64 protein-coding genes (2 of these 64 running past the window's edge) are annotated in these 57502 nt (G+C 46.9%); 15 read left to right on the top strand and 49 right to left on the bottom strand.

All coding sequences use genetic code 11. The features are described 5' to 3' along the window. The 11 genes from BVG16_RS24865 to BVG16_RS24815 all read right to left on the bottom strand — a co-directional run. Window positions 1-1575: the 5' portion of a glycosyl hydrolase family 18 protein gene (locus tag BVG16_RS24865; RefSeq protein WP_078501900.1), read on the bottom strand. It extends 135 nt beyond the left edge of the window; 1575 of the gene's 1710 nt are visible here — the first part of the coding sequence; it begins with the start codon at window positions 1573-1575; the stop codon falls past the left edge of the window. A 28-nt stretch (window positions 1576-1603) separates the two neighbouring features. Next, the gene (gene perR, locus BVG16_RS24860) at window positions 1604-2032 is read right to left on the bottom strand and encodes a peroxide-responsive transcriptional repressor PerR (protein WP_078501899.1); all 429 of its coding nucleotides are present in this window, start codon (window positions 2030-2032) and stop codon (window positions 1604-1606) included. Window positions 2033-2114: 82 nt separating this feature from the next. Then, complete coding sequence (locus tag BVG16_RS24855) at window positions 2115-3356, bottom strand: DUF4097 family beta strand repeat-containing protein (RefSeq protein WP_078501898.1); 1242 nt, start codon at window positions 3354-3356, stop codon at window positions 2115-2117. A 26-nt stretch (window positions 3357-3382) separates the two neighbouring features. Beyond that, window positions 3383-4009 carry a TM2 domain-containing protein gene (locus tag BVG16_RS24850; RefSeq protein ID WP_078501897.1) on the bottom strand — a complete coding sequence of 209 codons (627 nt, stop codon included), beginning with the start codon at window positions 4007-4009 and terminating at the stop codon, window positions 3383-3385. Between the two features lie 12 nt (window positions 4010-4021). Continuing rightward, entirely contained in the window at window positions 4022-4321 is a 300-nt protein-coding gene (locus BVG16_RS24845) for a hypothetical protein (RefSeq protein ID WP_078501896.1), read from the bottom strand. Window positions 4322-4364: 43 nt separating this feature from the next. After that, window positions 4365-4991: an RNA polymerase sigma factor gene (locus tag BVG16_RS24840; protein ID WP_078501895.1), complete on the bottom strand. Its 627-nt coding sequence runs from the start codon at window positions 4989-4991 to the stop codon at window positions 4365-4367. Between the two features lie 127 nt (window positions 4992-5118). Further along, window positions 5119-5814, bottom strand: coding sequence for an MgtC/SapB family protein (locus BVG16_RS24835; RefSeq protein ID WP_078501894.1), 696 nt, complete (start codon window positions 5812-5814; stop codon window positions 5119-5121). 570 nt (window positions 5815-6384) lie between these two features. Further along, window positions 6385-7824 carry an Asp-tRNA(Asn)/Glu-tRNA(Gln) amidotransferase subunit GatB gene (gene gatB, locus BVG16_RS24830; RefSeq protein ID WP_078501893.1) on the bottom strand — a complete coding sequence of 480 codons (1440 nt, stop codon included), beginning with the start codon at window positions 7822-7824 and terminating at the stop codon, window positions 6385-6387. A gap of 14 nt (window positions 7825-7838) precedes the next feature. After that, window positions 7839-9296 (bottom strand): Asp-tRNA(Asn)/Glu-tRNA(Gln) amidotransferase subunit GatA, encoded by a 1458-nt coding sequence (gene gatA, locus BVG16_RS24825; protein ID WP_078501892.1) that lies wholly within the window; start codon window positions 9294-9296, stop codon window positions 7839-7841. A 21-nt stretch (window positions 9297-9317) separates the two neighbouring features. Then, window positions 9318-9605 carry an Asp-tRNA(Asn)/Glu-tRNA(Gln) amidotransferase subunit GatC gene (gene gatC / locus BVG16_RS24820; RefSeq protein ID WP_078501891.1) on the bottom strand — a complete coding sequence of 96 codons (288 nt, stop codon included), beginning with the start codon at window positions 9603-9605 and terminating at the stop codon, window positions 9318-9320. 448 nt (window positions 9606-10053) lie between these two features. Further along, window positions 10054-10809, bottom strand: coding sequence for an IclR family transcriptional regulator (locus BVG16_RS24815; RefSeq protein WP_078501890.1), 756 nt, complete (start codon window positions 10807-10809; stop codon window positions 10054-10056). Window positions 10810-11041: 232 nt separating this feature from the next. Between BVG16_RS24815 and BVG16_RS24810 the strand changes: the two genes are divergently transcribed. The 5 genes from BVG16_RS24810 to BVG16_RS24790 are packed head-to-tail and all read left to right on the top strand — an operon-like array spanning window position 11042 to window position 16154. Continuing rightward, complete coding sequence (locus tag BVG16_RS24810; RefSeq protein ID WP_078501889.1) at window positions 11042-12178, top strand: ABC transporter substrate-binding protein; 1137 nt, start codon at window positions 11042-11044, stop codon at window positions 12176-12178. 30 nt (window positions 12179-12208) lie between these two features. Further along, entirely contained in the window at window positions 12209-13318 is a 1110-nt protein-coding gene (locus BVG16_RS24805) for an ABC transporter ATP-binding protein (RefSeq protein ID WP_078501888.1), read from the top strand. A gap of 4 nt (window positions 13319-13322) precedes the next feature. Beyond that, window positions 13323-14186, top strand: coding sequence for an ABC transporter permease (locus BVG16_RS24800; RefSeq protein ID WP_078501887.1), 864 nt, complete (start codon window positions 13323-13325; stop codon window positions 14184-14186). Then, on the top strand, window positions 14183-14998 hold the full coding sequence (locus tag BVG16_RS24795) for an ABC transporter permease (RefSeq protein WP_078501886.1): 816 nt from the start codon (window positions 14183-14185) through the stop codon (window positions 14996-14998). Before BVG16_RS24800 ends, BVG16_RS24795 begins: the two co-directional genes overlap by 4 nt. 16 nt (window positions 14999-15014) lie before the next feature. Next, window positions 15015-16154 (top strand): M20 family metallopeptidase, encoded by a 1140-nt coding sequence (locus tag BVG16_RS24790; RefSeq protein WP_078501885.1) that lies wholly within the window; start codon window positions 15015-15017, stop codon window positions 16152-16154. A 149-nt stretch (window positions 16155-16303) separates the two neighbouring features. On the opposite strand, the gene BVG16_RS24785 is transcribed toward BVG16_RS24790, so the two are convergent. The 15 genes from BVG16_RS24785 to BVG16_RS24715 all read right to left on the bottom strand — a co-directional run bounded on the left by BVG16_RS24785 (window position 16304) and on the right by BVG16_RS24715 (window position 29242). After that, window positions 16304-16681: an ATPase gene (locus BVG16_RS24785; protein WP_078501884.1), complete on the bottom strand. Its 378-nt coding sequence runs from the start codon at window positions 16679-16681 to the stop codon at window positions 16304-16306. A gap of 140 nt (window positions 16682-16821) precedes the next feature. After that, a complete protein-coding gene (locus BVG16_RS24780) occupies window positions 16822-17802 on the bottom strand; it encodes an aldo/keto reductase (protein WP_078501883.1) in 981 nt (326 codons plus the stop codon). A gap of 116 nt (window positions 17803-17918) precedes the next feature. After that, on the bottom strand, window positions 17919-18707 hold the full coding sequence (locus tag BVG16_RS24775) for an ABC transporter permease subunit (RefSeq protein ID WP_078501882.1): 789 nt from the start codon (window positions 18705-18707) through the stop codon (window positions 17919-17921). After that, a complete protein-coding gene (locus BVG16_RS24770; RefSeq protein ID WP_078501881.1) occupies window positions 18704-19627 on the bottom strand; it encodes an ABC transporter ATP-binding protein in 924 nt (307 codons plus the stop codon). Before BVG16_RS24770 ends, BVG16_RS24775 begins: the two co-directional genes overlap by 4 nt. Continuing rightward, the gene (locus BVG16_RS24765) at window positions 19627-19821 is read right to left on the bottom strand and encodes a PLD nuclease N-terminal domain-containing protein (protein ID WP_078501880.1); all 195 of its coding nucleotides are present in this window, start codon (window positions 19819-19821) and stop codon (window positions 19627-19629) included. The genes BVG16_RS24770 and BVG16_RS24765 overlap by 1 nt, the downstream gene beginning before the upstream one ends. Window positions 19822-19862: 41 nt before the next feature. Further along, window positions 19863-20090: a transcriptional regulator gene (locus BVG16_RS24760; RefSeq protein ID WP_078501879.1), complete on the bottom strand. Its 228-nt coding sequence runs from the start codon at window positions 20088-20090 to the stop codon at window positions 19863-19865. Continuing rightward, window positions 20080-20475, bottom strand: a complete 396-nt coding sequence (locus tag BVG16_RS24755) for a YxlC family protein (protein ID WP_078501878.1) — start codon at window positions 20473-20475, stop codon at window positions 20080-20082. The genes BVG16_RS24760 and BVG16_RS24755 overlap by 11 nt, the downstream gene beginning before the upstream one ends. Next, window positions 20462-20992: an RNA polymerase sigma factor SigY gene (gene sigY, locus BVG16_RS24750; protein ID WP_078501877.1), complete on the bottom strand. Its 531-nt coding sequence runs from the start codon at window positions 20990-20992 to the stop codon at window positions 20462-20464. The genes BVG16_RS24755 and sigY overlap by 14 nt, the downstream gene beginning before the upstream one ends. A 172-nt stretch (window positions 20993-21164) precedes the next feature. Next, entirely contained in the window at window positions 21165-22361 is a 1197-nt protein-coding gene (locus tag BVG16_RS24745) for a M24 family metallopeptidase (RefSeq protein WP_078501876.1), read from the bottom strand. A 104-nt stretch (window positions 22362-22465) separates the two neighbouring features. Then, window positions 22466-22657, bottom strand: a complete 192-nt coding sequence (locus tag BVG16_RS24740) for a hypothetical protein (RefSeq protein WP_078501875.1) — start codon at window positions 22655-22657, stop codon at window positions 22466-22468. 41 nt (window positions 22658-22698) lie between these two features. After that, window positions 22699-25986: a DUF5704 domain-containing protein gene (locus BVG16_RS24735; protein WP_078501874.1), complete on the bottom strand. Its 3288-nt coding sequence runs from the start codon at window positions 25984-25986 to the stop codon at window positions 22699-22701. Window positions 25987-25990: 4 nt separating this feature from the next. Beyond that, window positions 25991-26938 carry a stalk domain-containing protein gene (locus BVG16_RS24730; RefSeq protein WP_078501873.1) on the bottom strand — a complete coding sequence of 316 codons (948 nt, stop codon included), beginning with the start codon at window positions 26936-26938 and terminating at the stop codon, window positions 25991-25993. A gap of 445 nt (window positions 26939-27383) precedes the next feature. Continuing rightward, window positions 27384-28010 carry an MBL fold metallo-hydrolase gene (locus BVG16_RS24725; protein WP_078501872.1) on the bottom strand — a complete coding sequence of 209 codons (627 nt, stop codon included), beginning with the start codon at window positions 28008-28010 and terminating at the stop codon, window positions 27384-27386. A 3-nt stretch (window positions 28011-28013) separates the two neighbouring features. Further along, window positions 28014-28580, bottom strand: a complete 567-nt coding sequence (locus BVG16_RS24720) for a thioredoxin family protein (RefSeq protein ID WP_078501871.1) — start codon at window positions 28578-28580, stop codon at window positions 28014-28016. Between the two features lie 47 nt (window positions 28581-28627). After that, the gene (locus BVG16_RS24715) at window positions 28628-29242 is read right to left on the bottom strand and encodes a DedA family protein (protein WP_078501870.1); all 615 of its coding nucleotides are present in this window, start codon (window positions 29240-29242) and stop codon (window positions 28628-28630) included. Window positions 29243-29388: 146 nt separating this feature from the next. Between BVG16_RS24715 and BVG16_RS24710 the strand changes: the two genes are divergently transcribed. Then, window positions 29389-29874, top strand: a complete 486-nt coding sequence (locus tag BVG16_RS24710; protein ID WP_078501869.1) for a cupredoxin domain-containing protein — start codon at window positions 29389-29391, stop codon at window positions 29872-29874. Window positions 29875-29952: 78 nt separating this feature from the next. Beyond that, window positions 29953-30279 carry a dehydrogenase gene (locus tag BVG16_RS24705; RefSeq protein WP_078501868.1) on the top strand — a complete coding sequence of 109 codons (327 nt, stop codon included), beginning with the start codon at window positions 29953-29955 and terminating at the stop codon, window positions 30277-30279. A gap of 65 nt (window positions 30280-30344) precedes the next feature. On the opposite strand, the gene BVG16_RS24700 is transcribed toward BVG16_RS24705, so the two are convergent. The 8 genes from BVG16_RS24700 to yyaC all read right to left on the bottom strand — a co-directional run bounded on the left by BVG16_RS24700 (window position 30345) and on the right by yyaC (window position 35856). Further along, on the bottom strand, window positions 30345-31019 hold the full coding sequence (locus tag BVG16_RS24700) for a PilZ domain-containing protein (RefSeq protein WP_158081781.1): 675 nt from the start codon (window positions 31017-31019) through the stop codon (window positions 30345-30347). A 49-nt stretch (window positions 31020-31068) separates the two neighbouring features. Beyond that, window positions 31069-32244 (bottom strand): class I SAM-dependent methyltransferase, encoded by a 1176-nt coding sequence (locus tag BVG16_RS24695; RefSeq protein WP_078501866.1) that lies wholly within the window; start codon window positions 32242-32244, stop codon window positions 31069-31071. A 44-nt stretch (window positions 32245-32288) separates the two neighbouring features. Further along, window positions 32289-32942: a DUF6483 family protein gene (locus BVG16_RS24690; RefSeq protein WP_269845614.1), complete on the bottom strand. Its 654-nt coding sequence runs from the start codon at window positions 32940-32942 to the stop codon at window positions 32289-32291. A 24-nt stretch (window positions 32943-32966) separates the two neighbouring features. Next, a complete protein-coding gene (locus BVG16_RS24685) occupies window positions 32967-33647 on the bottom strand; it encodes an SdpI family protein (protein ID WP_078501864.1) in 681 nt (226 codons plus the stop codon). 13 nt (window positions 33648-33660) lie between these two features. Next, entirely contained in the window at window positions 33661-33924 is a 264-nt protein-coding gene (locus BVG16_RS24680; protein WP_078501863.1) for an autorepressor SdpR family transcription factor, read from the bottom strand. A 157-nt stretch (window positions 33925-34081) separates the two neighbouring features. After that, window positions 34082-34888: an alpha/beta fold hydrolase gene (locus tag BVG16_RS24675; RefSeq protein ID WP_078501862.1), complete on the bottom strand. Its 807-nt coding sequence runs from the start codon at window positions 34886-34888 to the stop codon at window positions 34082-34084. 40 nt (window positions 34889-34928) lie between these two features. Then, on the bottom strand, window positions 34929-35186 hold the full coding sequence (locus tag BVG16_RS24670) for a hypothetical protein (protein WP_078501918.1): 258 nt from the start codon (window positions 35184-35186) through the stop codon (window positions 34929-34931). A 139-nt stretch (window positions 35187-35325) separates the two neighbouring features. Beyond that, entirely contained in the window at window positions 35326-35856 is a 531-nt protein-coding gene (yyaC, locus tag BVG16_RS24665) for a spore protease YyaC (RefSeq protein WP_078501861.1), read from the bottom strand. Between the two features lie 143 nt (window positions 35857-35999). Here yyaC and BVG16_RS24660 point away from each other — a divergent pair, with 143 nt between their 5' ends. Further along, window positions 36000-36224 (top strand): DUF1128 domain-containing protein, encoded by a 225-nt coding sequence (locus BVG16_RS24660; protein WP_078501860.1) that lies wholly within the window; start codon window positions 36000-36002, stop codon window positions 36222-36224. A 60-nt stretch (window positions 36225-36284) separates the two neighbouring features. On the opposite strand, the gene BVG16_RS24655 is transcribed toward BVG16_RS24660, so the two are convergent. The 6 genes from BVG16_RS24655 to BVG16_RS24630 form a co-directional block, all read right to left on the bottom strand. Next, window positions 36285-36989, bottom strand: a complete 705-nt coding sequence (locus BVG16_RS24655) for a copper homeostasis protein CutC (RefSeq protein WP_144027482.1) — start codon at window positions 36987-36989, stop codon at window positions 36285-36287. Continuing rightward, entirely contained in the window at window positions 36986-37981 is a 996-nt protein-coding gene (locus BVG16_RS24650; protein ID WP_078501858.1) for an asparaginase, read from the bottom strand. Before BVG16_RS24650 ends, BVG16_RS24655 begins: the two co-directional genes overlap by 4 nt. A gap of 71 nt (window positions 37982-38052) precedes the next feature. Then, window positions 38053-38919, bottom strand: a complete 867-nt coding sequence (locus tag BVG16_RS24645) for a hypothetical protein (RefSeq protein ID WP_078501857.1) — start codon at window positions 38917-38919, stop codon at window positions 38053-38055. Between the two features lie 161 nt (window positions 38920-39080). After that, window positions 39081-39515, bottom strand: coding sequence for a MarR family winged helix-turn-helix transcriptional regulator (locus tag BVG16_RS24640; protein WP_078501856.1), 435 nt, complete (start codon window positions 39513-39515; stop codon window positions 39081-39083). Between the two features lie 188 nt (window positions 39516-39703). Continuing rightward, window positions 39704-40666 carry a Gfo/Idh/MocA family protein gene (locus BVG16_RS24635; protein WP_078501855.1) on the bottom strand — a complete coding sequence of 321 codons (963 nt, stop codon included), beginning with the start codon at window positions 40664-40666 and terminating at the stop codon, window positions 39704-39706. Next, the gene (locus BVG16_RS24630; RefSeq protein WP_078501854.1) at window positions 40663-42030 is read right to left on the bottom strand and encodes an aminotransferase-like domain-containing protein; all 1368 of its coding nucleotides are present in this window, start codon (window positions 42028-42030) and stop codon (window positions 40663-40665) included. The genes BVG16_RS24635 and BVG16_RS24630 overlap by 4 nt, the downstream gene beginning before the upstream one ends. A gap of 182 nt (window positions 42031-42212) precedes the next feature. Between BVG16_RS24630 and BVG16_RS24625 the strand changes: the two genes are divergently transcribed. Beyond that, entirely contained in the window at window positions 42213-43193 is a 981-nt protein-coding gene (locus BVG16_RS24625; protein ID WP_078501853.1) for a DMT family transporter, read from the top strand. A gap of 12 nt (window positions 43194-43205) precedes the next feature. Here BVG16_RS24625 and BVG16_RS24620 read toward each other — a convergent pair whose 3' ends face one another. From BVG16_RS24620 to BVG16_RS24600, 5 genes are all read right to left on the bottom strand, one after another. Further along, the gene (locus tag BVG16_RS24620) at window positions 43206-44138 is read right to left on the bottom strand and encodes a TRM11 family SAM-dependent methyltransferase (RefSeq protein WP_078501852.1); all 933 of its coding nucleotides are present in this window, start codon (window positions 44136-44138) and stop codon (window positions 43206-43208) included. A 131-nt stretch (window positions 44139-44269) separates the two neighbouring features. Continuing rightward, window positions 44270-44488: a hypothetical protein gene (locus BVG16_RS24615; RefSeq protein WP_078501851.1), complete on the bottom strand. Its 219-nt coding sequence runs from the start codon at window positions 44486-44488 to the stop codon at window positions 44270-44272. Window positions 44489-44570: 82 nt separating this feature from the next. Beyond that, on the bottom strand, window positions 44571-45683 hold the full coding sequence (locus tag BVG16_RS24610; RefSeq protein ID WP_078501850.1) for a Gfo/Idh/MocA family protein: 1113 nt from the start codon (window positions 45681-45683) through the stop codon (window positions 44571-44573). A 51-nt stretch (window positions 45684-45734) separates the two neighbouring features. Continuing rightward, window positions 45735-46898: a Gfo/Idh/MocA family protein gene (locus BVG16_RS24605; RefSeq protein WP_078501849.1), complete on the bottom strand. Its 1164-nt coding sequence runs from the start codon at window positions 46896-46898 to the stop codon at window positions 45735-45737. A gap of 37 nt (window positions 46899-46935) precedes the next feature. Beyond that, window positions 46936-47943 carry a LacI family DNA-binding transcriptional regulator gene (locus BVG16_RS24600; protein WP_198957531.1) on the bottom strand — a complete coding sequence of 336 codons (1008 nt, stop codon included), beginning with the start codon at window positions 47941-47943 and terminating at the stop codon, window positions 46936-46938. 179 nt (window positions 47944-48122) lie between these two features. On the opposite strand from BVG16_RS24600, the gene BVG16_RS24595 reads away from it, so the two are divergent. The 3 genes from BVG16_RS24595 to BVG16_RS24585 all read left to right on the top strand — a co-directional run bounded on the left by BVG16_RS24595 (window position 48123) and on the right by BVG16_RS24585 (window position 51092). Beyond that, window positions 48123-49304, top strand: coding sequence for a MalY/PatB family protein (locus tag BVG16_RS24595; protein WP_078501848.1), 1182 nt, complete (start codon window positions 48123-48125; stop codon window positions 49302-49304). A gap of 166 nt (window positions 49305-49470) precedes the next feature. Beyond that, window positions 49471-50151, top strand: coding sequence for a DNA alkylation repair protein (locus tag BVG16_RS24590; RefSeq protein WP_078501847.1), 681 nt, complete (start codon window positions 49471-49473; stop codon window positions 50149-50151). Further along, complete coding sequence (locus tag BVG16_RS24585; protein WP_078501846.1) at window positions 50148-51092, top strand: serine hydrolase domain-containing protein; 945 nt, start codon at window positions 50148-50150, stop codon at window positions 51090-51092. The genes BVG16_RS24590 and BVG16_RS24585 overlap by 4 nt, the downstream gene beginning before the upstream one ends. Before the next feature lie 31 nt (window positions 51093-51123). On the opposite strand, the gene rnhA is transcribed toward BVG16_RS24585, so the two are convergent. Then, window positions 51124-51771 (bottom strand): ribonuclease H, encoded by a 648-nt coding sequence (gene rnhA / locus BVG16_RS24580; protein WP_078501916.1) that lies wholly within the window; start codon window positions 51769-51771, stop codon window positions 51124-51126. Between the two features lie 95 nt (window positions 51772-51866). Further along, the gene (locus BVG16_RS24575; protein ID WP_158081780.1) at window positions 51867-52586 is read right to left on the bottom strand and encodes a response regulator transcription factor; all 720 of its coding nucleotides are present in this window, start codon (window positions 52584-52586) and stop codon (window positions 51867-51869) included. A gap of 217 nt (window positions 52587-52803) precedes the next feature. Here BVG16_RS24575 and BVG16_RS24570 point away from each other — a divergent pair, with 217 nt between their 5' ends. Then, window positions 52804-53562 carry a threonine/serine exporter family protein gene (locus tag BVG16_RS24570; RefSeq protein WP_078501915.1) on the top strand — a complete coding sequence of 253 codons (759 nt, stop codon included), beginning with the start codon at window positions 52804-52806 and terminating at the stop codon, window positions 53560-53562. A 33-nt stretch (window positions 53563-53595) separates the two neighbouring features. Further along, window positions 53596-54027 carry a threonine/serine exporter family protein gene (locus BVG16_RS24565; RefSeq protein WP_078501844.1) on the top strand — a complete coding sequence of 144 codons (432 nt, stop codon included), beginning with the start codon at window positions 53596-53598 and terminating at the stop codon, window positions 54025-54027. Between the two features lie 58 nt (window positions 54028-54085). Here BVG16_RS24565 and BVG16_RS24560 read toward each other — a convergent pair whose 3' ends face one another. Next, window positions 54086-55432: a nucleobase:cation symporter-2 family protein gene (locus BVG16_RS24560; RefSeq protein WP_078501843.1), complete on the bottom strand. Its 1347-nt coding sequence runs from the start codon at window positions 55430-55432 to the stop codon at window positions 54086-54088. Window positions 55433-55697: 265 nt separating this feature from the next. Here BVG16_RS24560 and BVG16_RS24555 point away from each other — a divergent pair, with 265 nt between their 5' ends. Next, a complete protein-coding gene (locus BVG16_RS24555) occupies window positions 55698-56678 on the top strand; it encodes an aromatic ring-hydroxylating oxygenase subunit alpha (RefSeq protein ID WP_078501842.1) in 981 nt (326 codons plus the stop codon). 71 nt (window positions 56679-56749) lie between these two features. Here BVG16_RS24555 and BVG16_RS24550 read toward each other — a convergent pair whose 3' ends face one another. Further along, on the bottom strand, window positions 56750-57502 hold the 3' portion of the coding sequence (locus BVG16_RS24550; RefSeq protein WP_078501841.1) for an NCS2 family permease. It continues 555 nt past the right edge of the window; only the last 753 of its 1308 coding nucleotides appear in the window; its start codon lies beyond the right edge, outside the window; the stop codon is at window positions 56750-56752.

Here is a 57502-nt window from a genome sequence, read left to right as displayed (position 1 = left end):
CTTCACGCCATCTTCCTTGTATTCCACGTAATGTTGTCCAGTAGATGCATCAAAGGTAGGTTCTAACTTCAGCTTGTCCAACAATTCTCGAATCGTCTTCATGCCAGCTGTCTTGGAAGATACCTTCGTACTTCCGCCCTCCGAAGTCTCAGACCATATTCGCGTATATAACGGAATACCTAATATTAGCTTACTAGGAGGTACATTATCCTCGTCGATAATTCGACGAATTGAATTCTCGACCCAAGGCAATGACGCAACAGAACCAGCAGTCGGACTTGAAGCCCAGTGCTCATCATAAGACATGACCATCATATAATCGACAACCTCACCCAACGCTCGTCGGTCGAGAAAGGCTGACCACATTTCACTATTCGATTTAGGTGTCACATCAACGGAGACAATGAGACCCTGCTCCCTTAACATCGGTGAAAGTTCTCGCATAAACTGCGTGAAATTCTCTTTATCCTTCGTATAAATATTTTCGAAGTCAATATTAATACCATCAACGCGATAAATCCGCGCATAAGATAATACCTGTTGAATCATTTGAAACCGGCTCTCAAAAGTCGATAACGCCGCAGTCGTCAACTTAGGTTCAAAACTATTGCTGAACAGTGCCCAAACCTGCATGTTCTGACTATGAGCCCATTGGACATAAGTTGAATCGGCTTTACTCTGAACATTGCCTTTCCCGTCTAACAAACTGAACCACGTCGGACTCACTACATTCACGCCTGGCAATGGCCCTATCTTGCTGGTGTCAGGGTTCTTATTGTAGACGGCTTCCCAGATCAGATTAATCGGCCCTTCAATAGGAGCTGTTTGTTTCTCCTCTTCAGATGGACCAGACTCTACCGTGATCTTCTCTTCCAGATGCACGTCGGCTTGTCTCATAAAACCTACGTATCCATTGTCGAGTTGAACTTTATACCATCCATCGACAGTGGCCCAGATCTGTAACGGAGCCCCCTGCTCGACGTCTGCAAGGATAGGTTGGTGAATCGAAGGACCCACCCGTAATGGAACGGTCCGCGTTTTCTTTTTAAACGAAACCACCTTCGCATGCTGAATCGTATCGCCTGCCTTGTACATTGTGACGATTCCGGTCTCACTATTTTCATGCAATTGAAGTCCATACAGCTCTTGCAGCGGTGCCAAAGGCAAGTATAGAGTTCCCTTCACTTGCTCGGCTGCAAAATGAAGCTCGAACGGTTTGCTGTTCACTTTCCCCGTTAATTGATCGGTCTTGAAGTGTATCAGCTTATCCTTGGTCGCCATGATAATCGTCTTGGATGATTCCTCATAACGGATCGTCGAGTCCACTTGGGCCTGAATGACGGACAGCGGAAGCTTAATCCCCTCTTTCGTCCCCATAGCGGAAACTTTCTGCAGTTCTCCAGCAACAAAGATGGGCTTCGTTAACCCGTCAAAATCCGGTGTCACATGTTTCGTACTTGGCAATACTTCCAACTTAATATATACCCCTGCAAGAATAATAACCAACAAAGTCACTGTAATAAAAAACAAGCCTCGTTTGCGCGGGCCTGTCTGTTTACGATGGTGTCGACTCATCTCTCTCTCCAATTCTAAAGTAGTCCACTCACGCCTTCCCAGCACATGATGGGCATACCCCGTAAATCTCCATGCGATGCCCACTGACAGCAAATCCTGTCTGCGCTTCAGCAGCTTTCTCCACTTCATAGAGTGCCGGGTAATGGAAATCAACGATCTTACCGCATTTTTGACAGATTGCATGATAGTGTGAAGTCAGGTCGGCATCAAACCGGCTGGAGTTGTCCCCATAAGTCAGCTCACGCACAAGGCCTGCTTCGACAAACATTTTCAAGTTATTATATATCGTTGCAACGCTCATACTTGGAAATTGAGGTGCAAGCGCTCTGTAAATATCATCCGCGGTTGGATGCGTCATGGAATCCAATAAGAACGTCAAAATCGCGTGGCGTTGTGGCGTAATTCGAACCCCTGTAATTTTTAATTGTTCAAGTGCCTCTTGAACTTGTGTATTCATGGTTTTACACCACCTGATCATTGAAGTACAAAATAGTTTAAAACGTATATAGTTTTCATTGTACTCCGCGAACTGGTTGATTTCAATTGTTTTTCAAGGTAATGCTGCTTGTGGCATCGAGTTTTATCTTATATTTCCCATTCCCGACGATGCCCGATATCGTATTATGCTCAGCTTGTAATGGTAAATCACCCACGTCCACAGAGCCAATCGTTGTATTTCCTACGACTTCATAATCTCCTGCTTCTGGAAGCGATATCTCTAAATCTCCAATCGTCGACTCGACTGTCCAGTCTCCCCCAACCTTAGAAGAAGCAATGAAGACATCACCATTTAACGTGGAGGCCTTCAAATTCTGGTCTGCGCTGTCCACATCAATATCGCCGTTTTTGGTATCGGCTGTAATATCCCCCGAAACTTCTTCAATACGAATATCCCCATTCAAGGTCGACACTTCCGCACCGGCCGTGATATGACTAACATTCAGATCCCCGCTCTTCGAATTCATTACAGCATGGCCTTCAATTGCTGTTAAGCTTACATCGCCTAGCATCGTCTCTGCGTTGACCGATCCTTTCACTTTCTCCACATCCACATCGCCTTTGGCTGTCAACAACTTCACTTCACTAGGAGCCTGAATTCCCTGGACGTAAATATCGCCAAGCTCCACTTTAACATCTACATCTACAGATATAGCCTCCGGAAGTGTAATCACGAGATCCATTTTAGGATACTTCTTCCATCCGTTCCCAAAAGATTTGCCCTGTGCCTGTATCGTTAATTGTTTGCCTTGTTCGATATGAATATTCGACTCTTCTGCAATAGGTTCCGCCTCTTTTCGGGGGGCGTCGATGCGCAGCGTTGTTTCAATTTCAAGTTGCTTCACATCGCCTTTCTGAATGACGACATCACCGAAATCGTTACGTACGACGAGATTTTTCGTGCCCGAATCCACTTCAATCCGTTTAATCGGCTTTTCGAACTTCTCCCATTGCGCCACATTGACATCGGAAGCGATATTGATTTTAAAATTGACCTTTTTCCATAAATCTGCAACAAGCGATGGTTGTGTCACACAAAATACGATCGCGGATAACAAGACGGATACGAATACCCCGCCAATATCCAGCTTCATTCGCTTATCCGATTTTCGATATGCCATATTCAAAACAATGTATTCGACGCCCCATACGATAAAGAGAATCGGCCACCATTGAATCAAATACTGCATATGCACGACGTCTCCCGTCGCTTGATCCCAAATTAACAATGCACCCACCGTTAAAAGTAGAAGCGCTGCCGTATATCTCCCAGCTTTGATCATCGTCTTGATCCCTCTCCCCTATATCTTTACTTATTGCGAGTTTTTAGAAGTAGGAACAACCCTGCAACGATGAGCAGTACAGCACCAAAATAAGGCCCCCCGCTCGAAAATATAAATTGCAGCCAAGCCGGATTCACGCTAAACATGAGAACACAGACACCGCATACGACCAGGATCAGACCTAAGGAGCTGCCTTTAAAAGCAAATCCGCCGTTAGAGATGAGCGGTGTCATCCCTTCGGGAACAATGCCATAGATACGTTCTGCATTGACGCGATCTGTACATTGTAGCGCATCAAACAAATTATAAAAGTAAATGGCCGGTACCAGTAGGCTGAGTAACACAACCAACGGTACGCTGCCGCCGCCTGGCAACGAGACACTATATACAATAGCCACGATATTCAGAGCAAAACATAACATAACCGTGAAACCCCGCTGCATGAGCCCAAGATAAAAATGCCCGAGCCCTGGAAAGAAAAATGCAAGCAGTCCTGCAACGAATTTGCCTTTTCGCGGCATTTTACCCCCATAAGGATGATAAAAATCTTGATTCGAGTATCCGTTTGGTTGTGTGGGTTGTTTTAAATGATGCATCCGCTCATCCAAAAATGGATCGTAAGCAGATTGCTTCTGTTGTGTCGATTCGTTCATATCCTATTCCTCCTAACCTTGAATGATTTGTGTAAGCCACTCTATACCCGTTGTAACCACATGATGAACCCTCATCTTCATTTCGATCTCAAGTCGTAAAGTATCTACAGAGACTAAGGACTGTAGAATACCCGTCGCTACGAAAAGATAGGTTGCCGCGCCAGCAACCGCAAAATGAACAAATTGCTTCTGCCGCGTAAAAAAATTCAGTACGACGTGTTCTGAAGGTGTCGATGGTGATTGAGCTGGCCGCTTAGCCATGGTAAGGCGCTGCATCACCTGATCCGTAAATTCCGGAGAAGTCTCATACATAGGCATCTGTTCCATAATTTTGTCTATGGCTATGGAAGATGGTTCATCGCGATGCTGAGATATTTTCCATTCCCTTAGGTTTACGGGTTGTTGTCTCCGAGACTTTCGTATCACTGGCTTGCACCTCCATCCATATGCGTTCAAATTGTTGTTTGGCCCGATAAAGCCGTGTCTCAACGGTTCGCAAAGGAACCTCTAATACCATCGAGATCTCCTGATATGACAGCTGTTGCATGTGATACAATTCCAGAACGATGCGGTACTTCTCCTTCAACTTGCCTAATACGAGCTGTACTTCTTGTTGTTCTTCCAGCATTAGCAGTCTTTCCTCAGGCTCTTCTTCGACCCGATCGCTAAACCAAGACTTGATGGAATCTACGATGGTCTCGAGCGGTCTTCGCTTCTGTGCTCTCCGGTAGTCCGTCAGCGTGTTCATCGCCAAACGATACATCCACGTCGTAAACTTCGCCTCACCTCGAAAGTGAGGTAAATAACGAAATAGCTTCACGAAAACTTCCTGCGCAAGATCTTCAGCAGTTTCACGATGGCCCAGTTCACGGTACATCAGGTTGTAAATATAGTTTTTGTGACGATCTACGAGTATTCGATAGGCTTCCTGATTTCCTTGACGGATTTCAGCGATGATTTGGTCATCCGTCTGTTGTTCCACCGTGTCACCTCCCTTGCGACGTTAATCTATTAATGAGACGATCATTTTTCAAATAGCCCTTCAAAAATCAAAAAATAAAACCTCCCGTTCGAGGAAGGTTCGTAACATGGAGAGAGAACCCCTCTCCTTATTCTACAGAAACAGCAAATACACCATCAATGGATTTTAGTTCCACGATTAAATTAATGGGATCGATCTGCTTCGGCGCAACGACATGCAGCTGCAATTCCATTTGCACATCAATATTTTCTTCCGTGGGAAGCCTTGTCTCGGTTAATGTCATCCGTTTGGTCATAATGGATTTGGTTGTTAATTTGGCGGCAACCTCATCGATCAGGTTGTGCTTTCCTACCGCACGAATGGTAAGAATCCGAGCTTTTTTCCCATTCAAAAACTTTTGCTCAATTTTGTTTAACACCCATAAATTCAATAATACAAGTAACGTTGCAGCAACGGCCGCATAATAAAATCCCGCTCCAATCGCAAGGCCAATCGCCGCGACAACCCATAGAGATGCTGCCGTGGTCAGCCCCGTGATGGATTTGCCCGTGAATAAAATCGTTCCCGCACCCAAGAATCCAATACCTGTAATAACGGAGGCGGCTAACCGCGCCGGATCGCGATTCAACGTCACGAACTGCGCGAAGCCATAAATGGAGAGCAGCATAATTAATGTCGACCCCACGCACACTAAAATGTGAGTTCTTAAACCTGCAGCATGGTTATTATGTTCCCGCTCAAACCCTACGAGACCGCCTAATAGCATGGCCAGCAATAATCGGATCGTCACATGGAGATTATCAATTACCCAGGGATCCTTCATCTTCCGAATCGCTCCTCTCCTCATAAATTATGTATTATTATACTTGAATCATGACAGGCGTGGAACACAAAATAACCCTACAAAGTGTGGACTTGACTTCGAAGCTGATTCAGGTACTTTGCGGGCTGTCGAGAAACCCCCGTTTTTTTGGAGGGCACGTAAAAAAGTGCCTTCACCCTAAACAGGCAAGCTTTCCAACACGAATTCTCGTACCTAAAATGGATTTATCCAACATAGTTTCACTACCAGCACTAAAACGCGCACCTATACTGGACGTTTCCAATATAGAGGGGGGAAATCAGCATTTTAGAGGCATTTTCAGCACATTCTATTGGATTTATCCAGTATAGCGTGCGAAATCGTACTGAAGACGGCGAAGTTAGTGGATTTATCCAATATAGCAACACCACAAGCACTTTTCCCCACCTGTACTGGATTTTAACAACATGATTTTTCTTCTACGAAACGAGATCACCAAAAAAAATAAAGTGCCGAAAAGTCCTGTGGACTTTATCGACACTCTGAGCCCGCAAAGCGGGCATTTCATAGATGTACATGTAAACCAAGGATCTAACCTTTCAGGCGATCTGCGAGTAACTGGTTAACCAGCGCAGGATTAGCCTTACCGCGTGATTCCTTCATGACTTGTCCTACAAGGAAACCAATCGCTTTATCTTTACCTGCGCGGAAATCTTCGACCGATTGCGGATTCGCATCAACAACTTTATCCACGATCGCTTTGATGGCGCCTTCGTCGCTAATTTGCACAAGCCCCTTCTCTTCCACGATCACTTGCGGCGCTTTACCGCTCTCGATCATTTCCTTGAAGACCGTCTTCGCGATTTTGTTGCTGATGGTTCCTTTCTCGATCAAGCCAATCATTTCACCTAACCCTTGACCTGTCACTTTAACATCTGATAATTCTAAGTTGCTTGCATTTAAGTGCGCTAGCAAGTCACCCATGATCCAGTTGGATACCGCTTTGGCATCCTTCGTATATTTCAAACTTTCCTCGAAGAAATCAGCCAAAGAGATGGAAGACGTAATCACGTCTGCATCATAGCTTGGAAGATCATATTCTGCTGCATAACGCGCTTTACGAGCCTCAGGGAGCTCAGGAATCGAAGCTTTAACGCGTGCTTTCCACTCATCACTAATAAACACGGATACTAAATCTGGGTCTGGGAAGTAACGGTAGTCATGTGCTTCTTCTTTGCCACGCATCGAGAACGTCTTGCCTTGGGAATCATCCCAACGTCTCGTTTCTTGAACCACCACACCGCCGTCATCCAGAATATCGGCTTGACGGATCTCTTCGTATTCAATCCCGCGTTGTACGCCACGGAAGGAGTTCATGTTCTTCAATTCGGCACGAATACCGAATTCCTTCTGTTCGTATGGACGAAGACTGATATTCGCATCGCAACGAAGCGAACCCTGCTCCATTTTCACATCGGACACATCACAGTATTGCATGATCGCTTTCAGCTTTTCAAGATATGCTTTGGCTTCTTCCGCAGAACGCAAATCCGGTTCGGATACGATCTCTAACAAAGGCGTTCCCACACGGTTAAAATCAACCAAGGATGCATAGCCGCCATCAACGTGCGTGAGTTTCCCCGCATCTTCTTCTAAGTGCAAACGAGTAACGCCAATACGCTTCGTCTCTCCGTTCACTTCGATGTCGATCCAACCATTCTCACCAATCGGTTTATCATATTGGGAGATTTGGTAGGCTTTTGGTGAATCCGGGTAGAAATAGTTCTTACGATCGAACTTGCTCTCTGTCGCAATGGTACAGTTCAGTGCCATCGCAGCTTTCATCGCATACTCAACCGCGCGATGATTTAATACGGGCAATACGCCCGGATGCCCTAGACAAATCGGGCATGTATTGCTGTTCGGCGAAGCGCCGAAGGATGTCTTACAGCCGCAGAATATTTTAGAATTCGTATGAAGTTCAACGTGAACCTCTAAGCCGATGACGGTTTCGTATTTCGATATAGACATGGGAAACCTCCTCTTTACAACTGCGGGCGCAGCTTATGATGTTCCGTACTCTGTTCATATGCATGCGCAACACGAAGCACGGTGGATTCATCAAAAGCCTTCCCAATAATTTGCAATCCGACTGGCATGCCATCGGCAAAGCCGCATGGAACACTAATCGCTGGCACACCTGCCAAGCTTACCGGTATTGTCACGATATCATTTAAATACATGGTTAAAGGATCATCCACTTGCGAGCCGATCGGGAAAGCTGTTGTCGGTGCTGTAGGTCCAATGATCACGTCATAGTTCGCAAACACCTGATCGAAATCTTGTTTGATCAAGGTACGTACTTTTTGTGCTTTTAAATAATACGCATCATAATATCCCGAGCTAAGCGCATACGTTCCCAGCATGATACGACGCTTCACCTCTTCGCCAAACCCTTGGCTTCTGGATTTCACGTACATATCGATCAAGTTATCTGGATTGTCCGCACGAACCCCGTAACGAACCCCGTCAAAACGCGCTAAGTTCGAAGAAGCTTCGGAGGAGGCAAGCAGATAGTAAGTTGCAACGGCATACTCCGTATGCGGCAACGATACTTCTTCCCACGTTGCGCCAAGTCCCTCAAGTACTTTTAACGCTGCAAGGACGGATTCCTTAACCTTCGGATCGATGCCTTGCCCGAGATATTCTTTTGGCACGCCGATACGCAACCCTTTGATATCCCCATTCAACGCACTTACGTAATCTGGAATGTCAACTTTCGCAGAAGTAGAATCCATGTTATCGTAACCAGCTATGGCTTGAAGCACATAAGCGGAATCTTCGACGTTCTTCGTGATCGGTCCGATCTGGTCTAAAGAAGAAGCAAAAGCAACTAGACCAAAACGAGAAACAAGACCATAAGTTGGTTTCAAGCCAACCACTCCGCAATAGGAAGCCGGTTGACGGATGGAACCACCTGTATCTGAACCTAACGTGAAGTACGCTTCGCCTGAGGCTACAGCTGCAGCTGAACCGCCGCTAGATCCGCCAGGCACATAATCTAAGTTCCATGGATTTCTTGTTGGGTAAAAGCTCGAGTTCTCATTGGATCCGCCCATCGCGAATTCATCCATGTTCAATTTTCCAAGTGTAACCGATTGTGCCTTTTTCAGTTTCTGTACAACGGTTGCGTCATAGATCGGGTCATAGTTCGATAGGAATTGACTTGCACATGTGGTGCGAAGTCCTTCCGTTACGATATTATCTTTAATCCCTGCTGGTAGCCCAAACAAAAGACCGCGAGGTGCATCCGTTGCAAGCTGCTCGTCCAACAATCTCGCATGCGCGCGCGCGTGCTCTTCATTTAATGTAAGGTAAGCTTTTACTTTATTCTCTGTCTGACCGATACGTTGGTACGCTTGGTCCACAAGATCGGAGACGGAGAGTTCTCTAGCATTAAGTTGGTTATGAATTTCTTGCAATCGCAAATCAAATAGTGACAAGGGGATTCTCCTTTCAGTCCGTTATTCTAGTACCGCCGGTACACGAATTTGGTCATCTTCTTCATCAGGTGCATTACGAAGTACTTTCTCAATAGGCAAGGATGGTCTATTCTCATCTTCACGCATGACGTTATGGATTTGAAGTACGTGCGTTGTCGGCTGCACGTTGTCTGTGTCCAGCTCATTCAGCTTCTCAGCATATTTTAAAATGGCATTCAATTGCCCTGTAAACTGCTCTTTCTCTTCATCGGTTAATGAGAGACGCGCGAGCTTGGCAACATGCTCAACATCTTTGACCGAAATGCTCATGGTTACGTAATCCCCCTTAGGCTGAAATTTATCATTTTCTTAGTATAGCGTAGATGTTTTTTATACTCAATGATGAGGCCAAAATATGTATATCGCATTGTTTTCCTTTCCATTATAGAAAAAACGCATGGCCACCTCACTTTTGCAAGATTACCATTGCCCGTTCGGTTAGGAAATCTGAGGAGTTAGGCTATTCAAAAAACTCCCTAGCCACAAGGTGATTAGGGAGTATCGTGAAGATCATTAGTAATATAACAGCAGCTATAAGATTTCGGCTAGTTTTCATGATAGACACTTAAAAACGACGTTTTCATCCCCTGTACTGCCTGTATACTCTGGAGTACTGATATAGACAGTATTAATCTTCTTATCATGTTTCACAGTTGCCCTAGCCACCCCGTATGTGAATTCAATCTGCATCTGCTTAAGCCAGGCCTGTGCTCGCTGCTTACTGTCGGTAGCCTACCAGCCGTGATATTTCAGCAGCGGCGGTCAACACGGTCTGAATCCATTCCTCACGATGCGGATCTACCCGGTCGCTTGGCCCAATCAAACTGACAGAAGCATTCACCTGTCCATCTGCGTCATAGATCGGGGCAGCAATCCCGGTTACCCCGACATTGCGCATATTCGAGCTGATCTCATACCCCTGCTTCTCAATGCGGTTGATCCGTTCGCGCAGCTCGTCCACACTCTTCATGGAATGCTCCGTGAAGGCCGCTATCGGCTCAGCGTACACGCGCGTCTTCACCTCTTCAGGGCCGTGGGCCAGAATAACACGCGATGCGCTGGTAGCATAGAGGGGAAAGCGGCGATAGGCATCAATAATAAAACGAATCGATAATGGAGAATCAATCTTATCTATATAGATCGCGTCATGTCCTTCGCGGATGCACAAGCAGACGGATTCCTTCGTCTCCATCGCAATACGCTCCAGATAAGGACGAGCAATGCTGACCCAATCATTATTCTTCTTCACTCGGTTGCCGAGCTCAAGACAAGCATAACCAAGCGAATACTGACGCGTATGCACATTCTGCTTAATGAATCCTTCGCTTTCCAACGTGGCTAGCATCTTATGAACGGCACCTTTGGACCATTGCAGCTCCTTGCTTATGTCAGTTACTCCCCACTCTGTCTGGTCTCGCAGAAATAATTTCAACAACCTGCAGCTCTTTTGCACAGATGTCAACAAATGATCCATGTACAGCCTCCTACTAGCATTCTAGTTCTATATGTAAGCCATTAATGAAGATCGACTCCATTTCCAAACAAGAATATTGTCACTTTATACAAATTAAAAGAGAAAATGTGATGAATTTCATTGCTAACACGATTGAATATAACATGGCGCTGTGTTAAAATCAAAAACAAAATTCACTATTGTTGAACATCGTTCTCTAATAGTGAACAATTTTATAAGGGGAGATTATTTGATGAAGACACGTCGCTTTGCATCTATCATTCTCGCTTTAACGCTGATGACCTCACTGTTTACCGCATGCGGAGGAACGAAAACCTCTACGAACACCTCTGACTCTCCTACATCGAAACCTGCTGCAACCAACGAAACCAAGACTGACAATAACACAGCGATCAAAGGCAATCTCGTTTTTGCCGGCAACGGCGCAACGGTCGAAGCTCTGTTCAAGGATGAAATCTTCAAGAAATTCAATGAAAAGTATCCCGATGTCAAGCTGACATATGTCGCAGGCGTCGCGACGGACATCGTAGCTAAGGTCAAAGCTCAGCAAGGCTCTGCTCAGATTGATATCGCTTTTATCGAGGGAAGCGAGCAAGAAACAGGACGTGTAGAAGGCTTGTGGGAAGCGCTGAACCCTGCTGAGATTCCTAACATGTCCAAAATAAGTGATCAATTCAAGGTGGCAGACAACAGCGGCGTGACGATCAACTATACACCGATGGGCATTTCCTACAACTCTAAGCTCGTAAAGGAGAAGAATCTCCCGATTCCAGCGTCCTGGAATGACCTGGCTCTCCCTGAAATGAAAGGCAACATTACGCTTACTGAAATGTCGAGCAACTTCGGTCGCTCTGCTACGATCATGTTGTCGTACGCTAACGGCGGCTCCGAAGCGGATATGGCAACTGGTTTCGAAAAATTGAAAACGATTGCAACCTATATGCCTACCTTCGCGAAGACGGCGGCTCAGATTCAACAGAACCTGCAAAACAACACGGCTGCCTACACAGCATGGACGATGGCCCGCAGCATCGTGCAGAAGGATGCCGGTGTCGAGTTGGAATTCGTCATTCCGAAGGAAGGCGCCAACGTTGTTCCAACCGTAGCATCTATCGTGAAGGGCTCGAAAAATCCAGAAGCAGCGAAAGCATTTATCGATTTCCTGCTCACAGAAGACGTACAATCCTTATTCGCAACGAAGCTGTACTACAATCCGGTTATTGATGTTGCATTGCCTGACGATATCGGCAAGCTGCTTAACTTTGACAAGAGCAAGATCGTAAACTTCAACTACTCCACGATCAGCGACAATAAGAAGGCATGGCTGGAAACATTCAATAAAGAAATCGCGCCGCTCGTTGGCAAATAAGCTTATCGGATCATAAGGGGAGGAACACATATGACGAAGAGTTATGACGTTGAATTGCATCAAATCCGAAAGCGCTTCGGCAGCACGACAGTGGTGGATAATTTCAATTTGCAAGTGGAGCGCGGTGAATGCGTTACCTTTCTAGGTCCGTCCGGCTGCGGCAAGACGACCACCTTGAATATGTTAGCGGGATTTTTGGAGCCTGATGAAGGTACGCTGATCATCAAGGGCAAACCGATGAACGGCGTGCCTGCCAATAAACGTGATCTCGGCATGGTGTTCCAGACTTATTCCTTATTCCCTCATATGACGGTAGCTGAAAATGTGGCTTATGGATTGAAGCTGCGCAAGGTGTCAAAGTCGGAGATCGAGACGAGAGTGCGGAAGGTGCTGGATGTGGTCAAGCTTCCGCACTTGACCGACCGCTATCCGAAGCAGCTGTCCGGAGGGCAGCGGCAGCGCATCGCGATTGCGCGCGCGCTCGTCACAGAGCCCTCGCTCTTGCTGCTTGATGAGCCGCTTAGCAATCTGGACGCCAAGCTGCGCGAGGAGCTGCGTGAGGAGATCAAGCGGCTGCAGCAGGAAATCGGTGTTACCACGATATTTGTAACCCATGATCAAGAAGAGGCGATGTACATGTCCGACCGCATCGTCGTTCTCGATCATGGCAAGGTAGAACAGATCGGCACACCGGAAGATATCTACCAGCAGCCGGCTACAGCGTTCGTGCATGAATTTGTAGGCAAGTCGAATGGATTCCAAGCTGTCATTACTGGCGGGGATGAACATCACTGGCGGCTTAAGACGACGGAAGGAATGACCTTCTCCGCCAAGCGCAATGATCGTCTCTATAACTCGGGAGACGAGGTCAGTGTATATGTTCGGCCTGAATACATTAGCTTGGAGAAAGTCGGAAGCATGCAGGAAACTGCTGAAGAAGCAGGTGTCAATTCGATCTCAGGAACTGTAAAATTGCTCTCCTTCCTCGGCTCATTCATCGAGGTCATTGTAGAGGCTGGCAGTCACATCATTACCGTACGCACTAATTATTCGCCTATCATCAGCTTCGCTGAAGGTGAGCCGGTCAAGTTAAGCTGGAATGCGTATCAAGCCAACATATTTCCGCGGAAGGAGGCATAATCCCATGCCCCAATTGAAGCGATCTAAGGGCTTGATCGCAATGCTTCTGCTCGTTCCGGGACTCATCATCATTCTAGGTGTATTCGTGCTTCCGATGATCTACATGCTGATGATCAGCTTGCGCGAAGATATGGGTAGAGGTGCCTGGACTTTGGTATCGTATGCCCATCTGTTCCAAGATTCCTATTACCTGGAGATTCTGTGGCGCACCGTGAAGCTCAGTCTGTATACCGTTGTGGTATGCCTGCTGTTGGGCTATCCCGTCGCCATGTACATGGCGCAGGCTGCGCCAAAGATGCGCGGCCTCATCACGTTTCTTATCCTCTCCCCCCATCTCATCAGCGTTGTGATCCGAAACTTTGGATGGGTTGTTATTCTGGGAGATGACGGCTTCATAAACAACACCTTGATGTCTTTAGGAATCATTTCAGGACCGCTGCGATTGCTTTATAACGAGCTCGGAGTTGTTATCGGCTTGACCGATTCGCTGATTGTATACATGGTGCTCGCGATCTCAACCAGCTTATACGCTATCGATTCCTCTCTCTACAAAGCTGCCGGAATACTGGGCGCATCGAGAACCAAACAATTTTTCAGCATTACACTGCCGCTCAGCTTGCCTGGAATATTTGCCGGAACAACGCTTGTGTTCAGTCTGGCCATGAGCTCATTCGTAACTCCCGCTCTCATGGGGGGAACATCGGTCAAGGTGCTGCCCGTGCTGGCGTATGAGCAGATGATGGCTTCGTTGGATTGGTCTCTCGGCGCTGCCATTGCATTTTTATTACTTGGCTCGACGATTCTCTTAGTCACGATCTTTACGAGGTTGGTTGAAACGAAGCGGTATAAGGAGGTGTTTTCATCATGATACATGTGAAGAAGCGTCGGCCTACCGTGCTCGGAATCATTACATTTTTCGTCGTACTGATGGTCGTATCGCCCCTCCTTATCATTATACCGACATCCTTCACATCGACAGGCGCGCTGCGATTTCCACCTGAAGGGTTCTCGCTGCAATGGTATGTGAAGATATTCGATCGCCCGGAATTCATTGATTCATTCTGGTTTAGCTTGCAGTTGGCTTTGGTTACAGCCGTGATCGCAACGATTATCGGTACGCTTGCGGCGCTTGCGCTTCATAAGTATAAACCGCGCGGAGCTGGAATGATCAACTCGCTGTTGATGTCCCCGCTGACCGTGCCATCCCTTATCATCGGGATCGCAGCATTGCTGTTCTTTACTCGAATTGGATTAGCGGGAACCTTCATCGGCTTGCTGCTATCTCATATTCTAATCTCCGTTCCCTATGTGGTGCGGTTGGTATATACGGGATTAAGCACCTTTGATTATACACTTGAGCGCGCAGCCTCCATATTGGGAGCTAATTCGTTCCGTACGTTTTGGGATATCACCTTCCCCATCATTCGACCAGCGGTGTTCTCAGGCATGGTATTTGCCTTTTTAACCTCATTTGACAATGTGACGGTGTCGCTGTTTATGGTTTCTCCATCGACGACAACATTGCCGATGGCCATCTTTAGCTATATGCAAGAATCACTGACTCCACTTGTCGCTTCGATATCATCGATCGTGATCTTGCTGAGTTTAGTGTTCATATTCATCTTAGAGCGCGTATACGGCTTGGATCGCTTGTTCGGCTCCAATTCACACGCTCATTAAGGCAGGTAGAACGGCTATGAAAATCGTAACGAGGCTGGAGCAGCTGTTGCCCGACATGCTCCGGCTCTTAGAGCAAAGCGTGAATATGGATTCACCATCACAGGATAAACGCTTAACCGATAAGATGATCGATTGGTACGAAGCGACCTGCCGAGCGTGGTTGGATGCCGAAGTGATCCGCATCCCGAATGAGCGATATGCGGATCGCTTGGAGGTATATGTAGGTAGCGGCAGTTCACGCCGTGTCCTGCTGGTCGCGCATGCAGATACCGTATGGCCCGTAGGCGAAGCGGAGCGCAGACCGTTTCGGATCGACGGAAATCATGCTTACGGACCCGGTGTTGTCGATATGAAGGCGGGCATTATTCAAGCGATATTCGCGCTTAAGGTGCTCCAGGAAATGAACCGTCTGCCTGCGGATATAGCCTTCGTGCTGCTCATTAACAGCGATGAAGAGATCGGCAGCCAGACTTCCCGCTCCTGGATTGAACAGCATGCCAGAGCGAGCTCAGCCGCGCTTATCCTAGAGCCGCCACTCGAGCCCGACGGCGCGTTGAAGACGGCTCGCAAAGGCAACGGACGCTATCACCTGGTGATCGAAGGACGCTCGGCTCATGCAGGGGTTGACCCTGCTTCAGGCGTATCCGCGATCGAAGAGATGGCGCGGCAGATTCTGTATCTTCACGAAATGTCCGACGATAAGCGCGGAGTTCATGTGAATGTAGGGGTGATGAACGGGGGAATTGGCTCGAACGTGGTCGCCGCCAATGCGGAAGCATTCATAGACATCCGCGTGCAAACGATGGATGATTTCGAGATGATGGCGCAGAAGATGCAAGAGCTAGCTCCATTTCACTCTGAGATCCGCCTAAGTGTAAATGGGCACATGAACCGCCCGCCTATGGAGCGAACTGAAGCGATTGAGCGATTATTTCATATCGCTAAGACAACAGCGCTGGAGGAGCTCGGGCTTACACTTCACGAAACGAGCACAGGGGGAGTCAGTGACGGCAATTTCATCGCGGCTTGCGGCATTCCAACTTTAGACGGACTCGGCGCTCGTGGGGACGGTGCCCATGCTCTACATGAATACGTAAGAATCGATGAAATGCCGAAGCGAGCGGCGCTATTAGCCGGTATTATGGAGAGATTATAAGATCCTTATAAGATGAATAATAGCTAACCCGAGCCAGCTTACTACATTAGGGTTAGCTATTTATCCATTAATCCCTCGATTATACATAAAAACGCATGGCCACCTCACATTTGTAAGATTACCATGCGAATTTATTCATAAAGCTTGGTTTAGATCCATGCTTTGAGATTGACCTGACGAATAAAGTCTTCAGCAGAGACCACTTCAGGCTCTACTACTTCTTCTTCCTCTTCTTGATCTCGATTCATCACGCTATTGAACAATTCTTCGTTCCGTGTCGCGAGTGCAAAATCAATTAATGCTTCACGTTCGATGCGTTCTACTTCTTCTTGAATCAGCACTTCTTCTACTTCGATGTCCGTATACGGTACCGCATAATTCCGATTGGCCTTAGGGACACGCACAACGTAATCAAATGCATTATCCGCATTACGATCGTAAGCAATTATATAACCATACTCCCCTACAGGAATATTCTGTTCGAATCGATCAGCGACGATAACCACTTTCTGTCCTAAACTTAACATCGCTTTATTCCCCCTAGCTGTCTATCAATCTTCTTTTTTATCTATCCTACTACAAAAAAAATAGTACGTCCACGCGGACCGCGAAAAGAAGCCGACCCTAAAGGTCGACTTCTCTACAAGTTATCTGCATTAGAATCTAGTTACCAAGCGTATGCGTTCGGTGCTGACCCTCCTGGACCTGGAAAAATTTCATCAATACGCGCCAATGTCGCTTCGTCTAAAACGATATCAACGACGCGCAAAGCACTTGTCAACTGATCGAGTGTACGCGGCCCAATGATCGGGGCTGTCATGGCAGGATGAATTAATGTCCACGCTAATGCGACATTCGCCTCGGATTCCCCAAGCTCGCGGCATAATGCTGCGAATGCCTCGAGCGGTGCCCGATGCTTCTCTACGCGCTCCGGATTATTCGCACGTCTGGAACCTGGAATTGGATTCAGAGCATGACCGCTCAGCAGGCCTCCATCCAACGGACTCCAAGCGATAACACCGATACCCAGCTCTTCGGCCGCTGGAAGCACCTCAAGCTCTGGCAATCTGCATAATAAACTATATTTATGCTGCTCGGTTACAAGACCCAGCATGTTATGGGATTTCGCCTCATATTGCGCTCTTACAAGATCGCGTCCTGCAAAGTTGCTGGAGCCCACGTATCCGATTTTCCCTTGATGCAATGGAACACGGAATGCTTCCCACAATTCATCCCAAGAAACCTGACGATCTACATGGTGCATTTGATAGAGTTCAATATGGTCTGTCTGCAGCCGACGTAAAGAACCTTCTAAGTGACGACGTAATTTATACGCCGATAAACCGGACTCATCATTAGGCCCATCTAGCGGATCACTCATGTTTCCATAGAACTTGGTTGCTAATACGACTTTTTCACGACGGCCACCGCCTTGGGCGAACCATCTCCCAATGATCTCTTCGGTGCGTCCAGCATTAGGGCCCCAGCCATACGTGTTAGCTGTATCAAAGAAGTTAATTCCCGCGTCTAAAGCCGCATCCATGATACGAAACGCTTCTTGCTCGTCGGTATCTACACCGAAATTCATCGTGCCCAAACAGAGCTTGCTTACTTTCAAACCCGTTCTTCCCAGTTTGCTGTATTTCATCCGACTTACTCCCTCCGATATTATCATGAGACCATGCTACATCACTATAATTATACGGAAAATAATGGAAGATTCCAACTTATCGCTTAGAACTGGATAGAAACTTTTGAACGAAGTTAAGCATGCGTTCCTATAGGGGATTTTCTTCGCATGATGAACATTGCAACAGCTAGTAGAAGAGCCATACTTCCGATGCTAGTGAATAAAATAGCGAACGTAGGACGTGCGGATTCTCCGTAATGAAGCCATTCTGCCGCTAACCCGGATAACTGGCTAGGGCTCCACATGAACACCTTGGCGAATAAGCTTGAAATAAAAGATAGCAAGGCGATAAAAGCTAAAGACACAAATGCAACCCCACCTGTGCTCGACACGCCTACGCTGACAAGTACCGTTACGGAGACAACAAAACATAACCAGAGTAAATATACGCCCCCTGCCGCCAGCGCGTGCGTGATCTGAATGGGTCCGATCAGTTGAACGGTATAATACCATGCTGCCGCATAGCCTAGCAGAAAGGATACCGCTGTGATTGTTATCGCGCTGCACCATTTTGCCAGGATATACGATACGATGGAGACGGGCTTTGCGAATATCAACGAGGCCACCCCGCTCTGCCGTTCAGATGCTACCATTCCCATCATCGATAGTACAAGAATCAAAACACCAATCACACTATACTGGCTTAAAGTTTGAGCTAATACTTCTCCGCCTGTGGGCGTCGGCATGGAAATAACGGTTCCTTCCGGCATGTTACCGGCATGCTGCAGGATTTCGGGCATGTAATACGACATAATCGGCTGCATCACACCTAAAAGCAGAAACACAAGCGGTACCCATATCCATTTATAGTTGCGTGCCATCTCTAGCATTTCTTTTCGATAAAATAGAATCGTCTGTCTCATGATTGCACCACCTTGAGGAATAAATCCTCCAATGTACTCTGCCCCGCTTCAAAGCGTCGAATAAATATACGATGTTGCATGGCATCCTTCCATATCTCACGCTCCGCAAGTTCCAAGTCCGATACCGTAAGGGTCATGGATTCCCGCTGCAATTCACTGCGAAGAACATAGGGCTTGCGAGAGATTTCCGTCATCCAAGCTTTGACCTGAGGGTTCGAAGCATTCCCTGCCACTACCGTGATAACGGGTTCGCTATATCTGTCACGGATATCATCCAACTGTCCCTGTATAGCTACACGTCCATCACGCATCATGATGATCTGATCGCAAATTTCTTCAGCATCATGCAGTACATGTGTAGAGAACAGAATCGTTGTCTCTTGTTGAAGTTCCCGCAATAGATTTAATACATCACGACGCCCAACGGGGTCTAACGCGGACACAGGCTCATCCAGAATAAGCAACTTAGGCCGGTGAATCAGTGCCTGAGCGAACCCGAGACGCTGCTTCATCCCGCCCGAGTATCCCCCAATTTTGCGACGAGACGCCTCTTCCAAGCCAACCCGTTGAAGCCATTCTGCTGCTCTCTGTTCAGCCTCTTTGCGGGTTAATCCATGAAGCTGTCCTGCATAACATACAAATTCACGCCCCGACATCCATGAATAAAAGGACGGCATTTGCGGTAGATATCCCATATACGGCCTACGATCCTCCACCTTCGTCCCCTGCTGATACAAATGAATGCCGCCTGAAGTGGGCTGTATGAGCCCCGTTAACATGTTAATTGTTGTTGTTTTGCCGGCTCCGTTCGGTCCGAGCAGAGCAACACATTGGCCTTCCTCGACGGAGAAGCTGATGTCTTGCACAGCATGATGCTGTTGATAGATTTTGGACAAACGGTCCACTTGCAGAAGTGCCATTACGCGTCCTTCCTTCCTATGACAAAATAGAGCACGGGACCGAAAATACTCACGAATATGATAATAGGAATCCACATCCATTTCGGACCGCGTGTAGCACTCGTTTTATACAGCGAAACAAGTGCTGTTATGAGTAAAATGAGCTGTATGACAAGAATAGGAGCGATGATATTCCAATTCACCGTTAGATTCATAATCTAATCCCTTCTTTCTATAAACATGGCAATCAAAAATATTATTCGTTACGCTGCTTGGATTTTTTCCGATAGGGTCTATAAATATGGAAGTACGTATAGAAGAGTATCGGCATGGGACACTGAATAAGTCCCCAAATCCCCCAAAACCAACGGTTCTTCTGACGTCGGCGTGCGTTGGTAAACAACCACATGCTTTGCGATATTAAAATGACCGCGATTAGAGCGATAGCCCACCAAGGAATCGGATGATAAGATTCATTCGGCATGCGGGGCAGCTCCTTTCTTTTTCGCGCCATTGCGAGAATACCATAGGTATGTGATTGCACCGACGAAAGTACAGGCTTGGAGAATGAGAAAAGCGGTCCAACTGGTCATCGCAAGAAAGGTATTTCCTCCGATCAGGATGCAAGCCACAATGAAAAAACATAACAACTCCAAGCGATTCTGCCGACGTATCTCTACTTTATGTGATGACACCAGCTGTTCCAGGTCATGTATAGACGGTGGAGCGCTGTGTGGAATCACCTGATCCATCTGTTCAAATCCTTGCACCAGTTCGTCTAGCCATTCCTGATCCTTCTCAATACGCTCCAATTCACGATCTATGTTCTTTATTACATCTTGACGGTTCGGGTGATTACGCTGTCCCATCGGGCATGAGCTCCTTTCGCAATTGCTGCAATCCGTTATATATCCGTGATTTCACGGTTCCAATCGGGATATCCATCATCTCGGCGATATCCTCATAGGCATAGCCATAATAATGCTTCAATAAAATAGGCAGCCGTATTTCATATCTCATCTTCGAGAGTGCATCGATCGCATCTGTCCAGGCTTCTTGCTGCTGCTGCATGTGCCATTGCACCTTGCGAAGGGCCTGCTCCTGCTCCTGCCAACGCTGCTCAACCTTCTTGCGACGCATCATGTCGATATATAGGCGTGTAGCTATGGTGATCAGCCAGGATGAGAATTTGGACGTCCCGTTATATGAAGATATTTTTTCAATACATTTGAGCATCGTCTCTTGAACTAAATCTTCTGCTAATGTCGGATTCATGGTCACCTTGATTAAATACTTCATCAAAAAGGTGTAATGCTCATGCAGCAATTGTGCCAGTGCTTGATTGTCGCCCCGGATTGCCTGTTCGATTCGTTGTTGTTCGTCCATTGCTACAGGTCATTCCTCCTTTTTGATGAATCTTACACATCTGTATTTTGGGGTTTGATTTGCAAATCACACATAATACGAATAGGTTCGGTTAAAAGTTCACGGGATATTAAAAAAAAAATACATCCGTGGTTCTGTGACTCTCAGAACCACGGATGTATCTTAGAAAGGGTTAGATGGTAATGATGCCTTCGCGCGAAATGGTTAGCTTCTCAAACCCTGTATCCGTGATGAGATAGGAATTTTCGATCCCCACCACGCCTCGTCCCGGGAACGTAAATTTCGGTTCAACGGCAATCACCATGCCCGGCTGCAGCGGATAGGCAAAACCTCTCGCGAGTACAGGTAATTCATCAATCTCAAGTCCAATCCCATGACCGAGGAATTTAACTTGATCTGCAGCGAATCCCATGAAGTGGGCTTCGAGTCCGCCTTCCTTGGCCATCTCTAATGCTTGGAAGTAGAGTGTCTCGGCAATCGTTCCAGGCTTCAGCTGCTCTTCTGTTCGGCGAATGATGGCTTCCGATAAGTTATACGCAGTTTGGAGGGCTGCATCTAACTTGCCAATACATAACGTTCGAGTCTGATCGATGACATAACCTTCAATATTACAACCGATATCTAACAGGATTGGCTCGCCTGCAGCTATGGGCTTACGACTTGAGCTCTGGGGAACCGCGGCACTTAAACCTCGTCCACCTGCAGGGCCGTCGAAGTAGGAGGGCTCGGCCGCTGCGGCTCCTGATCCTACCATGCCGGTAATAATCTCTTGATTATAACCGCGCATCCGCATGATGCCGTGGTGACCCTGCATCCGGAACGTATATTCGATCCGGCTCATCAGCTCCAACTCGGTCATGCCCTCGCAGATGTAAGATGCCGCATCTTCGAGTGCGGCATCTGCCAGTTGAGCCGCCTTCCGAATGGCGGCTACCTCGTACGCGGATTTCACCATCCGCGTCTCGCGCACTAGCATGGAGCCGTCCACCCATTGGGTAGACGGCGGAAGGAGTTCGACGAAACGCTGGTACAACTGTACCGGCAGCACGTCGAACTCCGTTGCGAGCACCGGACGGGTGCTCGCAAAAGCGTGCGGGAAGTGAGCCGCCAGCGTTTCGCCGAATTGGCGAAACGAGCCGAGCGGCTCGACCCGCACGTGCGACTCCTGTGCCGCACGCGTTAAGCTGCGGCGCACGAAGTATACCGGCTCGCCTTGCGCCGGGATAAAGGCATACCCGGTCTGCATCGAACCGGTGAAATAATAGAGATCGACATTTTGCGTGATGAGACACCCGTCGATACCTTGTTCAACGCATTTATGCTGTAATCGAGCAATACGATCTTGAATTTCGTGTTGGGGAACGGACATGATGATTACCTCCAATATGGCGCTTGATGAATGATTCTCTCTAATATGTTCGCCTTAGGCAGAGATAATCCCTGTTAGATCCCACAATGAATTGTTCACGATGATTAATCCAGGTGTCCGCCCTCACGATGTTTCGTTAATCGCTCGAACCAAGGTTGTTGAATGCTCCCTCCTTGTTTTCGAACGGAACGCCATGCATCCTGGATGTGTTTATTTCTAGCCGCTTCACTTACTTGGGGTGACATCGTTCTCTTATGCAATCCAGAATCCAAATGCGATGACATCTTCATTCTCATTACTCATCCACCCTTTCAATTTTGACTATACTAACCAGCCGTTAATGTGTTCCACTGCTCTTAAAATCGTCATAAGAGGACTTATCCGCATGATAGAATATGACATCGCCCTCCTTTAATTGAAATGTATGTTGATACGCATCCTTCACCGTTCGTTCGAACCCCTCAAGTCCCCACTGATTCAGGTAAGGGAATGCATTCATCGCAGGTGCATGGATATATTGCAAATGGGGATGATCCACGTCTTTGTTACGAATCGTCTCGATATTAAAATTCACGATAATAAAACCATGCTTCAAAAATATCGGAGACTTCTCATTCAAGGTATGTGTTCTGCCATACTCTGCGAGATTCGTTCCTTTGGGAACCGCATAGACAGCTGCCGGTAGACTATATTCACCATACCACCGTTGCTCTGCTGCAAACGCACGGTTCGCAGATACCGATGCATTACTTGGAATCCCTGCGTTCCCTAAAAATACCCGCAGCTGTTCGGGCAATATCATCCAGGTCCAATTCCCAACCCAGGTTTGTTTCTCCGTCTGTTTCATATATTGAGCTATGAATACCTCACGACTGCCTACATTTCCGCCATTCGAACCTGCCGCATCATAATAATAGGACGCTGTGTCACGCAAGGAATCCAAAGTAACATTACGAAGCCTCTCATTGAGAATGACATATCGTTTCTCCTTGTCTTCCGCCGAACCGATCCGAACAAAATACTTGCTCGCACTATGGTAATACAAATCTATCTCTTGTCTCTTCATCCCATCAGAAGATGCATAATCGAATGTTGGCGTTATCCGGATGCCGTCCCCGCTGCCGAACATATTCCCTTTGGTTTTGAGATCAAATTTGAAGTGGTACCCCGTCTTGACAGCGATATTCTTCATCCCGACCTCCGGGTGGCTCCCTAATCGGATAGGCAATGTAAATGGCTGCAGGTTCCCTCTTCCATTCCCGTCGATGCCTCGTAATCCGACCCAATAGCTATCGCCCGTTGGCAAAGCACTTCCTTGTTGCTTGCGGAACACGGACTCCCAGTTATAATCACCGATATCGGTTATATGGAAATCATAAATTCGTCCAATCACTTCCACAGGCTCCACATCGGTCGCCACATGGTTCGCCAAATCCGTATTCGCTAGCGGCTGTGTCGTAAAATTCGGCGGCGCATTCTCTGCAATACTACGGAACAATACATCATAGCTCCCTTCATCCACCCAGACAGGTAAATAGAACGTTGTCTCTAATTGATGAATAGGAATATCAATCCATGTATGTTGAGGATATAATTGCGTGCGGTTTTCGTTATACACATCAAATGGAAACCACACTTGCTTGTTACGAAAATATTTGGCATAGTCCCGATTCCCATACCCTTGAATATTGAGATGCTGTCCCGATGTCGGCATTCGAATTGTAAATGGACGATCCAGAATAAAGGCTGCACGGTTCATACTCGGAATCGTCTTCTGGTTATGTCCACGGTCATCCGTGACCGATGAATCGTTCACCACAGGCGTATGTAACGTAACTGGATTCATACCAGGAATAGGGAATGCCTTATTATCGCCGCCCTGAATATTACCGCTCATCACATCATAAAAGATGTTCCCCGTACTAACCGTGTCTTTCTTATTCACCTTGCTGCTGCTAATACCATGCCCGGCACTGTATAGAACGTCACGTCCGATCTGCTGCGGCGCTGGAATTTGTCCTGGTCTTGGCCCCGCCTCATTCACTTTCTGATTGCTCATGATCGTCTGACTATTAAAAGTAAGGGAATCATTCTCGACTTGGACTTTGTCTACAACACGTTCCGCTTCCCCTTTAAGGTTCCCTTGATCATTCGGGACACTTGGTTTGTTCCTCCCCCCTGAAATGACTTGTCCCGAAGCTTGCACCTCCGAAGGCGGCGAAGGCGGGTAGAAATTCCCGTTCGTTACAGCCGAATAATTCGGTGGGACATAGCCTGCAGGAAGTATCGTTATGCTTCCGTTGGGGAGTGCATAATTCATCAGATCGGCTTGACGAAGGGCATACACTTCCAAGTTATCGATTTTCCAAAAGGAATAGGGTCTCGCAATGCGATATTCATAGGTCTTGTCTTCCGTCTCTTCTTGAGGATCCGGTTCTCTAGTGGGCCTGCTATCTACTCCTACCGTCGTCTTTCCCGGGTCCCATTTGAGTGTATATTGCTTGGTCACTTGAACCGTAAAAGAGCACTTCCCCGTCATTTGAACAAACCTATCTTGAAATAAATACGCACGAGCAAGCACATTTCCGTACAAACTCTCCGATGTTGGAATCCCTTGAAGAACGTTGAATCTCTCGCTGCCGCGTGCATCCGCTCGGATCATGGCGGATACAGCGGGTTCCATCATGGAACCTGTAATCGTTTGTCCCGGAGCGGGTGTCGTACATTCTGTTTCAGATGGAGGCTCGCAGGGCGAATTAGCACAAGGATCTATCCCGTTCTCGTTGTAATACATGAACAGCGTATATTTCTCAAAAGATCCGTCATACGTAAATGGATACGGACTTCCCTGTGTGATGCTCCCACTGGGTAAATCATTCGTCGTCGATTTCTTGTAGCCAGCATATTGGTAATTCGCGTTGGTAGGAGGAGTAAACGAATAATTCGTTCCGACCGTCATTTCTTCGTTGACCCGTGCCGGAAAAATACGGTCCAGCGATTGCCCCGTCGTCGTAAAGTGCTTCACCGTTAATTGCGTATTTAATTCAATCTTGAAAAGGATGGGTACGTAGATGCGGTAGGCTTCTACGTTGGGAGCACAATCTGGACAAGAAGCCTCTTTTATATCTAAGGGTATACTAGCATCTAATAGCATATTTACTGTCATAGGAATTGTAGTAGTATCAGTACCAATCCCTTGTTTCTGGAAAGGCCTAATATCACTATTTTGAGTACCAGTACTTATAGCATCACTGTATTCCTCATAATTATCATTACGTGATCCTTCAAAATATTTATTTGTAATGTCAGATTGCCTATAAATTGATGCTTCTAGATTTTTTATTTTTCTACCTGGAAATTGAAACTTATAAGTGAATGTAGCTTCCCCATGCATTCCTCGATTGGGTTGTTTCCCTTCACCAGTCCAATTCCCCGCACTATCCTTCCACATATCATAGTAGTAAAAACCCACAAAATAACGGTAGTTATTCTCCGCATAATATTTCAATGGAGTTATGTCAGTTGCTGCATTAGCCATATTTATGCCAGGAAATACGGCAATAAATTGAAGAGAAAATATAATGATTAGCGAAATAATGAAGCCATGGTGGATTCTACGCCCCATCTTCTTAATTACCCTTCCATGGATTAACCATCAATGTAAGATAATCATCACTTCCTCCCCTAAACCCTATGAATTGGACATCTTTTAATTTCAGGTTTTTATAATCTTTTATTCCATCTAAAGTGCCATCAGCAGCAGACCAGACTTTATAGAAGCAGGTTTTTGTTCCATCACCGTGATTAATGGTCATATCAGGTATTGGATTTCTAAACCGTACATCATTTTTATCTGTTAAATAATAAATATTTCCTGCACCAGATTTTGTCTTTGCTCTGATCTTGATATACGTATTTTTTGTTTTAGAATCAAGGTACTCTTCTACGGAATAAACTTCTTTTAGCAACGATGTAGGTAAATCAGAAATCTTAAATACTAATGCTTCCTTGTACTCCTTTTCGTATTGGTTCTTCAACAAATACGGTTTCTTCGTAAACCACTTCTTATACGGCGCCACGTCCACCGGTTTAATGCCGATCTCCTCCAACGTCGGAGCATCCTTCCTCCCGATCCATACCCATCTGCTTACCTTGTCCCATTCCACGGTCTGTCCAAGTCCTTCACTCACCAAGCGCAGCGGGACGAATGTCCGGTTCTGGTTCAAGATGATCTTGGTACCGTAGCTTTTAGATGCCCCATCCACTGTAGCCATGGCTTGTCCTACGGTCATTTGCACCGTATGGTCACCATTTTTAAGATCCACGACCATCGTCCCCGCGACTTTATTCCACCCCACCTTTGCACCCAAGGCTTCGGAGACGAAACGTATGGGCAACATGACACTACCTTGACCATCTTGGAATGGTTGGGCATCAGGGAAACTCATCTTCCTTGCATCGAGCAATACCTCAATCGCGTTCTTGCTCCCTGCAGCTGAAATAGGTGCAGCAATACTACCCAGTACACCGCTTGCAAGAACCACTATCATGATGAGCGATACGATTAATTTCCTCATAAATCAGAACCTCCCTCAATATGTACGAACGTAATTAGCTATTAAACGCCTTTTCTCTTCATTTCCTCTCCCTTTCAATCTTCAATTCCCTTCCTGCAATCCTAGTTCATACCTCCTTTCCTAATTTAAGGTATATTTTACCACGTTGTTAATTGTCGTATAGGAGCGAATGATGGCGAAACAGTTAAAAAGACCGATGACACACAGCTCGCCATCGGTTCTTGAGGTTCCACGAAGCCCCCCCCTTCGCGATGCTATGTACGCTTTATGAAGCAGAATTACCCCTTGTTCACGGTCTCTAACTTGAAATTTGGGCAAAAAAAGAACGCAAACCGGGAGCTATCTCCTCAGCTTGCGTGCTTCGCAAACGTTATACTTTCAATTGACTACATTATATCAGAACCTGGTACTATGGTCTATAGCTTTTGTCGATTTTTGTAAATCATTACACATGCGGGTTATTTGCTCGTTCGAATCCGATCGTCGTGCGTTGTCCATGACCTGGATATACTTTCACCGCATCGTCGAGTTTAAATAACTTATTGTGGATCGAATCGAATAAATCGTTCTGACGCCCCCCTGGTAAATCTGTACGGCCAACGGACAGTTTAAAGAGTACGTCCCCGCCGAACAAATCATTCCCGCACAAGAAGCTCACGCTACCCGGTGAATGCCCTGGTGTATGCATCACTTGGAATGTATGACCGATCATCTCTAACGTCTGACGGTCTTCAAGCGCATATTCGGCAGGATCCGTCGTTAACGGCGGGGAAACCTGCGGCCACAAAAGCGATCCATTCAGCTTCGGATTCGTAAGCCATTCGGCTTCCAAATCATGCAGATATACCGGGCAATTCTTCAGCTTCCGAACTTCATCGACGCCACCCATATGATCGAAATGCGCGTGGGTAAGCAGGATCGCTTCCACATCAAGATCTTGAATGCGACGCAGTAACGGAGCCGGATTCATACCCGGGTCAATGACAAGCGCCTTGTTGGTGTCCGTATTCACGAGCAGATAACAATTCGTCTCTAACGGACCTAGTTGAAAGGATTCAATCTTTAACATGATGTATTACACTCCTGCCAGCAATTCACGGAACTCAGCTGCGATAACCGCATGGTAGCCCGTTCCTTCGCCATATTCTTTCATCATTTTCTCACGAACTACTTGAATCTTCTCGTTATAATCTGCGGCTTCACGATCTGGATTCTCACGTTTGAATTCATTCATATGTGCTTGTACTTTCGTTGGACGTGGACCCCATTGGCCGAGTACATAGCCGCCAGTATCCGCAATAATAACAACCGGTACGGAACGGCCACCATTTGTTAGGAATTGATCCATTAAATCTGGATGTTGTTCCATAATGAATACTTCGGTTGGAATTCCTGCAGTCTCCATGAGATGAAACACGACAGGCACATTGCGTACAACGTCTCCGCACCAGTCAGCCGCTAAGATCAAGCATCTAAGATCATCACGATTGTTCAGGGATTCGAAGAATTCCTGGTCCTCTGTATTCGCCCAAGCAAATTGGTCATACCAAGATTGAAAAGTATCTTGATTCTTCCTCATCCCTTGCATAAATGCTAACGGTGAAATCCCGCTGCGCAGTTTGCCCGATACGTTTTTGCTCATTTCATACGCCTCTTTCTATTATTTATTTGGAATCAATAACTTATACTTTATGATTGTTTCACGCGTGTACGTGAACGCCAGATCTTGATGACGATATATACGATCAGAAGCGCAATCGCAATTAAAATGGCAGGCTGCACATAAGGACCTGCTTTCTCGCTGACACTCTGCCATTGATCTCCAAGTTTCCATCCTAGGAACACGAACAGTAATGACCAAGGAATCGATGCCAGTGCCGTTAACAAGGTGAACAACCAGAAGTTCATTCGTGCCATCCCTGCTGGAATGGATACAATCTGACGCATAACCGGAATAAATCGACCTGTGAACACGATACCGGCTCCATACTTATTGAACCAGCCTTCTGCAGTATCTAAATTCTTTTTACTGACTTTTAAATATTTGCCATATTTCTCAAAGAACGGACGACCCGCATAACGGCCGATGGCATACAAAATCCAGTTCTGTGCAATGGCCCCGATCGTTCCGAAAATCACCGCTCCAGTAAAGGAAATATCACCTATGGATACCAAATACCCTCCATAAGCCAGCACAATTTCACTCGGAATCACTTCGAGCATTAAACCTAATACAATACCGAAATAACCCAAACCTTGGACCCAGCTAAAAATCTGATTAATGATTTCGTGAATATAATCCATTTGCCTCTTTGCTCTCTCCATTCCTAAAATTATTTCTAAATTTATCTTATTCTACCACATGGGTGGACATGACTTCTAGTTCGCTGTCATGGCTTGGCCCCCTCGTGCATACACTTGTCTCAAACCAATCCGTCGAGGTGAATGATATGTCAAGATTTTGGATTATTAGTAAACGTCAGATTCAGTGGTTCGCGGTAGCCATGTTCGCCGTCATGCTCACCATTGCTTATTTACGATGGGAGCAGTCCAAACCCGTTGCATCTGCTCTGCAAGATGAGCGAATCATTAACATTGTTACGGGAGAATTCAAGACCAAAACCGCTGCCGGAAAAGAAATCGAAGTCTATCGTTGGGATCCAGGCACCGTCTTCGCTAAGGCCGGAGAGAATATCAAACTTAGCATTTTCGGCGTAAATGGCGCACATCATCAATTCTACATCGAAGGAACCGAAATTCGCGGGGAAGTGATGAAAGGGAAAGAAACCGTCGTACACTTCACACCGACCAAAAAAGGAATTTACCGTCTCATCTGCACAACACATCCCGGTCATAACTCCAAGACAGATAGCACCGTAAAAGAAGGCGACACATCCGCCGAAGCGCCTATGATTGGGTATATTGTTGTCGAATAGCCTGTATGTGAAAAACGGTGCTTAGTTTCCTCTCCACTCTTGCCTGCATACATTGGTAGGGAGAGGAGTCGATGCCCCGTGGCGAATCCGAACACAGCCAAGCATACCGAGAAGCATCAGAGCAATCTACCATCCGCACGAAAGATCCGAAGAGCTTGCAACAATGAGCTCTACCGCGCAGTGAAGCGTATGAAAGTATGGATTCCCGAGGAATCCATGAAGCAAGGCGAAGAACTCTACTACAAGAAGGTCATTCTCAACCTCATCTGGATCCATGAGCATAGCAGCAATCGTAAGCTGTTGTCGGACTGGTGGGATGAGAACGTCTGCGAGGAATTAGCAACGCTATGGGATGTGGATCGCGACAAGCTATCACGCGCTTTTCGTGAAGCATTTGGCGGATGAACACAAAAACAGGTAGTCGTCGTCCACGGGACGATGCTACCTGTAGCATAGTATAAACTCATTTTTTAGAGAGAAAAGTACTTCTCTTTGCTCTTGCGTTCATAGTGATTCTCAATTTGCTGCTTCAAGATATAGGCCCGTAAATTTCGAAGATATTCTTCAGAGACATTCAGCAATTCAGCTCCATAAAACATCCCCTCACCCGATTCGGATGACCTTACAATGCGGAACGTACACGGGAATAAGAAGCCAAGATCTAACTCCGCCTGTAACTTCGTATGCACCTGAAAGGTTCTCTCCTCAAAGAGTGTAAATCCAAGCCCCTCGACACTGATATTTTTCAAATTAAAAAAAATAGGGTCTTCTAAAGGGACTGGTGCAAGTTCATGCACAAGCGTATGGATATGTCCTCCCTTATTCGATGCAATGCGAGGGTACTTACGCTTGTCTTCAAACTTACTGAGATTATTGGGCGGATGGATAATCAGAATAGCTCCCTCGTATTTCGCAATGACCGTAGATTGAATGATATGTATGCCCACAGGGGAATAAATCGTCATCTTGACCGCTTCACCCAACTGAAAATGGTCATACTCCGCAATTTCAATCTCAATCAAATCGCCTTCCGCATGCGTGAGCACGCCAGTAGAGACAAAATCCTTGCGCTCCACCACGGTTCTACAATCCAATATCGCAGTAAGGGATGCATATTCCCGTTCCTTGTTATATCGCTCTATCACCCTGCTGTCGCTCCCTTCAATCATTTATTCATCCATGAGAACCCTTTCCTTAGCTCCGAAAAGGTTCCAATAGATCTGAGCATGCCCGTTCAAGGTATGGCGAAATATGGAGGAAATCCCGGTACTGCTCATACTCTGTAATCAGATCTTGAACACTTCCTGGAACGTTACCTTTCACCGCGCGAATCAGAATATTTTTCGGCGTATGCTCCATGTCGATAAACTCCAACAATTGTGTGCGATACCCTAGAATCTCTAACAACTTGGCACGTGCTGCATCCGTTGCTAGCGCGGAGAATCGCTCCTTCAAAATACCGTGAGATAATAAAGGCGACAGCGCCGGGTTACTCACCTGTTTGAACAGCTCATGCTGACAGCAAGGTACAGATAAAATGACACTAGCTCCCCAACGAACAGCCTTTTCTAAGGCTGCATCCGTCGCTGTATCACAGGCATGCAAAGTGACGACCATATCGACCTGCTTGAGTTCATTATAATCGGCGATATCGCCCACGAGAAAACGCAGCTGGTTGTAGTCGAGACGCGATGCTAACTGTTGGCAATGTTCAATAACATCTTTTTTCAAATCCAAGCCTACTACATTGAGCGTCATCCCCTGCTGTACGGCCAGATAATGATACAATGCAAACGTTAAGTAGGACTTGCCGCAGCCAAAATCAACAATCGTAACGGTCCGATCCTTCGGCAAATTCGGAAGAACGTCTTGAATCATTTCAAGGAACCGATTAATTTGACGGAACTTATCGTACTTTTTCGCAAGCACCTTACCATCGGTATTCATAATTCCGAGTTCGATTAAGAACGGAACCGGCTCGCCTTCTTCCAAGACATATTGCTTCTTGCGATTATGCGTCAGATTCACTTTCGCCGCAGCCGTCTGCTTCTTAAGCACGGATACTTTGTTCTTCTTGGAGAGCAGAACCTGATACTCTTCCGAAGTCGTCCGAATCAATCCTTGACGGAATGTATCCTCGAACAATGTTGCCATCCGAGCACCCGCTTCCGAAGCAAGTACATTCTCATGGGCCACTTTATTGGCATAGTGATATTCAAATTGGATATAGATCTCCTGACGCAGTTGAATTGGCTTGATCAGGACTTTGGTATAACTATCTGGTTCTTTGCGTCTGCGTTGACTTAACGTGCCCGAAACAAGCGTTCCTTGACGTACAATCCCCTCTAGCAGCTCAAGCAAAGATTCCATGGTGTAAGTTGCGTTAGACAAAACAATAAGCCTCCATTCGTTCGTTAAACCTCTCGATGCTGCTGAAGCTGGGATAGACCCTGCAGCACTTCTCCGCGCGGTAAACCGCCTTTTTCCAGTGCCTCATCTGTCTGTTCTAGCAATCGATGATAAAATGCAATACCTTCTTCGGTGACATCGATCTGACGATCTCGTATATAGAATAAATGATCTTCGGCCTTCGCATAATTGCCAACCGACTCATAGTACGTCCATAAGACTTGGTGCAAGCTGACAGCCATCCCTTTTCCCTGTAATAATTCGATCAGTTGGTTCATTTCATCATGCGTCTGAATCCACTTCACGGGAGCCCCATGTACGGATGCATACGCCAATAAATGTAATGCCTTCATGCGGCGAACCGTCGCCTGTGCAGGGTCATTCTTCGCCTCATCGATAAGTGCTTGTTCCTTCAGGAGCAGCGCAACACCCTGTACACGATCGGACTCCAATACGCCGTTAAAGGTGAACATCGTAATCAAATCTTCTGGTGAGAGCGAATGGATTAAGGGTCCACTAAGCCGAAATCGCCGTTGAAAAAGGTCATCGATTTCCCATTCGGCTTCAGTCAGCTTATTCTCTTGACGGAGCCCCATCGCTTTTCCAAGCACACTTGTCATATCTTCAATCAGTCGCACAAGATAATCTCTTGAGAACACGGTCTCACCTGCTTTTTCTACGATTTATGAAGACTGTCCGGTCTTTCGATACATCAGGTAGGAGTATATCATCGGTACTAGCGTACTTAAGATCAAATTAAGAATAAGGATCGGTATAAATAACGCTGCCGGAAGAAACAGAGCGACCAAGAACAGAATGCCGGCAATAAACCAACATCTGCCCGCGACACGGTGTGTTTTGCGCCAGACATCTTCATTTGCAAGCGTCCATGGCGTTCGTATCCCGATGAAATAATTAAACCGAATTTTACCCATTCGATTCCCCATAATAAGCCATAACATCCCTAGTGCAAATAGGAGCACAAAATTCATGGAGACGGGATACCCTAAATTATACGCAACTCCTGCCCCAAAAATAAAGTGGATGAATACAACCGTCGCCCACCGAAAAGTCTCGAACGTAGATTCGAACTTCAGATAATTCGATTTTCTAGGATCTAGATTACGTGTAAACTTCGTCGTCACGGGAAGAATCAACGCAATTCCGCCATACAGTAGCCAAAAACTCCACTTACTCATCGTCCGGATCGGATCACCGACCATATTGAATTTAGAGACCACTTGATCCGGCAATTGCGGATAAAAAATGGATGCGATACCGAACAATACCAATGAAACTGCAACAATCCACGAATCTTTGTGATCCCACGCTTTACTGTTATTCTCTTTCTCACGCGTATTCATAACGAACAGCCTCCTAATTGTTCTTCTGAATCATATGCAGGAACCATCCCAGCGCTTCTTGCATGACTGATGTATTCAGAGAATAGATGATATTCTGACCCTGTCTCTCATCAATAATCAACTGCGCTTGCTTCAAAATATTCAGATGGTGCGATATGCTTGGCTTCTTCATGGAAAAATGGTCTGCAATTTCACCAGCAGACATATCCCGCTCTTTGAGCAGCATAAGAATTTGTCGTCGAGTCGGATCGGCTAGTGCTTTGAAGGCATCGTTCACGAAAGACGCACCTCCACTTCTTAGATATTTAGGAAATCATCTAAATGTAGTGTATGTGAATACATAAAATAATGTCAATGTCAGTCGCCTAATAGAAAACGCCTACACATCCCAAGACAGGAGGGTAAGCGTGACTTCTAGGCTTCTCATTGGAGGATCAAGACACCGTCTTGTTGATTCCCTGTACAAAATGATGAATAACCTCAATCAATGCATCAGGTGATTCCATCATGCTCATATGACCCGCCGCAGAAATGACCGCTTGTTGAATATGTGAACCGGTCACCGTAAATGACTTTTCCGGAGGAACGATCTGATCTGCTTCTCCTGCGACTAACAAGACGGGAAGTGGAGTGGACGCCAGTACATGATTCCGATCCGGTCTTTCACGCATCGCAAGACTTGCTCCCATGGCACCTTCCGGCAGTGTTTGATACCCTATTTGCTTACTATGCTCCACAAGTTCCGGCATGGATTGCACATGGTCTGGCGCAAATAACTTCGGAATAAGACCGTCCACAAAAGGGACAATGCCTTCCTCTTGAATCGTCTTAACTGCTTTTAGCCGATTCTCCTTCGCGGCCTCCGCATCGGGATTCGCGGTTGAATGAACCAGGGAGAAGCCCTGTAATCGTTCTGCCGCTTGTTCCGCAAGCGCTAATGTGATATATCCACCGAGGGAGTGGCCGAATACGATGGCTCGTTCTATCTGAAGCTCGTCCATGAGTTGAACCACATCCTGTGCCATATCTTCAATACGGAACGAGGGATTTATGATTTGTGATTGACCATGTCCGCGCAAATCCGGCGTGATTACACGATACTGGCGTGCGAGCTCAGGTACTACGCTTGTCCAATAATCAGAACTGCCGCAAAAGCCATGCAATAACACGATTGGTTGTCCTTGTCCCTGCTCTTTATAAAATAAACCCTGCGGCGTTGTTCCTTGCTTCATTTCTGTCATAAGATCATTTCCTCTCTTCAGGTCATCTAGGCGCTTTCGTCTAAGAGGTCAGCCTCACGCTGCGCGTCTGATTGTATTCAACCTCTTGCACGGGATCCGATACAATCATCAGTTTATCTCCCCGCATATCATCCCAGAAACATTCCACGCCTTTCCCCTTCGCCGTGCCCCCGAACATCTTGCACCCAACACAGTATTTCATTAATTGTTCTTCATTAAACTGTACTACTTTATTTCGCATGCAACAATAGACTTGTCCACCTGCATTTTTTAAATTCACATGATTAATGTAGGCCATCTTGATCGCTCCCATCTTCATCCTAGTCCGTTATTGAAAGAATACCTACATTATATGAGGTCTGTATTAAAAAGAGACTCGAAATTTGTAAACATGCAAAAAAAAGTTCACTTCCTTCGATACGAAGAATGTGAACCTTCTACAATGGGCTTAATCCTGCTTCAATAGCATATTCAATCTGCTGCGCCATCTGCATCACTTTATACAACGAAGTCATCTGCAGCGTCCAATACGGCTTGGGGCCGCTGACATTGACAACAGCTGCGATGCTATAGTGCCCCACTGCCGGAAGACGACCGCCTACCGATTCCGCAGGCTGCAGCGGCTGCTTGGACACCAAATAATGTCCTACCATCGCGGGTTGCCCTAAGCAAGCATCAATCGCAATGACAATATGATCTGCTGGAATTCCGCGCAACCGTGCTTCCAAATTCGTCGCATCACAGGGATGAGCCAACGTTCCAACCACTTGGGTGAACCCCCTCAGCTCCAAAGCCGTACCTAACAAGGGCCCTAGTGCATCGCCTGTGGATCGATCCGTTCCAATGCAGACGAATGTAATCTGTTCCAAGGCATGCGACTCGAACACGGACCGAAAAAAATGAGGCAATTCCGACGCATTCCTCTTCTGACGCAAACGGATCGACGAATTCGACTCCAGCTCCCGCATCCTCCTCACAACCTCTCCTTCTGATTTGACTGCTCACGATTTGTTATGATTGTAACCGAACAATCCCTTACAGGCAATTTTTGTTTCATGATGGATTTGAATCATGCTACAATAGGTTCATTGAAACAGAGAGGATGAAGAACGTGGATCTTACACAACCAACGCAAGAAAACGTAGAATATATGATTGAAGCGATTAAAATAAAGCTAAAAATGGCTACAGCTGCAGCAATGCAAGCCTCATCCTTCTCGGTTGATCAGTACGAAGATATTCAAGAATTGTACGATATTATCAGCAGCAAGCAGAACTTCAGCATTAGCGAAGTGGAAGCACTCGTGTCCGAACTAGGTAAACTAAGAAAAGCGTAACCAAGCAAAACACAAAACACGCACCCCGCGCCTGATATAGGCTGCGATGTGCGTGTTTTTTCAACCCTGTAAAATAGAACGAACCTCCGTCATGCGCATAAGGTCAATCGGAGCTAACGATTTCCCTTCTTCGCGTACGCCAGATCCAAAATGGACTTGCTGGACACCTGTAAAGTCGAGGAAAGCCCGCAGCTCATCCCGATTCGGCGATAAACCACTGCCCGCAAGAATGGAACAATGCGTTCCAGCGCTGCGCGCAACGAGCATCTGGATTTGCTCAGCCGCATCCAAGACACGCGGTTGCCCGCCCGATGTCAAGATCGTCGTGATTTGCGGGTAGGCTAGCAATTGGTCAAGCGCTGCTGCCTGGTTCTTGACTTCATCAAAAGCGCGATGAAACGTCATCCGCATATCCCCGGCGCGATCCAAAACGCGTTGCAATAACCGGGTATCAATCTCGCCCTTCGGCGTTAATGCCCCGAATACAATCGCATTCGCACCTGCGCGGCGAATACGCCTTACTTCCGATAGCAACGTCTGGATATCTTCCTTGTCATAGACAAAGGATCGGCTGTGCGGACGCAGCATCACGTTCACGGGAATGGAAACGGACTTCACCGCCTCCTCGATTAACCCGATCGAAGGGGTCAGCCCACCTTCATTCATCGCGGTGATAAGCTCAATCCGATCGGCACCATACGCCGCGGCCGCCTTCACCTCCGCTAAGGTCGTCGCAATCACTTCCAAGATCACTTTGCTGCTCACAGATGAAATACCTCCTTGGTATGCCCTACGATCTTACCCGCATCATTTCGGATTGCCGAAGGAAACCGCTCACGAATGCGATGGATCGTCTGTTGGTTGGCGTATCCGATTTGTTCGAGAATAGAGACAACGATATGTGCCCACTCTTCATCAGAGCCGTCCACGATTTTAAAGGCAAATCCGAGCTGTTCTTGTCGGAGGCTGAATCCGTAAATGCCTTTGAATCCGCCCTTCGCGATAATATTCGTATCTTCCATAAGGGTTGTACAAATACGATTCGTACCCGATACCATCTCCGGATGTGCGTGCATGGCTGCCGTAATCTTCTGTACAGCTTCTCTTGTCTTCTCGTCCTCGATCAATTCGGGGCAAGACAGCTTCAAATAAGCTCTGGCGATATGTTTTAAAGGCAATGCAAACACGGGTAATCCGCATCCGTCTGTTCCACGAGCAATCTGATCCGCAGGCAGTTCCGCCATCATCGATAAGGTCTCCACAATCTCTTGTTGAACCGGATGACCAGGATCCTCATACCCTTCCAACGGGTAACCCATCAGCTTGCAATAAGATAACACCCCGAAATGCTTCCCAGAACAGTTATGATATACGCGCTGCTCATGACCTTGATTGCGGATGATTTGTTCCCTGGAGCCGCGATGCATCGGGTAGCTCTCCGCACAGACCAAGTTCGATTGCTCGAGTCCCGTATGGTCCATGAGATGCGACAAAGTTTCTAAATGAAAAGACTCTCCCCGATGGGAAGCCGTCATGATCGCTATTTCTTGATCTGTAAGTTCATACGCTTCCTTAATGCCTGCGCGTACACCTGGAATCGCTTGGAACGGCTTGCCTGCCGAACGCAAGAATGCGACAAAGTCCGCATCCCCTACTTCATATTTCACCTGACCGTCGGGACCAACGCCGCAAATATGTCCGCGATGCAGGCATTCTAACGTTTCATTACGATATTCTTCTACAAGTACTTGTTCCATGTTGCCTGTTCCTCCCGTTCCTTACACTCTCCAGAAACGATTATACACCATATCGCAAGCTTTTACTTATGTCACAGGAATGCTTTCTGCATGTAGACATGTAAAAGCTTCCACTTCCCTTTCTCCCATGTCCACACTGATTGCACGAGAGCAACCGGATCTTCTTTATTTAATCCATGCACGATCTGCACCCCTGCCAAATCCATCGTCCTTTTCTTGTTCCAGTTCACCAGATTCAGCATATGATAGGGCGTCGTTGTGAATGAAGTATCAGGTTGCAGTTGCAGCAATTTTCCTTCCTTATAATACCCTGCCGCATCATATTTCTTCTTCCGATCTGTGATGTCTATGGTGAGAGGTTGAGCATCCCCTGCACGAAGGCTCACGGCGTAGTTTTCTTCCAGCTTCGCATCCACTTGAAGGGGCTGTGGCGTAGGCAGGCTCACAACTTCATGATTTCGAATCGTATACAAATGATAGTTCGATTTCGCAGCCCGATGACTCGCTGTGGGGAGCTGGACAAGCACATCGTTTTTGTGGTCCCCATTGAGGTCGCCGATTTGCATCCTTGGGTGATATCCTCCCTGGATATACGTTACGCTGCTTCGATTCGCTTTGACATCTTTCCATATGAGATAGACAAGCTGACAGTAGCTTGAACGTGGATTTTCCTGCATGCCCAAAAGCCCGATTTGCTCAGGTTCTCTATCCCCTGTAATATCGAATGCTGCAGTATGCAACCATGTCAAATGACGTAATGCATTGAGCTGCGGGTGATCGGGTATCGACATCGAAGGCGGCTCCTGTTCCTTGGATACATGCTCGATAGGAAGTCTTTCCTTTACAGAGGCTGCGCGCACGAATGAACTATCGTATTGCATCGCAATCGTCAGAAGACTACACATCACGAGGACCATTTTAAACGGGATACTTACCATGGTGCACATCCTTTATTATCAAAATGAATTCTGGATTAGGATGGCAATTTTTTCTACTTAATATGTATAGACATGCCAAAAAGCCCTTACTGTATGAATACGAATTCATCACAGCAAAGGCTAATCATTTATCGGCCTTCATCCTATTTCGCCTTCTTCCGTTATGCTTTAGGATCGGTATTGTCTATGATTTGTTTGAATAAATTCGTTAATCGAATGACATCATCATCGGACACGCCAGCAAAAAAACGAGTCAAGAGCTCTTTGCGCCGTTCCGTAATTTCCTTCATCATATTCGTGCCCTTCTCCGTAATCTTCAAATAGACGACACGGCGATCATGATCGTCTCTCGTACGCTCGGCATATTCGCCTTGAATCAGCTTGTCGGAGCAGCCCGTCACAGCACCTGCCGTAATATGAATCGCCTCGGCGAGATCAGACACTTTCATCGGACCTTCCGTGGTCAATTTATCTAGAATCAAGTACTGGGACTTGGAAAGCTCACTATGCACCTGTCTCGACCATTCAGACTGGACTTTTCTCATGAACTGCCTAAAGTGATTTTCAAGAATGATGATATTCTCTCGATTAGCCATGATCGTCTCCTTTAACCTCAAATTTGTATGCTTAAATTTTAAAATAGTATATGACTTTTTGTTTGGCATGGTCAAGACGGCTTCGCATGGTAATCAAGGCGTTTTTCCAACAATTGCGGATGAACTGTGATCCTATAAAGAACCCGCTCAGTCCTTGTGTGCGAAGCGGGCTCTTCTTATGTGTTATTTTACAAGACAACAGGCAGCCCTGATTGTGCTGACCGTAATGCCGCTGTTGCAATACGCTGCGTAAGAATCGCATCCGCATACGTAGACCGAATGAACTGCGTATCTCCCGTACGAACAGCATGTATAAATGCCTCATTCTCTTTGATATACGGATTCGACTGATTATGATAGGTCACGTTCTGCCCCACCGTCGATGCCGTCACCCCGTTATGATTCACCTCAAGCACACCAAGATCTGTATAAATCTGCAACCCCGATCGATCAGACTTCGGCAGCATGCACGTATTTGAAATATTCGCCACCGCACCGCTCGCCAGCTTCAAGGTAACGGTCCCAACATCATCCACGGTCACACCTTCTTCGATGGTGTTCATGTGACGCAAAGCCGTCGCTGCGTACACTTCCGTGACTTCCCCTAAGGTATAGCGCAGCAAATCGACGATATGCGTTGTCTGTTCAAGGAACTGTCCGCCAGAACCCTCTTGCTTGCGCCACCAAGCTACACGCGGCATATCCCCTAGCCAAGTCCCGAGGGCCATGCCGACAGTCCGGCCTTTCAGAAGTTCAAGCAGCTTTTCTGCGCCATCCGTATAGCGAAAATGATATCCGACTGACGTAATCAATCCGCTTTGTTGAAGCTGGTGCTGAATTTGTGCGGGCAATTCCTCATCTAGCGCAATGGGTTTCTCGATAAAAAAGGGAATTTGGCGGGCAACAACAGCGCGTTCAATGGCTCCATGCGCAAATGGGGGAACACAGATGTATACCGCGTCCAACTTCTCTTGTTCCAGCATCTCTTCGACATCCGCATAGGACGCAGCGTTTCTTCGCTGACTCGCAAAATGTTCTGCCTTCGCTTGGCTCGTACCGCATACCGCCGCAACTTGTACACCTTCCATTTGCTCCAGCAGGTCGCAGTGCATATCCGCGAACCAGCCCGTACCGATCATCCCAATCTTCATAATCGTTTCCTCCCCGCATTTTGATTCGCCTTTTTGATCTCCTCCAGCAAAGTGTATACGCTAGCCGATATAACATCCTTATGCACACGTGTAATGCTTAATCGGAGGAATTTATAAGGTGATGCATAATTCGTAAGATAGAATCCTTTGCTATGGACCACCACAATTTCTCTCCCAGCTAATCGCCGAATCAATTGATCCATATTTACTGAGTTCTCCAGCTGAAGCGCGATGTACACACCAGATTGTACCAGGGTCGGTTCAACGATGCCAGAAGCGTTATGCTGAAGCAAAGCATCATTCATCGCCTTCATCCGCGAAGCATACATCTTCACAATCTTATGCTTGTGCCGCTCGAACATGCCGTTCTTGATATAGATTTCGAGCGCTGCTTGGGATAAGAGCGAAGACTCACTATCCGCATATTTTTTATACATTCGAAATGTCGGCAGAAGCAGGCGAGGAACCACGGCTGCCCCGATACGCAACCCCGGGAAAATAATCTTCGAAAAACTCTTCAAATAGATGACATGCTCCGCATCATCGTAGCTATGCAGCGGATGTAATCGGCGTTCACTGCCTAAATCACCCATGTAATCGTCTTCAACAATATAGACATCATATTTCGCTGCCAAGGCTACAATGGCCTTCCGCTCGGCCAGGTTATAGGACACACCTAAAGGATTCTGGTACCTTGGCATCGTAAAGAAGAACTTGATATTGCCGTGCTTAAACAGCTTTTCCAACCGATCCAGGTCAATCCCCTTCGAGGTTCTCAGTATGGATTCAACAGGTGCGCCTTCCATCTCCAAGTAGCGTAGATAGATATCATACCCCGGCTGTTCTACCAGAATAACCGATTTGTGGTTCGGAAAAGGCATCTGTGTCAGAATCATCAACGCTTGCGTCACACCGGATGTAACGACAATCTGATCGGGCTTCGCAAACACCTGATCTGACGCCAGATGCGAGGCGAGCGTATTCCGGAAGCTCTCCAACCCTTGCGAATCACCGTACGTAAACAAGTGATACTGATAGGTATCAATTGCTTTATTCAGACAATGCTGGAAGTCAAGATACGGGAATATATTCAAATCCGGAGATGCTGACGTGAAATCCAGCCGCTCACACTCCCTCACATCCCACTGCTCGCCGCGCTTGTCCACGACATAATAACCGCTCTGGGGCATCGCATATATAGTGTGCTGTCGTTCCAGCTCTGCATAAGCGCGAATGATGGTACTGCGACTGCAATCATAGAGCGATGCAGCTTCTCGAATCGATGGCAGCTTGCGCCCAGGCCCGTATTGACCTGTTCGAATGCGCTCCTCCATATCGGACAGAATCGCCATGTACTTTTGCATAATGGACACCGCTTTTCCGTCTTATAATCATGATCCAGACCCAACTGTACCGATACAATTCAGGTAAATCATGATCGCCAATCGCCAAGATTTAGCGTAATTTCAGTATAACGGTTCCGAGAATGGTTTAACAGAAGATGAATCGTAAATTTACATTGGATTTGACAAGGGGGATTTCAACCATGAAAACAAATCATGGCGTTAAATGGGCCGTACTCTCGGCCATCGTGTATTCAATCATCGTCGGGTTTTCATTCCTATTCATGAAGAGCGCGCTGGAATTCGCAGACCCGTTCGTCGCATTGGCGTACCGGTTTATCATCTCGTTCATCGTGATGAGCGTTCCTGTGGGACTTGGCCTCATCAAGCTTCAATTTCGCGGCAAATCATTTCGAGGGTTACTCTGGCTTGCGCTCTTGTATCCGACACTTTTCTTCGCACTGCAAGCCTTTGGCTTGAAATACGCGACATCTGCAGAAGGCGGCATTCTGTATGCATTCACGCCGATCCTAACGGTCATGTTTGCCGCATATTTTCTTAAAGAACGCACGAATCGCTTGCAGAAGTTATCCATTGCGATCTCCGTGTTCGGGGTGTTGTTGATGGTCCTTGTGAAAGGCGTGGGACTGGATCCTTCTCATTTGGTCGGCATCCTATTGCTGTTCTTATCGGTTCTTTCCTTTGCTGGATACGGTGTGCTGGCGCGTAAGTTAACCCAACAATTTCGTCCAGCAGAACTCACTTATTTCATGATGGGCGTCGGCAGTATCGTGTTTGGCCTGATTGCCTTGGTACAACACGGCATGAATGGCACGATGTCTGCGTTAGTCACGCCGTTAACTTATGGATCCTTCTGGACATCCATCCTATACCTGAGCGTGCTGTCGTCGCTATTGAGCTTCTTGCTCATTACCTTCACATTGTCGAAGATGGAAGCCTCCAAGGTCAGTGTATTCTCAAACCTTTCGACCGTCGTATCGATGATAGCGGGCGCGGTCCTGCTTGGCGAGAGCGTGACCTTGTATGATTGGATTGGTTCTGCCTTAATTATCGCAGGCGTTATTGGGATGAACATCCGCGGGAATCGTGCAGCTTCTGCACCTGCTTCTGCCTCTGCTTCAAAACAGCAGAAATCCGCTGCCCCTCAACAAATCAAAGGATAGCGGCACACAGCATTATTCCGCAACGATCACTTCGCGAACAAAGGTACCTTTACGGACCTGACAACGTTCTATCATGCGGAATCCGGATTGGATAACGGATGTGTCGATTGGCTCTGCAGTCACAATGACCACTTTATCGGTAAAACGTCGGGCACTAGAGAGCATCGCTTGCTGCTCCTCCGGTGATAATTTCGAGCATAAATTATAAGGCATATCGATGATTGCCACGTCATAATGGTCTGTTATGTCCTTCATATCGCCTAGCGTTACGACATTCGGATAGCCAAAATGCGCTAAATTCGTACGTGCTCCTCGTGCTGCCAGAGGGTTGATATCCCGGCCGACGATATCCATTTCCATAGATAAAGCTTCTATAAGTACTGTGCCGATCCCGCAGCATGGATCAATTACGCGGACATGCTGCGGCTCCGGAACAGCGATGTTCACGACCGCTCGAGCAAGCCTTGTACTTAGGGCTGTTGAATAATGTTGGGGTTTATCATTATGATGCAGCCATACGGCTTCACTCTGCTTCATCTCACCAAACATCCATGTACCGCGATGTTTGGCGACGCCGAATACGCGCTCGGGCTGTCTCATATCGGCTTTGCCAACCAGACGTGCGCCCAGCTTCCGCTCGATTGCCCGTTGTTCTTCGTAGGATGGAGCATCCTCTGATTCTTTGATGTATTTGACCTTGAACGTAGCTCCTGACAGCTCAATCGAGGCCATTTGGTACATCAGTGTATCGAGGTTCTCTGCCGTATGTATAATGGTCAATCGTTGATGGATAAACGGGCTGCGGCTCGGATCTATGCTCTTCGTAGAAAGAACCAACTTGTTGGTATCTGAAATAGGATCTATATCCAATAATGAACGAAGTTCGAGTCGGCATAAGTCTTGTTCATCTTCGTGGGCTGTATAGGTATATAAATAGGTGTTCATCGAACTTCCGCCTTCTCTCCTGTAGTTGCGTGATCTTTAGCCAGTATAGCGGAAGCCAGACGTGAAATCGAGCCTTACAACAATAAAACGGCTGTACCATATCTTTCGTATGGTACAGCCGTTTCTTGATATTAATTAATGTATTCATCATCGAACAAATTCGTTGTATCCGACGCCGGTACTTTGGCAGCCGAATTCGATGCTTCCGAAATGACATCTCCTGCAGGTTGCACGTCGTCCCGGCCATATTGCATCGATGTCAATCCAACACTCGCGGATGTTGCAGCATTCATGGAATCAAAATCCGCTTGGATCATATCCTGAACAGCTTTTCTGCTCTGATCTGACATGTCTGTTACTCCTCCTTGAAAGACTTAAGCTTACACGGATAGAGTTACCTTTTCAGCCCAATTTATGCAGATTCATAGGTGATCAATCGAGTACGTTAATCAGATTCCCTTGCGGCATAAGCTTTGGCGCTTCACATGTCGATTGCATACGATAGTGCTTACCTTCCGTCGAAGCATCGTGAAATCCATGCATTGCTTCCAGCACGTGATAGGCAAGCTCGCCATTCGCACGATGCGGACGACCATTCTTAATCGCATAGGCCATATCCAATACGCCCACACCGCGGCTGTTCTCCGTAAACCCATGTGTCATCGGAATCTCTTGGAACGCAGGAGAATCAAATCGACGCAGCTTCACAGGTCCGCCGAACATATTCGGATCCGGGACGCTCAGTGTTCCTTCACTGCCGTAAATCTCAATGCACGGCAGCTGATGACCGCCAAACACATCAAAGCTCATGACCATCGTGCCAATGACACCGCTTTGGAAATCAAGTGTTCCCGCTACGTGAGTCGGTGTCTCCACATGGATCGACTGACCCTGCTTCTTCTCGCTTAATATCGTACGTTCAGGGAAGGAAATTCCCGTTGACCCACTAATTCGAGTAATTGGGCCTAACATCGCAATCAATGAAGTTAAATAATACGGTCCCATATCGAACATCGGGCCGCCGCCGCGAGCATAATAGAATTCAGGGTCTGGATGCCAATGTTCCGGTCCCTGTCCGACCATGAAGGCTGTCGCAGCTACTGGTCTCCCGATCCATCCCTCACGAATTAATTTGACGCATGTCTGGATTCCTCCACCCAAGAAGGTATCCGGTGCGCTTCCCACGCGTAATCCGCGGCGCTTGGCCACCTCCAGAATGTGCTGACCTTCTTCACGTGTCACCGCGAGCGGCTTCTCTCCATAGACATGCTTCCCTGCTTCCAGCGCTTGAATGCTGACCTCTGCGTGGGCTGCAGGAATCGTCAAGTTGATCACCAAATCAATGTCTGGATCTTCGAGCAGCTCAGAGACGGTGCATGCCTTCGCAATGCCGTATTGAGCCGCTGCTGCCTGCGCACGCGCCAGACTTATATCCGCACATGCTACCACGTCCAAAACCGGGTATTTAGCGCAATTTTCAAAATAAACACTACTAATCTTACCGCATCCAATAATCCCTACGCGTACGTTGTGATCTAACGTCATGACGTCTCAACCTCTCTATCTTCTCGTTTATTTGTATGTGTCTTCTCTATTCTATAATTCGGATATGGCAACCCAGCGCCGTTCTTCAATGGACTGATCCACGGCTTCCAATACAGCTTGGCACTTCACACCGTCGTTGAAATTCGGAACCGGTTGTCTGTCCTCACGAATGGCATCCATCATTTCAACCATCTCATGAATGAACGTGTGCTCATACCCGATCGTATGTCCTGGCGGCCACCAAGCCTCAGCGAAAGCATGCGCTGGGTCCGTCGCTAATACACGGCGAAAACCTTGAACGTCACTTGCATCCTCTACAAAATAAACTTGCAGCTCATTCATCCGCTCAAAATCAAATTTCACGCTTCCCTTACTCCCGTTGATTTCAAAGGAATTCGTGCAGCGGTGCCCGGCGGCAAACCGTGTTGCCTCGAAGCTTCCCATGGCACCGTTCGCGAAGCGAGCCATAAACAGTGTTGCATCATCCACCGTCACAGGACCGCGCTCTGCCGACACGCCGCCTTTCGAACTTAGGCCTGTCGTTCCTGCGGACGGCAAAGGACGTTCCTTCACGAACGTATCGCTCATCCCAATCACTTCTTGCAGATCACCGACAAGGTAATGGGCAAGATCAATGACATGGGCACCTAGATCCCCATGCGAGCCCGAACCAGCAATCTCTTTCTGTAATCGCCAAGCTAGCGGAAATTCCGGATCTATTAACCAATCTTGCAGAAACATGCCGCGGAAGTGGTAGATTTGCCCTAGTCGGCCTTCGTCAATTAATTTCTTTGCGAGTATCACTGCAGGCGCGAAGCGGTAGTTGAAGCCGACCATATGCTTAACGCCCGCTTCTTCTGCAGCAGCCAGCATGTCGCGGGAATCAGCGAGTGTAAGCGCTAACGGCTTTTCGCAGAATAAATGTTTGCCGGCTTGAGCTGCCGCAATCGCAATCTCTTTGTGCGTATCACTCGGTGCGTTAATATCAATCAGATCGATATCATCGCGTTGAATCATTTCGCGCCAATCCGTGACATAGCTTTCCCAACCTAATTGAGAAGCTGCTTGCGCGACATCGTTCTCGTTGCGTCCACAGATTAACTTCATTACCGGACGAGCCGTCTTCGGGAAAAACATCGGCAGATCCCGATACGCATGACTGTGCGCTTTGCCCATAAATTTATAACCAATCATCCCCACTTGAACTTGATTCATTCTTTATCTCCTCCGATTCTTGGTATGTAACGCAGGATTAACGTATGACTAAGTGCGTGGATAGCTTTTCTTGAAAAATTTCCTTTTCATCGTTGGCATCGATTGATTCTAAGAGCTTTGCTGCGGCCAAGCTCCCCATTTCATAGAAAGGTACGGCAACGCTCGTTAAAGGCGGCTCCGTAAACTGCGCAGCATCCGAGTTATCATAGCCAACGATTGCCATGTCCTGGCCCGCGCCTCTCCCCAGCTCCCGCAGCTTCTGCATGAACCCGATGGCCATGCGATCATTCCCCGCAAAGACGGCATCGACCTGCTGCTCAAGGATATAAGGAGCCGCTTGATAACCGCTGGTTCGGCTATAATTTCCTTCGACATAGAGGCGTTCATCAAATGCGATACCCCGTTCCCCTAATGCTTTCAAATAACCCTTCAACCGATCCTGGCTATTGGAATACGCCGGAGACCCGTTTAAGAAAGCAATTCTTGCATGCCCTTGGTCGAGTAAATACTTCACGGCCAAGTAACTGCCCTGTACATGGTCCGCATCCAATGTATTGCACCGAAGTTCCTCATAATGCTGACCGATTAAGCAGAATGGCAGCTTCGCCGCCTGGAGACGAACTAACGACTCCCGCTCTTCTACCGTATTGCGCGCGCCAAGAATAATGCACGCATCCACCTTCTGACGCTGAAAAAGCAATTCGTAATCGTTATCTGTCTCTAATGAACGAAACTTTAACAGCAAGTCATATCCTCTCTCTTTGGCCGCGGCTCCGATTCCGCTGAGCATCTCCGAGAAATAAAAGGTTGAAAACAAATGGACCCCGGGAACATAAGGCAGAACAACGCCTAGATTCCCACTTTTCCCACGAGCAAAGCTCTGGGCAATGGCATTCGGAGCGTAATTGAAGTGCTTCGCTGCTTGAAGTACGCGCTGCCTCGTCTCTTCTTTGATCGGACCCACATCATTGAGAACACGGGAGACGGTCGCCTCAGATACACCGGCGCGTGCTGCTACTTCTTTTCGTGTCGCGATGGTCCGCACCTCCGTATAACTTCATTGGTCTTGCTTACATTTTCGCAAGTGTGATAAATGTCATAATGTACACGCGTACATTATTTCAATTCAACTCTTCGCTGTCAAGAGAAAAATATTAGGCTTGCAACCCTTCTCGTAATCTCTTTAAATGAGGTTATAAGACAGATCAACAGGAGGTTCTACAGATGAATTCATTTTTCGATCAAATTACGAATCGCTTCGGTACCAACAGCGACAAATGGGAACCCGTAGGCCAACAATTCGGACACCATCAAATCGCTTTATCTGTGGCAGACATGGATTTGCGTATATCGCCGGCCATTCAGGATGTTGTCATGCATATGGCGGAACATGGTATTTATGGTTATACCAATGCATACGCCTCCTATTATGATGCAGTACAGCGCTGGATGCGCGACGCCTATCAATGGCCTATTGAACAAGATTGGATTGTCTTCTGCCCGCGAATCGTACAGGCGGTATCGTTGATCATTCAGCATTTTACGCAAGAGACGGATCGGGTACTCATTCATACGCCTTCCTATTTTCCGCTTCAGAGTGCCGTGACCCGGAATCACCGGACCTTGGTGGAAAGCCCACTCCTCCTTAAAGACGGACGTTATGAAATAAACTTTGAGGAAATGGAACAGCATATGCGGGAAGGGATCAAAATATTGCTCTGGGTCTCGCCCCAGAATCCAACCGGAAGAGTATGGACGCGGCAAGAGCTGGAACGTGTCGCAGCCTTATGCATCAAGTATGATGTGCTGCTCGTGTCAGACGACATTCATGCGGATTTCGTCCATCCGGGTCATGAGCATACGGTGATCGCCCGCTTATCGGATGAGATCGCTGCCCGTTCCATTATATGTACTTCCCCAGCGAAGACATTCAATCTTGCAGGGCTTGCCGTATCGAACATTATCATTCCAAATCAGCAGTTGCGGGACCAATTCAAGAAAGTTTTGCTGCAGACGGGGATCTTCGATCCGACCTACTTCGCCGTTCCCGCGCTGGAAGCAGCGTACACGAAGTCGGATGTATGGCTAGAGGAGCTCCTTCTGTATATTCAAGGCAATATCAAATACGCTGAACAATTCATCGCGGATCATATGCCAGAACTCAAGGTCATTCAACCGGAAGGAACCTATCTCTTATGGGTCGATTGTCGAGGAATTAGTGAAAACGAAAGCGTCTTAAAACAATGGATTGAGGTAGAAGCCGGCGTCACGCTCTGCTTCGGTACAGCCTATGGTGCGATTGGTGAAGGCTACGTGCGGATCAACCTTGGAACGCCGCGCCCGCTCTTACAACAAGGACTCGAACGAATGCTTGCTGCCTATCCTAAGAAATCCATAACCTTATAATTTCATATGAATCCGCTCTATCTTAGGTAATGTACTGAGTTATAGAGCGGATTTTTTTCTAATGAGGATGAAGCGATGTTACCCCGGCGTGGTACGGATGGAATCAACGGGTTGTGTTACAATATAACCAATCTTTGCAATATTCTAAGAAGAAGGAGCTATGTATATGCTTACCTATGCTCAGCAATTAGAAGCTTATTTCCGAACCCATGCAAATGCTGAACAAGCAGCTCCGATGGCTGCCTATATGCGCGATCAGTTCCCCTTTCTTGGCATTCGGTCAACAGAGCGTACACAGCTCTTACGAAGCTTTTTTCAAGAATACGGCATTCCTAAAGAAAATGAACTTGCTGCTGTTTCCGCGGACATCTGGAACCTGCCTGAGCGGGAATTTCAGTATATTGCCATGGTCGTCCTGGAAAAGTATCGTAAAAAGGCTCCTCTTCAGCATATCGAAGCCTTGGAGCAATACGTTGTTTCAAAATCGTGGTGGGATACGGTAGATTTGATATCGTCACGGCTGATCGGATTTCATCTCATGCAATATCCCGAACTTATCCCTACATATACCGAGCATTGGATCGCATCGGACAACTTCTGGCTGCAGCGCGCTGCGCTTCTCTATCAGCTTAGTTATAAGAAAAACACGGATGTCGAACGACTCTTCCGCTACATTGAACATTGTAAGGAAGATAAAGAATTCTTCATCCGCAAAGCGATCGGCTGGGTACTTCGTGAATATTCGAAGACCGATGAAGCTGCCGTTCGGCAATTTGTTGCCAACACGTCTCTCTCTCCGCTAAGTGTCAAGGAAGCACTGAAATACGTCGACAGGAGCATGCCATGAGCCCATTCGATTTGCAGTCTATCGAGCGTTCGATTGCTTCGCATGATCTACGAAGCTGTCTTGTCCTGAAGCAGGGTCAATACGTGCTCGAATATTACCGTGAGCCGGAAATCACGAGTCAAATCCATAAAATCAATTCTTGTACGAAGAGCATCTTATCTGCCTTGATCGGCATTGCGATAGACCAAGGTAAGATACAAGGTACTTCGACGCCAATACATCACTATTACCCCGAAGTTCTGCAAGATCATGATTCGCGAAAACATCAAATTACGATTGAGCATTTACTCGCCATGACTTCCGGATGGGAATGGAGCGAATTTGGCGGGATCAACTCTTTTCCGCGAATGACCAAAACCGCGCATTGGCTGCAGTTTGCCTTGGAGCAGCCGATGGCTGATGTCCCCGGCGAACGCATGGTCTACAATTCAGGATGCTCGCAGCTATTAGCCGGCATTCTCATGCAGACAACCGGAATGCCTGTCTCGAAGTTCGCTGAGCAGCATTTGTTCGGTCCTCTTGGTGTAGAAGATTACCTCTGGGAAGTTGATCCGCAAGGAATACATACCGGAGGTTTTGGATTATCACTGAAGCCTTCGGATATGGTCAAGTTCGGTCAGCTCTTTCTTCAACGTGGAGCATGGAAAGGTCGACAGCTCCTGTCTTCTAATTGGGTACAGCAATCAACGCAACCGCGAATTCAAGCCAATAAGCCGCGTGAAGGCTTCTATGGATGGCATTGGTGGGTCTCTTCCTTTCAGACGGATGAACAACCTGCACAGGATGTTCCCTACTATTTCGCCTTAGGGTTCGGCGGTCAATATATCATCGTCGTCCCCTCGCATGACCTCGTTGCTGTATTAACGAACGATAAGCACAAAAAAAGAAAGCCGCCGTTAGATTTGTTTCTTCAATATATCGCGCCTGCGCTGCGCAAATAAAAAGCATGTCCCCTTGAGAGGACATGCTTTTCTATTTACGGCCATAATCGGCTTTAATTTCTCCCCAACTCTTGGTTTCCCATTTCAACACTTTATTCTTGTACGAATTTTGCTGCAGCCACTGCTCCGCCCGATCGATTAAAGTCCAAATCTCTTGGGTCGACTCGTCCCGAGCTAACGTCGTGGATACCTTTTTCTGCTTTAACCATTTTAATGCATTCGCGGAATCACTATAGATCGTCTTCGTGCTATTGTGCTGCTTCAGATAAGCCAAAGCATGTACAATTGCGAGAAATTCTCCTAAATTATTCGTTCCTTTACGAATGGGTCCTACCGCGAACAGTACCTCACCCGTCTGCGTATCTACCCCTTTGTATTCAACAGGGCCCGGATTACCGCGTGTACCCACATCCACGGAGATACTATCGTAATCGATTTGATCCATCGGAATGGAAGCAGATGCCTTCGAGGTCTTGGGTACGCCGCTTCCTTTGCTCTGAACTTGCCCCCAATAGGATTTCGCGCCACCTTGATACGCTTTTTCCGCTTCCGCAAGCGACTCATACGACTTGAACTTCGCTTGAGGGAACTGATTCACTTGTGCTTGGCACTCTGCCCATGTCTTATAAATGCCAGGTTGTTTGCCTGCCCAGACTACATAATATTTTTGCTTCGCCATGCTTGTCCGCCTTCCATCATGATCTTGTTCATCTATTATAATGGAAAACACAACGAACATCATGGTCCTTTTTATTTTCACGGCTTCATCACGAATTATATGCACTGACTCTGTGACGCATCACGAATAAAATACCCGATTCCTCGGCAGGTCCGAATCCGTTTTTGTTTGAAGGGATAGTCTAATTTCTGCCGCAAATAGCGAATATATACGTCTACAATGTTCGTATTCCCAAAAAACTCGTATCCCCAGACATGTTGAAGAATTTGCTCGCGTGTCATGACCTGATTACGGTTCTCCACCAAGTACATTAACAGATTAAATTCCGTAGGTGTCAGATCGATTTTCGTATCCCCTTGCGTTACTTCTCGTAATCCCGGATGAATGACCAGTTCTCCCATAGCCATGGTAACGTCCTGCTGCGCTGCTTCATCTTCATTTCCTTCAACCTGCCGATGACGCAAACAGACTCGGATCCGAGCCATCAACTCCGCGACCTGAACAGGCTTAACCATGTAATCATTCGCGCCTTGATCCAGCCCCCTCACTTTGTATAACCAATGATCTTCCTCCGACAAAAGAATTACGGGCGTTCCTTCATCTATTGTACGAATTTGACGCAGTACATCCATGCCATTCCGATCTGGAAGCTGCATAGCCAGCAGTATCATACTCCAGCTCTCGGTCTGTACCCATTGGACGCCCTCTTCCCCAGTTCGGGAACATTCTACTGTATAACCTTCGTACTGAAGTCTCAAGGTTAGCAAATGTGTATGGTTCTCATCGTAGTCTATGATCAAAACGCGGTTTTCCATGGTATCCACCTCCCTTCGCTGATGTGAAAATAGGGTAACATCCATTTATGAGTTTTAAATGAGAATTGTATATTTTGAAATATTTACAAGAAACCCATCGGCGGCAAAATTTCTAGATGTATAATTTAAGTTAAGCGCTTTACTTTCGACCGGATATTCCCCATAATTATCGTAATTAATCTTAGCGTTCACATAACCTATAGGGGATAGAATCATGATGGAAGAGAAAATCGATCATTTAACCTATGAAATTATAGAAATATGTCTGTTAGCCGGCAAAATCATGTTACAGAGCGGCGCGGAAACGTCTCGTGTAGAAGATACGATGACACGGATCGCCGCGGCACTCGGCATCCCTCGGTCACATAGTTATGTAACGCCGACCGGCATCATCTTCTCTACGGACGGCGCGGAACCAGCGAAGCTGATACGCATTACCGAACGAACAACTGACTTACATAAAGTGGCTGAGGTCAACAGCGTCTCCCGCAACCTGTCAAACGGCGATATTACCATGTCTGAAGCTAGGCTCTTACTCCGGGAAATCGAAGCTCACCCTCACACTTACCCCATATGGTTTCAGATCGTAGCTGCATCCATCGCAAGCGGCTGCTTCTTAATTATGTTCCAAGGCGGTTGGTTCGACTTCATTCCAGCCATGTTATGCGGCGGATTAGGGTTGGCCGCGGTTATTTTCTTCCAACGTCTGGTTGCCGTGAAATTCTTTGCGGAGTTTTCGGCTGCTTTTCTCGTCGGGTTATTCGCCTTCTTCTTCACCGAGATCAGCATCGGTTACCAAGTGGATAAAATCATCATCGGATCGGTAATGCCCCTTGTGCCCGGATTACTCATTACCAATGCCGTCAGAGACCTCATGTCAGGTCATTTGGTGTCTGGTTTATCCAAAGGGGCCGAAGCTTTCCTTACCGCATTTGCGATTGGAACTGGCATTGCGCTTGTCTTTATACTGTTCTAGATGGAATCGATTGCATAATGAAAGAGGTAACTTATGATTGCACAGTTAATCACTAGCTTTATCGCATCTGCCGCTTTTGGTGTCATCTTCAATGCCCCTCGCCGTGCCTTACCGCAATGCGGATTCGTCGGCATGGTCAGTTGGGGAATCTACGTACTTATGAATGCAAGCTACAGTACGGTACTGGCCTCGCTTGTGGCTACCTTCATCGTGGGTGCAACCAGTATCGTGTTCGCAAGATTATATAAAACGCCCGTCATTATTTTTAGCGTATCAGGTATTATCCCGCTCGTTCCTGGTGGCCTTGCGTATGACGCCATGCGCCATTTCGTCCAAAATGATAATATCGCTGCCTTGCAGTTGGCCGCGCAAGCCTTCTTCATTTCCGGCGCGATTGCTATAGGACTCGTCATTGCCGAAGTCTTGAACCAGATGCTGCGCAAGTTGGCCACAAAACTCCAATAGCAACAAAAAAGCTGACGTCGTCATCGACATCAGCTTTTTATTTTATAAGAATCGTTTATTAGGCAACTTCATGTTGCGCCGCACTTACTTCTTGCTTCTTCGTGTTCGGAATGATTAAATTCAAGATCACGGCTGCAAGCGCACCAACGGTAATGCCGGAGGAAAGAATGTAGTTCACGAAGTCTGGCAACCCGTCTGTCGCCCCTTTCGGCAACACCGTAATCGCAACGGTCAGCAATACAGGGATACCGATCACCATCATATTGCGATCATCCAAGATTACATGTTGAATGACTTTAAGACCATTGATCACAATAGCTACACACACGATACCGAAGATTCCGTTAATAACCGGTTCAGGGATGCATGTGATGAGTGCGGACAATTTAGGCATCAGCCCCAAAAGCACCAAGATGCCGCCGCCAGCCATAATCGCCATCCGACTACCTACTCCTGTAATAGCAATAAGACCTGCATTAGAAGAGTAACCCGTCATCGGCGTACTGCCGAATAACGAACCTACGAAACATCCAAGACCTTCACCGAAGGATGCACGGTTCAATCTTTCATCCGTTAGCTCTTCTCCCGTAACCGAAGAAACCACAAACCATGTTCCCGTCGTTTCAATTAATACGATGAAATAGACGAACACCATTGTCAGAATCGCGCTAATATCAAATACAGGCGCACCGAATGGGAATAATTTCGGGAACGAAAACCAAGCGGCTTCTTTCACTGGCGAAAAATCGACCGCGCCGAACATCGAAGCTGTGATGATGCCGGCAACGATCGCAACGATAACCGAAATGAGGCGGAAAAATGTTCCTAACCCTTTCGCTTTACGTCCAAGAAGAATACAAACCACCAAAACTGCAGCAGATACCGCACCAATAATAATATTGTGGCCCAGATTGCCTGGTGCATTATATACATTGCCCAATCCTACAGGCATGAGACCAATACCTACGATCAGAATAACGGTTCCCCCAACAAGCGGCGGAATAAAACGTCGAACAGCTTTTGCGAACCATTTCAAGGGAAGACCAAGTAACATCACGATCAGCGCACCTGGAATCATACTTCCTGCCATCGCCGCTAGACCTAATTTACTGCCGATCGCTCCAATCGCTGCAATGGGAATATATGAGGGTCCTTGCACAACCGGAAGACGAAGACCAATTCCTGTCTGAATTAATGTGGCAAGTCCTGTTGCTAAGAAACACATTTGAATAAAGAAGGAAGCATTACTGGCATCTAGGGCAAGAATCCCTGCAATAATGATTGGTGCGATGTACAAATCCATGGCTAATACGTGCTGTAACCCTAGCAATAGTGCTTTGACGGGGCCAATTTTATCATTCACTCCAACAAGCAGCGGTGAATTGTTTGGCTTCTGCTGTTCCAACGAAAACCATCCTCTCTGATTTTGCAAAATACGATTACACTTTCCGACACCATATGACAAAAATCACAATTCCGATTATAGGCGAGGTTTTCGCATTTGTACAGACCTAAATACGTACATTTTTTTGATTAACCAAAAATAATGTTCGGTTTTTCTGTTGACTTCTCTTATTGATTTGGTACTATTGTACATGTGAGGTTTTTATTTATTCAGAATTAACGATCATTCCTATAATCAACTAGTGAGAGCAAAGGAGTTCAAATTCATGAAGATTGAAGATGCAGTATTACAGCGCGAATGGCTTGTGGCTTGTCGCTCAGACGAATTAACGGAGCAACCTTTAGGCATTACCCTGATGGGCGAACGTGTCGTATTGTTCCGTAATGAGGAAGGGATTCATGCATTTAAGGATCTATGTATTCACCGGGGAGCGAAGCTATCGCTTGGTTGTGTGAAAGACGGCAACTTGGTATGCCCTTACCATGCATGGGAATATGACAGCAGCGGCGCGTGTGTGCGCATCCCTCAACTTCCTGAAGACCGAGCGATTCCTGGTAAGGCTCGTACCGTGAAGTATGCTTGCCAAGAGCAATTTGGACTTATATGGGTATGCTTAGATGCCGACCAATCGGCTCCATTCTTTGAACTGCCGGAATGGGAAGATTCCAAGTACCGTAATGTCATGTGGGGAAAAACACTTGTTGAAGCCAAACCTCCCCGCGTCATTGAGAATTTCTTGGATGTGGGCCACTTGGCTGTTGTCCATGTAGGATATTTAGGCGTAGCAGAGCATACGATCATTGGGGATTATCATGTGATTCAAGAGGGAAATTCGATTCGTTCCGAAGAAATTGCCGTGTTTCAGCCTGACCCTGACGGTTCAGGTCAAGCGAAGAATGTCTACTATACGTACGAGATCCTTCGTCCGATGACGGTGAAGTTCACGAAACGGGATAAAGAAACCGACCAGAAAATGTCGATCATCCTTACCGTTGCTCCCGTCGACACAACGACTTCGATCGCTTACGGCATTCTTTCATTTAATTATCCAATGAACCAGACTGACGCTGAAATCGCAGCGTTCCAAGACGTTATTTTTGCACAGGACAAGCCTGTCGTTGAGAATCAAAAACCTGAGGATCTTCCACTCGATCTTCAAGCCGAACTATCTCTTGCATGTGACCGCATGAGTATCGCCTATCGCCGTTACTTGAAAGACATGGGCCTTCAATGGGGAACGGCTTAAAGAACTTAAGAACTTCATTCATAACAAAAGCTGACCCCTGCGATAAGCAGCTGTCAGCTTTTTCTTTTGCCTTAGAGAGCACCTAATATAAAGTAGAGCAAGAACAAGGCCGCAATCACATACATCGTTCCCGATACCTCAGACCGCCGACCCGTTGCAATTTTGACGATGGGGTAAGCAATGAACCCGAACGCAATCCCATTTACGATACTGAAGGATAACGGCATCACCGCCATCATCAGAAACGCCGGAAAAGCTTCCGTGAAATCATCCAGCTTGATGTCTTTGATTCCTTGGATCATTAAGCAGCCCACGATGACAAGTACCGGTGCTATCGCCTCGTTGGGGATCATTTTCAGAAGCGGAATCACGAACAATGCTGGAATGAACAAAATGCCTGCGATAAATGGCGTTAACCCCGATCTCCCGCCTGCCGCAATCCCAGTTGCTGACTCCGCAGCTGTTGTCGTCGGACTGCACCCCAGCATCGAAGCCGCAATAATAGACAGTGCATTGGCCTGGAATGATCGCTTAAACTTCGAATCGTCCGGCAGCATACCTAACTGTGCCCCCATATTGGCAAAGATGATGACCATGGATAAGGAGAAAACAGCGATCCAGAAATTAAAGGTACTGATTTGACTAAAATCAAAAGAGAAAAACACATTCTCATATCCTGCCATAGAAAAACGGAAGCTCCCCATCGCCGAGAAATCAACGATCCCAAGCAATACCCCAATGATGGTACCTGCAATGATGCCAATTAAGAAATTCCCTTTCACACCGCGCAAGAACAATGGCACGACAATCACAAGCGTCAACAT

Origin of the sequence: Paenibacillus selenitireducens (assembly GCF_002021565.1) — a bacterium.
GTDB lineage: Bacteria > Bacillota > Bacilli > Paenibacillales > Paenibacillaceae > Paenibacillus_K > Paenibacillus_K selenitireducens.
Note: the sequence above shows the minus strand (reverse complement) of the source record. Positions and strands in the feature narration are given on the sequence as shown.

Excerpts from the sequence above, each read along its gene's own strand:
- BVG16_RS24760 (WP_078501879.1), bottom strand. The coding sequence starts at position 20,090 with ATGCCGAATGAATCTTATCATCCGATTCCTTGGTGGGCTATCGCTCTA.
- BVG16_RS24570 (WP_078501915.1), top strand. The coding sequence starts at position 52,804 with ATGGAAGAGAAAATCGATCATTTAACCTATGAAATTATAGAAATATGT.
- BVG16_RS24615 (WP_078501851.1), bottom strand. The coding sequence starts at position 44,488 with ATGTCAGATCAGAGCAGAAAAGCTGTTCAGGATATGATCCAAGCGGAT.
- BVG16_RS24620 (WP_078501852.1), bottom strand. The coding sequence starts at position 44,138 with ATGAACACCTATTTATATACCTATACAGCCCACGAAGATGAACAAGAC.
- BVG16_RS24640 (WP_078501856.1), bottom strand. The coding sequence starts at position 39,515 with ATGGCTAATCGAGAGAATATCATCATTCTTGAAAATCACTTTAGGCAG.
- BVG16_RS24630 (WP_078501854.1), bottom strand. The coding sequence starts at position 42,030 with ATGCAAAAGTACATGGCGATTCTGTCCGATATGGAGGAGCGCATTCGA.
- BVG16_RS24770 (WP_078501881.1), bottom strand. The coding sequence starts at position 19,627 with ATGGCACTTCTGCAAGTGGACCGTTTGTCCAAAATCTATCAACAGCAT.
- BVG16_RS24625 (WP_078501853.1), top strand. The coding sequence starts at position 42,213 with ATGAAAACAAATCATGGCGTTAAATGGGCCGTACTCTCGGCCATCGTG.
- BVG16_RS24670 (WP_078501918.1), bottom strand. The coding sequence starts at position 35,186 with ATGGCCTACATTAATCATGTGAATTTAAAAAATGCAGGTGGACAAGTC.
- BVG16_RS24810 (WP_078501889.1), top strand. The coding sequence starts at position 11,042 with ATGAAGACACGTCGCTTTGCATCTATCATTCTCGCTTTAACGCTGATG.
- BVG16_RS24595 (WP_078501848.1), top strand. The coding sequence starts at position 48,123 with ATGAATTCATTTTTCGATCAAATTACGAATCGCTTCGGTACCAACAGC.
- BVG16_RS24685 (WP_078501864.1), bottom strand. The coding sequence starts at position 33,647 with ATGAATACGCGTGAGAAAGAGAATAACAGTAAAGCGTGGGATCACAAA.
- gatC (WP_078501891.1), bottom strand. The coding sequence starts at position 9,605 with ATGAGCATTTCGGTCAAAGATGTTGAGCATGTTGCCAAGCTCGCGCGT.
- BVG16_RS24845 (WP_078501896.1), bottom strand. The coding sequence starts at position 4,321 with ATGTATGAGACTTCTCCGGAATTTACGGATCAGGTGATGCAGCGCCTT.
- BVG16_RS24575 (WP_158081780.1), bottom strand. The coding sequence starts at position 52,586 with ATGGAAAACCGCGTTTTGATCATAGACTACGATGAGAACCATACACAT.
- BVG16_RS24720 (WP_078501871.1), bottom strand. The coding sequence starts at position 28,580 with ATGAGCAAAAACGTATCGGGCAAACTGCGCAGCGGGATTTCACCGTTA.
- BVG16_RS24565 (WP_078501844.1), top strand. The coding sequence starts at position 53,596 with ATGATTGCACAGTTAATCACTAGCTTTATCGCATCTGCCGCTTTTGGT.
- gatB (WP_078501893.1), bottom strand. The coding sequence starts at position 7,824 with ATGTCTATATCGAAATACGAAACCGTCATCGGCTTAGAGGTTCACGTT.
- BVG16_RS24775 (WP_078501882.1), bottom strand. The coding sequence starts at position 18,707 with ATGAGACAGACGATTCTATTTTATCGAAAAGAAATGCTAGAGATGGCA.
- BVG16_RS24855 (WP_078501898.1), bottom strand. The coding sequence starts at position 3,356 with ATGATCAAAGCTGGGAGATATACGGCAGCGCTTCTACTTTTAACGGTG.
- sigY (WP_078501877.1), bottom strand. The coding sequence starts at position 20,992 with ATGGACGAACAACAACGAATCGAACAGGCAATCCGGGGCGACAATCAA.
- BVG16_RS24645 (WP_078501857.1), bottom strand. The coding sequence starts at position 38,919 with ATGGTAAGTATCCCGTTTAAAATGGTCCTCGTGATGTGTAGTCTTCTG.
- BVG16_RS24755 (WP_078501878.1), bottom strand. The coding sequence starts at position 20,475 with ATGGGACAGCGTAATCACCCGAACCGTCAAGATGTAATAAAGAACATA.
- BVG16_RS24730 (WP_078501873.1), bottom strand. The coding sequence starts at position 26,938 with ATGAGGAAATTAATCGTATCGCTCATCATGATAGTGGTTCTTGCAAGC.
- BVG16_RS24850 (WP_078501897.1), bottom strand. The coding sequence starts at position 4,009 with ATGAACGAATCGACACAACAGAAGCAATCTGCTTACGATCCATTTTTG.
- BVG16_RS24780 (WP_078501883.1), bottom strand. The coding sequence starts at position 17,802 with ATGAAATACAGCAAACTGGGAAGAACGGGTTTGAAAGTAAGCAAGCTC.
- BVG16_RS24675 (WP_078501862.1), bottom strand. The coding sequence starts at position 34,888 with ATGACAGAAATGAAGCAAGGAACAACGCCGCAGGGTTTATTTTATAAA.
- BVG16_RS24610 (WP_078501850.1), bottom strand. The coding sequence starts at position 45,683 with ATGACGTTAGATCACAACGTACGCGTAGGGATTATTGGATGCGGTAAG.
- rnhA (WP_078501916.1), bottom strand. The coding sequence starts at position 51,771 with ATGGCGAAGCAAAAATATTATGTAGTCTGGGCAGGCAAACAACCTGGC.
- BVG16_RS24635 (WP_078501855.1), bottom strand. The coding sequence starts at position 40,666 with ATGAAGATTGGGATGATCGGTACGGGCTGGTTCGCGGATATGCACTGC.
- BVG16_RS24785 (WP_078501884.1), bottom strand. The coding sequence starts at position 16,681 with ATGTTAAGTTTAGGACAGAAAGTGGTTATCGTCGCTGATCGATTCGAA.
- BVG16_RS24805 (WP_078501888.1), top strand. The coding sequence starts at position 12,209 with ATGACGAAGAGTTATGACGTTGAATTGCATCAAATCCGAAAGCGCTTC.
- BVG16_RS24695 (WP_078501866.1), bottom strand. The coding sequence starts at position 32,244 with ATGGAATCTTTGCTTGAGCTGCTAGAGGGGATTGTACGTCAAGGAACG.
- BVG16_RS24605 (WP_078501849.1), bottom strand. The coding sequence starts at position 46,898 with ATGAATCAAGTTCAAGTGGGGATGATTGGTTATAAATTTATGGGCAAA.
- BVG16_RS24745 (WP_078501876.1), bottom strand. The coding sequence starts at position 22,361 with ATGTCCGTTCCCCAACACGAAATTCAAGATCGTATTGCTCGATTACAG.
- BVG16_RS24650 (WP_078501858.1), bottom strand. The coding sequence starts at position 37,981 with ATGGAACAAGTACTTGTAGAAGAATATCGTAATGAAACGTTAGAATGC.
- BVG16_RS24735 (WP_078501874.1), bottom strand. The coding sequence starts at position 25,986 with ATGGGGCGTAGAATCCACCATGGCTTCATTATTTCGCTAATCATTATA.
- BVG16_RS24790 (WP_078501885.1), top strand. The coding sequence starts at position 15,015 with ATGAAAATCGTAACGAGGCTGGAGCAGCTGTTGCCCGACATGCTCCGG.
- yyaC (WP_078501861.1), bottom strand. The coding sequence starts at position 35,856 with ATGCGGGAGCTGGAGTCGAATTCGTCGATCCGTTTGCGTCAGAAGAGG.
- BVG16_RS24815 (WP_078501890.1), bottom strand. The coding sequence starts at position 10,809 with ATGGATCATTTGTTGACATCTGTGCAAAAGAGCTGCAGGTTGTTGAAA.
- BVG16_RS24585 (WP_078501846.1), top strand. The coding sequence starts at position 50,148 with ATGAGCCCATTCGATTTGCAGTCTATCGAGCGTTCGATTGCTTCGCAT.
- BVG16_RS24765 (WP_078501880.1), bottom strand. The coding sequence starts at position 19,821 with ATGAATCTAACGGTGAATTGGAATATCATCGCTCCTATTCTTGTCATA.
- BVG16_RS24590 (WP_078501847.1), top strand. The coding sequence starts at position 49,471 with ATGCTTACCTATGCTCAGCAATTAGAAGCTTATTTCCGAACCCATGCA.
- BVG16_RS24795 (WP_078501886.1), top strand. The coding sequence starts at position 14,183 with ATGATACATGTGAAGAAGCGTCGGCCTACCGTGCTCGGAATCATTACA.
- BVG16_RS24835 (WP_078501894.1), bottom strand. The coding sequence starts at position 5,814 with ATGAAGGATCCCTGGGTAATTGATAATCTCCATGTGACGATCCGATTA.
- BVG16_RS24800 (WP_078501887.1), top strand. The coding sequence starts at position 13,323 with ATGCCCCAATTGAAGCGATCTAAGGGCTTGATCGCAATGCTTCTGCTC.
- BVG16_RS24715 (WP_078501870.1), bottom strand. The coding sequence starts at position 29,242 with ATGGATTATATTCACGAAATCATTAATCAGATTTTTAGCTGGGTCCAA.
- BVG16_RS24740 (WP_078501875.1), bottom strand. The coding sequence starts at position 22,657 with ATGAGAATGAAGATGTCATCGCATTTGGATTCTGGATTGCATAAGAGA.
- BVG16_RS24710 (WP_078501869.1), top strand. The coding sequence starts at position 29,389 with ATGTCAAGATTTTGGATTATTAGTAAACGTCAGATTCAGTGGTTCGCG.
- perR (WP_078501899.1), bottom strand. The coding sequence starts at position 2,032 with ATGAATACACAAGTTCAAGAGGCACTTGAACAATTAAAAATTACAGGG.
- BVG16_RS24555 (WP_078501842.1), top strand. The coding sequence starts at position 55,698 with ATGAAGATTGAAGATGCAGTATTACAGCGCGAATGGCTTGTGGCTTGT.